This is a genomic window from Novosphingobium sp. SG754 (assembly GCF_013149315.1).
GTDB classification, from domain to species: Bacteria; Pseudomonadota; Alphaproteobacteria; order Sphingomonadales; family Sphingomonadaceae; genus Novosphingobium; species Novosphingobium capsulatum.
On the sequence record NZ_JABGCC010000008.1, the window covers coordinates 1 to 55558 of the forward strand.

The 55558-nt window shown below is 66.2% G+C and carries 58 protein-coding genes, 1 tRNA gene and 1 rRNA gene (1 of these 60 cut by a window edge); 26 read left to right on the forward strand and 34 right to left on the reverse strand.

Annotated elements, in window-relative coordinates; genetic code table 11:
- The 3 genes from FHW97_RS17685 to coxB all read right to left on the reverse strand — a co-directional run.
- Window positions 1-86, reverse strand: a 16S ribosomal RNA gene (locus FHW97_RS17685); the annotation flags it as partial.
- Between the two features lie 635 nt (window positions 87-721).
- Entirely contained in the window at window positions 722-2410 is a 1689-nt protein-coding gene (gene ctaD / locus FHW97_RS17690) for a cytochrome c oxidase subunit I (protein WP_171799378.1), read from the reverse strand.
- A gap of 28 nt (window positions 2411-2438) precedes the next feature.
- The gene (gene coxB, locus FHW97_RS17695; protein ID WP_022676870.1) at window positions 2439-3335 is read right to left on the reverse strand and encodes a cytochrome c oxidase subunit II; all 897 of its coding nucleotides are present in this window, start codon (window positions 3333-3335) and stop codon (window positions 2439-2441) included.
- A 284-nt stretch (window positions 3336-3619) separates the two neighbouring features.
- On the opposite strand from coxB, the gene pyrE reads away from it, so the two are divergent.
- The 9 genes from pyrE to FHW97_RS17740 are packed head-to-tail and all read left to right on the forward strand — an operon-like array spanning window position 3620 to window position 10000.
- Window positions 3620-4204, forward strand: coding sequence for an orotate phosphoribosyltransferase (gene pyrE / locus FHW97_RS17700; protein WP_028658009.1), 585 nt, complete (start codon window positions 3620-3622; stop codon window positions 4202-4204).
- A gap of 17 nt (window positions 4205-4221) precedes the next feature.
- The gene (locus FHW97_RS17705; RefSeq protein WP_028658008.1) at window positions 4222-4965 is read left to right on the forward strand and encodes a pyridoxine 5'-phosphate synthase; all 744 of its coding nucleotides are present in this window, start codon (window positions 4222-4224) and stop codon (window positions 4963-4965) included.
- 31 nt (window positions 4966-4996) lie between these two features.
- Window positions 4997-5431: a holo-ACP synthase gene (acpS, locus tag FHW97_RS17710; protein ID WP_022676867.1), complete on the forward strand. Its 435-nt coding sequence runs from the start codon at window positions 4997-4999 to the stop codon at window positions 5429-5431.
- Window positions 5428-6306, forward strand: a complete 879-nt coding sequence (gene lepB / locus FHW97_RS17715; RefSeq protein ID WP_171799379.1) for a signal peptidase I — start codon at window positions 5428-5430, stop codon at window positions 6304-6306. The genes acpS and lepB overlap by 4 nt, the downstream gene beginning before the upstream one ends.
- Before the next feature lie 29 nt (window positions 6307-6335).
- The gene (locus FHW97_RS17720) at window positions 6336-7469 is read left to right on the forward strand and encodes an AI-2E family transporter (RefSeq protein ID WP_022676865.1); all 1134 of its coding nucleotides are present in this window, start codon (window positions 6336-6338) and stop codon (window positions 7467-7469) included.
- Window positions 7470-7473: 4 nt separating this feature from the next.
- Window positions 7474-8604 carry a DUF3089 domain-containing protein gene (locus FHW97_RS17725; RefSeq protein ID WP_022676864.1) on the forward strand — a complete coding sequence of 377 codons (1131 nt, stop codon included), beginning with the start codon at window positions 7474-7476 and terminating at the stop codon, window positions 8602-8604.
- On the forward strand, window positions 8601-9068 hold the full coding sequence (gene ruvX, locus FHW97_RS17730; protein WP_022676863.1) for a Holliday junction resolvase RuvX: 468 nt from the start codon (window positions 8601-8603) through the stop codon (window positions 9066-9068). Before FHW97_RS17725 ends, ruvX begins: the two co-directional genes overlap by 4 nt.
- Window positions 9069-9116: 48 nt before the next feature.
- On the forward strand, window positions 9117-9578 hold the full coding sequence (locus FHW97_RS17735) for a PaaI family thioesterase (RefSeq protein ID WP_022676862.1): 462 nt from the start codon (window positions 9117-9119) through the stop codon (window positions 9576-9578).
- Window positions 9575-10000 (forward strand): PaaI family thioesterase, encoded by a 426-nt coding sequence (locus FHW97_RS17740; RefSeq protein ID WP_022676861.1) that lies wholly within the window; start codon window positions 9575-9577, stop codon window positions 9998-10000. The genes FHW97_RS17735 and FHW97_RS17740 overlap by 4 nt, the downstream gene beginning before the upstream one ends.
- Here FHW97_RS17740 and FHW97_RS17745 read toward each other — a convergent pair whose 3' ends face one another.
- From FHW97_RS17745 to argH, 4 genes are read right to left on the reverse strand one after another with little or no spacing between them, the layout of a single operon-like run.
- Window positions 10001-10780 (reverse strand): bifunctional precorrin-2 dehydrogenase/sirohydrochlorin ferrochelatase, encoded by a 780-nt coding sequence (locus FHW97_RS17745; RefSeq protein WP_062788083.1) that lies wholly within the window; start codon window positions 10778-10780, stop codon window positions 10001-10003.
- Between the two features lie 31 nt (window positions 10781-10811).
- Entirely contained in the window at window positions 10812-12071 is a 1260-nt protein-coding gene (lysA, locus tag FHW97_RS17750) for a diaminopimelate decarboxylase (RefSeq protein WP_171795323.1), read from the reverse strand.
- Between the two features lie 32 nt (window positions 12072-12103).
- Window positions 12104-12370, reverse strand: a complete 267-nt coding sequence (locus FHW97_RS17755) for a hypothetical protein (protein ID WP_107718845.1) — start codon at window positions 12368-12370, stop codon at window positions 12104-12106.
- Window positions 12371-12374: 4 nt separating this feature from the next.
- Window positions 12375-13751: an argininosuccinate lyase gene (gene argH / locus FHW97_RS17760; RefSeq protein WP_062788086.1), complete on the reverse strand. Its 1377-nt coding sequence runs from the start codon at window positions 13749-13751 to the stop codon at window positions 12375-12377.
- Between the two features lie 25 nt (window positions 13752-13776).
- Here argH and FHW97_RS17765 point away from each other — a divergent pair, with 25 nt between their 5' ends.
- On the forward strand, window positions 13777-14373 hold the full coding sequence (locus FHW97_RS17765) for a TlpA disulfide reductase family protein (RefSeq protein ID WP_253941862.1): 597 nt from the start codon (window positions 13777-13779) through the stop codon (window positions 14371-14373).
- On the opposite strand, the gene FHW97_RS17770 is transcribed toward FHW97_RS17765, so the two are convergent.
- From FHW97_RS17770 to FHW97_RS17800, 7 genes are all read right to left on the reverse strand, one after another.
- Window positions 14345-15466 carry a PepSY domain-containing protein gene (locus tag FHW97_RS17770; RefSeq protein ID WP_216647766.1) on the reverse strand — a complete coding sequence of 374 codons (1122 nt, stop codon included), beginning with the start codon at window positions 15464-15466 and terminating at the stop codon, window positions 14345-14347. The genes FHW97_RS17765 and FHW97_RS17770 overlap by 29 nt on opposite strands.
- A gap of 2 nt (window positions 15467-15468) precedes the next feature.
- Window positions 15469-17547 (reverse strand): TonB-dependent receptor, encoded by a 2079-nt coding sequence (locus FHW97_RS17775; protein WP_171795321.1) that lies wholly within the window; start codon window positions 17545-17547, stop codon window positions 15469-15471.
- Window positions 17548-17623: 76 nt separating this feature from the next.
- Window positions 17624-18040 carry a DUF2946 family protein gene (locus tag FHW97_RS17780; RefSeq protein WP_022675224.1) on the reverse strand — a complete coding sequence of 139 codons (417 nt, stop codon included), beginning with the start codon at window positions 18038-18040 and terminating at the stop codon, window positions 17624-17626.
- 95 nt (window positions 18041-18135) lie between these two features.
- Window positions 18136-19239: a VOC family protein gene (locus tag FHW97_RS17785; RefSeq protein WP_171799381.1), complete on the reverse strand. Its 1104-nt coding sequence runs from the start codon at window positions 19237-19239 to the stop codon at window positions 18136-18138.
- 98 nt (window positions 19240-19337) lie between these two features.
- Window positions 19338-19586, reverse strand: a complete 249-nt coding sequence (locus tag FHW97_RS17790; RefSeq protein ID WP_171795299.1) for a hypothetical protein — start codon at window positions 19584-19586, stop codon at window positions 19338-19340.
- The gene (locus FHW97_RS17795; RefSeq protein ID WP_171795319.1) at window positions 19586-21172 is read right to left on the reverse strand and encodes an NAD(P)/FAD-dependent oxidoreductase; all 1587 of its coding nucleotides are present in this window, start codon (window positions 21170-21172) and stop codon (window positions 19586-19588) included. Before FHW97_RS17795 ends, FHW97_RS17790 begins: the two co-directional genes overlap by 1 nt.
- Window positions 21169-21981: an SDR family NAD(P)-dependent oxidoreductase gene (locus FHW97_RS17800; protein WP_171799382.1), complete on the reverse strand. Its 813-nt coding sequence runs from the start codon at window positions 21979-21981 to the stop codon at window positions 21169-21171. Before FHW97_RS17800 ends, FHW97_RS17795 begins: the two co-directional genes overlap by 4 nt.
- A 104-nt stretch (window positions 21982-22085) precedes the next feature.
- On the opposite strand from FHW97_RS17800, the gene FHW97_RS17805 reads away from it, so the two are divergent.
- Window positions 22086-22511, forward strand: coding sequence for a helix-turn-helix domain-containing protein (locus FHW97_RS17805; protein ID WP_171795317.1), 426 nt, complete (start codon window positions 22086-22088; stop codon window positions 22509-22511).
- 6 nt (window positions 22512-22517) lie between these two features.
- On the opposite strand, the gene FHW97_RS17810 is transcribed toward FHW97_RS17805, so the two are convergent.
- Genes FHW97_RS17810 through FHW97_RS17820 form a run of 3 tightly spaced genes read right to left on the reverse strand, consistent with a single transcriptional unit; the run spans window position 22518 to window position 26949 of the window.
- Window positions 22518-23519: a LysR family transcriptional regulator gene (locus FHW97_RS17810; protein ID WP_028657575.1), complete on the reverse strand. Its 1002-nt coding sequence runs from the start codon at window positions 23517-23519 to the stop codon at window positions 22518-22520.
- Between the two features lie 18 nt (window positions 23520-23537).
- Window positions 23538-24455 carry an NAD-dependent epimerase/dehydratase family protein gene (locus FHW97_RS17815; RefSeq protein WP_022675231.1) on the reverse strand — a complete coding sequence of 306 codons (918 nt, stop codon included), beginning with the start codon at window positions 24453-24455 and terminating at the stop codon, window positions 23538-23540.
- Between the two features lie 13 nt (window positions 24456-24468).
- A complete protein-coding gene (locus FHW97_RS17820) occupies window positions 24469-26949 on the reverse strand; it encodes a TonB-dependent receptor (RefSeq protein ID WP_171799383.1) in 2481 nt (826 codons plus the stop codon).
- Window positions 26950-27098: 149 nt separating this feature from the next.
- Here FHW97_RS17820 and FHW97_RS17825 point away from each other — a divergent pair, with 149 nt between their 5' ends.
- On the forward strand, window positions 27099-28238 hold the full coding sequence (locus FHW97_RS17825) for an FAD-dependent monooxygenase (protein ID WP_022675233.1): 1140 nt from the start codon (window positions 27099-27101) through the stop codon (window positions 28236-28238).
- Between the two features lie 17 nt (window positions 28239-28255).
- Here FHW97_RS17825 and FHW97_RS17830 read toward each other — a convergent pair whose 3' ends face one another.
- Window positions 28256-29413 carry an MFS transporter gene (locus tag FHW97_RS17830; protein ID WP_253941863.1) on the reverse strand — a complete coding sequence of 386 codons (1158 nt, stop codon included), beginning with the start codon at window positions 29411-29413 and terminating at the stop codon, window positions 28256-28258.
- Window positions 29414-29653: 240 nt separating this feature from the next.
- Here FHW97_RS17830 and FHW97_RS17835 point away from each other — a divergent pair, with 240 nt between their 5' ends.
- Complete coding sequence (locus tag FHW97_RS17835) at window positions 29654-30448, forward strand: SDR family NAD(P)-dependent oxidoreductase (RefSeq protein WP_171799384.1); 795 nt, start codon at window positions 29654-29656, stop codon at window positions 30446-30448.
- A 38-nt stretch (window positions 30449-30486) separates the two neighbouring features.
- Here FHW97_RS17835 and FHW97_RS17840 read toward each other — a convergent pair whose 3' ends face one another.
- The 4 genes from FHW97_RS17840 to FHW97_RS17855 are packed head-to-tail and all read right to left on the reverse strand — an operon-like array spanning window position 30487 to window position 33372.
- Window positions 30487-31242, reverse strand: a complete 756-nt coding sequence (locus tag FHW97_RS17840; RefSeq protein WP_022675236.1) for an SDR family NAD(P)-dependent oxidoreductase — start codon at window positions 31240-31242, stop codon at window positions 30487-30489.
- A gap of 4 nt (window positions 31243-31246) precedes the next feature.
- A complete protein-coding gene (locus FHW97_RS17845; protein ID WP_022675237.1) occupies window positions 31247-31756 on the reverse strand; it encodes a cupin domain-containing protein in 510 nt (169 codons plus the stop codon).
- Between the two features lie 19 nt (window positions 31757-31775).
- On the reverse strand, window positions 31776-32435 hold the full coding sequence (locus FHW97_RS17850; RefSeq protein WP_171799385.1) for an EthD domain-containing protein: 660 nt from the start codon (window positions 32433-32435) through the stop codon (window positions 31776-31778).
- Entirely contained in the window at window positions 32428-33372 is a 945-nt protein-coding gene (locus FHW97_RS17855; RefSeq protein ID WP_022675239.1) for a fumarylacetoacetate hydrolase family protein, read from the reverse strand. Before FHW97_RS17855 ends, FHW97_RS17850 begins: the two co-directional genes overlap by 8 nt.
- A gap of 159 nt (window positions 33373-33531) precedes the next feature.
- On the opposite strand from FHW97_RS17855, the gene hisD reads away from it, so the two are divergent.
- From hisD to FHW97_RS17885, 6 genes are all read left to right on the forward strand, one after another.
- Window positions 33532-34863 carry a histidinol dehydrogenase gene (gene hisD / locus FHW97_RS17860; RefSeq protein ID WP_028657577.1) on the forward strand — a complete coding sequence of 444 codons (1332 nt, stop codon included), beginning with the start codon at window positions 33532-33534 and terminating at the stop codon, window positions 34861-34863.
- Window positions 34860-35636 (forward strand): SDR family NAD(P)-dependent oxidoreductase, encoded by a 777-nt coding sequence (locus FHW97_RS17865; RefSeq protein WP_054132342.1) that lies wholly within the window; start codon window positions 34860-34862, stop codon window positions 35634-35636. Before hisD ends, FHW97_RS17865 begins: the two co-directional genes overlap by 4 nt.
- 21 nt (window positions 35637-35657) lie before the next feature.
- The gene (locus FHW97_RS17870) at window positions 35658-36809 is read left to right on the forward strand and encodes an alpha/beta hydrolase (RefSeq protein ID WP_022677466.1); all 1152 of its coding nucleotides are present in this window, start codon (window positions 35658-35660) and stop codon (window positions 36807-36809) included.
- A gap of 25 nt (window positions 36810-36834) precedes the next feature.
- Entirely contained in the window at window positions 36835-37242 is a 408-nt protein-coding gene (locus FHW97_RS17875) for a VOC family protein (protein WP_022677467.1), read from the forward strand.
- Between the two features lie 203 nt (window positions 37243-37445).
- Window positions 37446-38444, forward strand: coding sequence for an alpha/beta hydrolase (locus FHW97_RS17880; protein ID WP_022677468.1), 999 nt, complete (start codon window positions 37446-37448; stop codon window positions 38442-38444).
- Entirely contained in the window at window positions 38444-39772 is a 1329-nt protein-coding gene (locus FHW97_RS17885; RefSeq protein ID WP_022677469.1) for a glycoside hydrolase family 1 protein, read from the forward strand. The genes FHW97_RS17880 and FHW97_RS17885 overlap by 1 nt, the downstream gene beginning before the upstream one ends.
- A 36-nt stretch (window positions 39773-39808) precedes the next feature.
- Here the strand turns inward: FHW97_RS17885 and FHW97_RS17890 are convergent.
- The 3 genes from FHW97_RS17890 to FHW97_RS17900 form a co-directional block, all read right to left on the reverse strand.
- Window positions 39809-39884 (reverse strand) — tRNA-Val (locus FHW97_RS17890).
- A gap of 53 nt (window positions 39885-39937) precedes the next feature.
- Complete coding sequence (locus FHW97_RS17895; protein WP_168353222.1) at window positions 39938-41458, reverse strand: DUF4139 domain-containing protein; 1521 nt, start codon at window positions 41456-41458, stop codon at window positions 39938-39940.
- Window positions 41459-41469: 11 nt separating this feature from the next.
- Complete coding sequence (locus tag FHW97_RS17900) at window positions 41470-42972, reverse strand: DUF4139 domain-containing protein (RefSeq protein ID WP_171799386.1); 1503 nt, start codon at window positions 42970-42972, stop codon at window positions 41470-41472.
- Window positions 42973-43119: 147 nt separating this feature from the next.
- On the opposite strand from FHW97_RS17900, the gene FHW97_RS17905 reads away from it, so the two are divergent.
- Window positions 43120-43509 carry a winged helix-turn-helix domain-containing protein gene (locus FHW97_RS17905; protein WP_168353220.1) on the forward strand — a complete coding sequence of 130 codons (390 nt, stop codon included), beginning with the start codon at window positions 43120-43122 and terminating at the stop codon, window positions 43507-43509.
- Window positions 43510-43580: 71 nt separating this feature from the next.
- Here the strand turns inward: FHW97_RS17905 and FHW97_RS17910 are convergent, their stop codons facing one another.
- From FHW97_RS17910 to dksA, 4 genes are all read right to left on the reverse strand, one after another.
- Window positions 43581-45326, reverse strand: coding sequence for a DEAD/DEAH box helicase (locus tag FHW97_RS17910; RefSeq protein WP_171799387.1), 1746 nt, complete (start codon window positions 45324-45326; stop codon window positions 43581-43583).
- 216 nt (window positions 45327-45542) lie between these two features.
- Window positions 45543-47030 carry an ABC transporter substrate-binding protein gene (locus FHW97_RS17915; RefSeq protein ID WP_171799388.1) on the reverse strand — a complete coding sequence of 496 codons (1488 nt, stop codon included), beginning with the start codon at window positions 47028-47030 and terminating at the stop codon, window positions 45543-45545.
- Between the two features lie 92 nt (window positions 47031-47122).
- Entirely contained in the window at window positions 47123-47491 is a 369-nt protein-coding gene (locus FHW97_RS17920) for a PilZ domain-containing protein (RefSeq protein WP_022674814.1), read from the reverse strand.
- 281 nt (window positions 47492-47772) lie between these two features.
- Window positions 47773-48231 (reverse strand): RNA polymerase-binding protein DksA, encoded by a 459-nt coding sequence (gene dksA, locus FHW97_RS17925; protein ID WP_022674815.1) that lies wholly within the window; start codon window positions 48229-48231, stop codon window positions 47773-47775.
- Window positions 48232-48532: 301 nt separating this feature from the next.
- Between dksA and FHW97_RS17930 the strand changes: the two genes are divergently transcribed.
- Window positions 48533-48883, forward strand: a complete 351-nt coding sequence (locus FHW97_RS17930; RefSeq protein WP_022674816.1) for a hypothetical protein — start codon at window positions 48533-48535, stop codon at window positions 48881-48883.
- A 25-nt stretch (window positions 48884-48908) separates the two neighbouring features.
- Here the strand turns inward: FHW97_RS17930 and FHW97_RS17935 are convergent, their stop codons facing one another.
- From FHW97_RS17935 to FHW97_RS17955, 5 genes are read right to left on the reverse strand one after another with little or no spacing between them, the layout of a single operon-like run.
- Window positions 48909-50039, reverse strand: a complete 1131-nt coding sequence (locus tag FHW97_RS17935; protein ID WP_168353218.1) for a GNAT family N-acetyltransferase — start codon at window positions 50037-50039, stop codon at window positions 48909-48911.
- A 13-nt stretch (window positions 50040-50052) separates the two neighbouring features.
- On the reverse strand, window positions 50053-50859 hold the full coding sequence (locus FHW97_RS17940) for a glycerophosphodiester phosphodiesterase family protein (protein ID WP_168353217.1): 807 nt from the start codon (window positions 50857-50859) through the stop codon (window positions 50053-50055).
- Window positions 50831-51298 (reverse strand): RidA family protein, encoded by a 468-nt coding sequence (locus FHW97_RS17945; RefSeq protein ID WP_168353216.1) that lies wholly within the window; start codon window positions 51296-51298, stop codon window positions 50831-50833. The genes FHW97_RS17940 and FHW97_RS17945 overlap by 29 nt, the downstream gene beginning before the upstream one ends.
- 32 nt (window positions 51299-51330) lie before the next feature.
- The gene (locus FHW97_RS17950; protein WP_022674820.1) at window positions 51331-51957 is read right to left on the reverse strand and encodes a hypothetical protein; all 627 of its coding nucleotides are present in this window, start codon (window positions 51955-51957) and stop codon (window positions 51331-51333) included.
- Window positions 51954-52244: a DUF3572 domain-containing protein gene (locus FHW97_RS17955; protein WP_051146224.1), complete on the reverse strand. Its 291-nt coding sequence runs from the start codon at window positions 52242-52244 to the stop codon at window positions 51954-51956. The genes FHW97_RS17950 and FHW97_RS17955 overlap by 4 nt, the downstream gene beginning before the upstream one ends.
- Window positions 52245-52310: 66 nt before the next feature.
- Here FHW97_RS17955 and FHW97_RS17960 point away from each other — a divergent pair, with 66 nt between their 5' ends.
- From FHW97_RS17960 to FHW97_RS17980, 5 genes are all read left to right on the forward strand, one after another.
- Window positions 52311-52673: a response regulator gene (locus FHW97_RS17960; protein WP_022674822.1), complete on the forward strand. Its 363-nt coding sequence runs from the start codon at window positions 52311-52313 to the stop codon at window positions 52671-52673.
- A 160-nt stretch (window positions 52674-52833) separates the two neighbouring features.
- Complete coding sequence (locus FHW97_RS17965) at window positions 52834-53073, forward strand: acyl carrier protein (protein WP_022674823.1); 240 nt, start codon at window positions 52834-52836, stop codon at window positions 53071-53073.
- 8 nt (window positions 53074-53081) lie between these two features.
- Window positions 53082-54281, forward strand: coding sequence for an aminotransferase class I/II-fold pyridoxal phosphate-dependent enzyme (locus FHW97_RS17970; RefSeq protein ID WP_168353215.1), 1200 nt, complete (start codon window positions 53082-53084; stop codon window positions 54279-54281).
- Entirely contained in the window at window positions 54281-55093 is an 813-nt protein-coding gene (locus tag FHW97_RS17975) for an SGNH/GDSL hydrolase family protein (protein ID WP_022674825.1), read from the forward strand. Before FHW97_RS17970 ends, FHW97_RS17975 begins: the two co-directional genes overlap by 1 nt.
- A 124-nt stretch (window positions 55094-55217) precedes the next feature.
- Window positions 55218-55558: the beginning of an amidohydrolase gene (locus FHW97_RS17980; protein WP_168353214.1), read on the forward strand. The gene runs 1447 nt beyond the window's last position; only the first 341 of its 1788 coding nucleotides appear in the window; it begins with the start codon at window positions 55218-55220; the stop codon falls past the right edge of the window.

Sequence of the window (55558 nt, forward strand, 5' to 3'; positions counted from 1 at the left end):
CACTAACCCCGAAGGGTTCGTTCGACTTGCATGTGTTAGGCATGCCGCCAGCGTTCGTTCTGAGCCAGGATCAAACTCTCAAGTTGTGTCACAACCATCATCGCAGAAGCACCAATGGCACCTACCCGCGACAACAGCAGAACTCCGGGAGCCGATGCCTGCATTTGTCAAACGTAATGGATACGAAGGACATATAGACAGATACCGGCTTGCTTTAAACTGGACGTCGGAGCCCAAAGACCCCCGACACCAGGCGCCGTCGCCCACATGTCCCTTCATCTAATCAACAATGTCAAAGACCAACCCAGACAACAAAACCCGGACAACAAAACCCGGACAACAAGCAATCCCCGGTTCTCACCGGAAATCTAAGCCGTCCGTAGCTATCTGGCGACCAATTCAGCATAACCTGGAGACAACCAAGCCGCCGGAAAAACCGGCTGCACCGCATCGGTGAAGCGGCATATATGGAGCACTGCCCAAACCGTCAACGGCCATTTTTCCACAGGGGCGCAGACTGACCGTAAAACCCCGGTGTCATGGGCGTTTTGGCGCGAAATTTTTCTGCATTTTACCATGGCTGAAGCGAAACATGCCGGGAGAATCACCGTTGTGATTCGCCGTTTCCGGCGCCCTTCCCGTTCAGACTGCGCAAAAAGAAACGAAAAAACCCCGCAGCTTGCGCTGCGGGGTTTGATCAATTGCACTCGCCCTGTGGCGATCAGTGATGCGGGGTATCCTCGATCACCGGCAGCGTTTCGAACTGGTGGAACGGCGGCGGGCTGGACAGAGTCCATTCCAGCGTCGTGGCGCCTTCACCCCAATAGTTCGGCGCAGCCTTCTTGCCGGCGACGAAGGCGTAGATGATGTTCACCAGGAAAATCACGATCGACAGGGCCATGATCATGTAGCCGATCGTGGCGATGTGGTTCCAGTACTCGAACGCGGGAGCGTAATCGGGATAGCGGCGCGGCATGCCCTGCACGCCCAGGAAGTGCATCGGGAAGAAGATCAGGTTCACGCCGACGAAGAACACCCAGAACTGCAGGTGGCTGAGGAACTCGGAGTGCATGCGGCCGCTCATCTTAGGGAACCAGTAGAAGAACCCGGCAAAGAGCGACGTGACCGCGCCGAGCGACAGCACGTAGTGGAAGTGGGCGACGACGTAGTAGGTATCCTGGAGATTGTCGTCGATGCCGCCGTTGGCAAGCACCACGCCGGTGACGCCACCCACGGTGAACAGGAAGATGAAGCCGATGGCCCAGACCATGGGCGACTTGAACTCGATCGACCCGCCCCACATCGTGGCGATCCACGAGAAGATCTTGATCCCGGTGGGCACGGCGATGACCATCGTCGCGGCCGTGAAATACATCTTCGTGTTCACGTCGAGGCCGGTGGTGTACATGTGGTGGGCCCACACGATGAACCCGACCAAGCCGATGGCGACCATGGCATAGGCCATGCCGAGATAGCCGAACACCGGCTTGCGCGAGAAGGTCGAGATGATCTGGCTGATGATGCCGAAGCCCGGCAGGATCATGATATAGACTTCGGGGTGGCCGAAGAACCAGAACAGGTGCTGGTAGAGGATCGGGTCACCGCCGCCGGCCGGATCGAAGAACGTCGTGCCGAAGTTGCGGTCGGTGATCAGCATGGTGATGGCTGCGGCCAGCACCGGCAGGGCGAGCAGCAGCAGGAACGCGGTGACGAGAACCGACCACACGAACAGCGGCATCTTGTGCAGGGTCATGCCCGGCGCGCGCATGTTGAAAATGGTGGTGATGAAGTTCACGGCCCCGAGAATCGAGCCAGCCCCGGCCAGGTGCAGCGAGAAGATCGCGAAATCGACCGCCGGACCGACCGAGCCCGATGTGGAAAGCGGTGCATAGACCGTCCAGCCGGTGCCCGCGCCATGGCCAGTGCCCCCGGGCATGAACGGCGAGATCATCAGCGAGCAGAAGCCCGAGAAGGTCAGCCAGAACGAAATGTTGTTCATACGCGGGAAGGCCATGTCGGGCGCGCCGATCATGATCGGCACGAACCAGTTGCCGAACCCGCCGATCAGCGCCGGCATGACCATGAAGAACACCATGATCAGGCCGTGCGCCGTGATCAGCACGTTCCACATGTGCAGCGTCTGGTTGAGATCGGCGCCATCACCGCCGACGAACCTGGTCCAGAACCCGAGGTACTGGATGCCGGGATGCGCCAGTTCGGCGCGCATGATGCCCGAGATCGCGCCGCCGACAACGCCGGCGAAGACCGCGAAAATCAGGTAGAGCGTGCCGATGTCCTTGTGGTTGGTGGACATGAACCAGCGCGCAAAGAAGCTGGGCTTGTGATCGTGATCATGCGCATGGTCGTGGTGCGCATCAAAACTTTCATGATCGGCGGGAATGGTGGCCATATCGGGCGATCCTCTTTCCGATTGTCGTTCAGGCGGCCGGAGCGGCTGCGCCGCCCACCGTACCGCCCTGGCTCTTGATCCAGGCGTCGAACTGGGGCTTGGTCACGGCTTCGACCACGATCGGCATGTAGCCGTGGCGCGCGCCGCACAGTTCGGAGCACTGGCCGTAATAGACGCCGGGCTTGTTGATCATCATCACCTTCTCGTTGATCCGGCCCGGAACGGCATCCAGCTTGAACCAGAGCGAGGGCACGGAGAACGAGTGGATCACGTCAGACCCGGTGGTCTGCAGGCGAATCGGCACCCCGGCCGGCACGACCATGCGGTTGTCGGCGGCAAGCTGCGGCGGCTCGCCGCGCTTGATGGCCTCGGCCGGCGGCAGCATGTTGGAGATCACCTCGAACCCGCCATTGTCGGGATAGGTATAGCCCCAGTACCACTGATAGCCGGTGACCTTGACGGTCAGCGCGCCCTTGGGCGCAGGCTCGTACTGGTGGGCGAGCAGGCGAATCGAGGGGACCGCGATCACCACCAGGACCAGTACGGGAACCAGGGTCCAGATCACCTCGATCAAGGTGTTGTGGCTGGTCTTGGAGGCCACCGGGTTGGCGCGGCGGTTGAACTTGGCCATCACCGCGATGAGCAGGAACAGGACCAGCAGGACAATGACCGTGATTACCGGCATCAGCAGGTAATCGTGCATTTTCAGCGCTTCCTGGCCGATCGGCGAATACTGGTCCTGGAAGGTCCAGCCACCCGGAACGGGTTGCCCCTTGCCGGGCACCGGCTTGGCCGGGACATAAGTGGCGGCAGCCAGCGCCAGCGAAGGCGCCGCGGCTGCGGTTGTTGCTGCAATGCCTGCCAGGACATGACCGGCGGTCCGAAACGCTGTGCCCGCATGGCGGACGAATTCGATTGGACTCATCGTCGCTTGTTCCGCTCTTCCCCGCGTACACGCCAGTTTCGAGGTCTGCGTGCACTGATTGTAATTCCCTCGATTGCACCCGGCTATACGCGGCCTTGTCCTGAGCCACAAGTTGAGACGTTCACCAAGGCGACAGGAAAGCATTGCCCCTTGGTTCAAGCCCGCCCGCCGCAGGCCTGCCACTGGGCGAAAAACCCTTGCCCCGTGCCGCGCCAGCGCCCATGGCACATGGCAAACCCCAGCACGCCAAGACGGCGAACAGGCAGGACCAGCGAACCAGAGCCATGCAGGAAGAAGACATCCTTTCCGAATTCCGTGCCAGCCAGGCCTTGCTTGAAGGGCATTTCCTGCTCTCTTCGGGCCGCCACAGCGCCCATTATCTGCAATGCGCGCGCGTGCTGATGGACCCGATGCGCGCCTCGCGCCTAGCCAGTGCGCTCGCGGCCAAGCTGCCGCGCGATTTGCGCCAGCAGATCGCCAAGGTGGTGGCCCCGGCCATGGGCGGGGTGATCATCGGCCACGAAATGGGCCGCGCGCTGGGCGTGGAAGCGGTGTTCGTGGAACGGCCAACCGGCACGTTCGAACTGCGCCGCGGGTTTACCCTGACGCCGGGCGAAAAGGTGCTGATGGTCGAAGACGTCGTCACCACTGGCCTGTCCAGCCGCGAAGCGATCAAGGCCGTGGAAGAAGCCGGCGGCGTGGTGATCGCCGAGGCGGCGCTGGTCGACAGGTCGGCCGGCGCGGTGGACCTGGGCGTGCCGTTCTATCCGCTCGTCTCCCTCAATTTCCCGACCTATGCACCCGATGAACTGCCGCCCGCGCTGGCCGCTGTGCCCGCGATCAAGCCCGGCAGCCGGGCACAACCGTAAGACAGGAGAATATGGCGGTGAGCGAATTGTTCACGCCCGCCCGGCTGCGGCTGGGCGTCAACATCGATCACGTGGCCACCATCCGCAATGCGCGCGGCGGTGACCATCCCGATCCGGTGCGCGCCGCGCAGATCGTGGCCGACGTGGGCGGTGACGGGATCACGGCCCATCTGCGCGAGGACCGCCGCCATATTCGCGACGAGGACCTGGCACGCATCCAGGCGGCGACCAACCTGCCGCTGAACCTGGAAATGGCCGCGACCGACGAAATGCTGGCGATTGCCCTGCGCCACAAGCCCCATGCCTGCTGCATCGTGCCCGAGCGCCGCGAGGAACGCACGACCGAGGGCGGGCTCGATGCCGCCGGGCAGCACAACCGCCTGGCGCCGATCGTGTCGCGCCTGGCTGATGCCGGCATCCGCGTCAGCCTGTTCATCGCGCCGGACGCGCGACAGATCGAGGCGGCGATCAAGCTGGGCGCGCCGGTGGTGGAACTGCACACCGGCGAATATGCCCATGCCGAGGGCGAGGCCCGCGCCGTCGAGCTCAAGCGCCTGGCCGACATGGCCGCGCTGGCCGCCAAGAACGGCATCGAACCCCATGCCGGCCATGGCCTGACCTATGACAACGTGCAGCCCGTGGCCGCCATCCCGCAGCTGGCCGAACTCAACATCGGCCATTACCTGATCGGCGAGGCGATCTTCGTGGGTCTGGACGCGGCCGTGCGGCGCATGCGCACGCTGATGGACGAAGTGCGCTGAACCCGCCACGCGGCTGGAAGGAAGACCCCGCATGATCATCGGCCTGGGTTCCGACTTGTGCAATATCGAGCGCATCCAGCAATCGCTGGAGCGGTTCGGCGATCGCTTTGTCGAGCGGGTTTTCACCCCGGTGGAGCAGGCCAAGGCAGCGCGCCGGCCCTATACCCGCGCCGGCACCCTGGCCAAGCGCTTCGCCGCCAAGGAAGCCTATTCCAAGGCGGTGGGCACCGGCTTCAAGGCTGGGGTGTTCATGAAGGACATCGGCGTGGTCAACGCACCCTCGGGGGCGCCGACCCTGGCGCTGACCGGCGGCGCGGCGGCACGGCTGGCCGCGATCACCCCGCCCGGCCACAAGGCGGTGGTGCACCTGACGATGACCGATGACCATCCCTGGGCTCAGGCCTTCGTGGTGATCGAGGCCATTGCGCTGGACCTTGGCCACTCGGGCGAAGGAGAAACGGCATGAGCGACGGCGTTACCGGCCTGCCGCCGGAACAGGCCGAAGCCCGGCCCGCGCGCGTCAACTGGTGGGCGGAACTGCGCGGCCTGATTGGCATGCTGCTGGCTGTCCTGGTGTTCCACAGCCTGCTGGCCAAGCCGTTCTACATCCCGTCGATGTCGATGATGCCCAACCTGCTGGTGGGCGATCGGCTGGTGGTTTCCAAGTATCCCTATGGCTGGTCGTGGGTATCTTCATCGTTCCACGTGCTGCCGCGCTCGTCGGTGCGGCTGTTCCCGGCAACGCCGCAGTATGGCGATATCGTGATCGTGGTGCCGCGCGGCAGCAACGAGGACTATATCAAGCGGGTCGTCGCCCTGCCAGGTGACCGCATTGCCGTGGTCCATGGCCAGATCATCCTCAATGGCCGCCCCGTGCCGCAGGTGGTGGAAGCGCCGCTCGATCTGCCGGTCGATGCCAACGAACCGTGCGATCCCACCGATTTTCCCGGCTTGCGCTTTCGCGATGCGATGGGCCGGCAATTCTGCGAGCTGCCGATCCTGCGCGAGACGCTGCCCAATGGCGCGACCTATCGCATCATCGACCATGAGCAGCAGCCGCTCGATGACTATGCCGAGGTGACGGTGCCGGCCGGCCATGTCTTCCTGATGGGCGACAACCGCGATCATTCCGCCGACAGCCGCGAACCGCTGGCGCTCAAGGGCCTGGGTGGCCCAGTGCCGCTGGCCGACGTGGGTGGCCGGGCCGAGTTTGTGACGGTTTCCCTGGATGGCAGCGAAACGTGGAATCCGGCGACCTGGTGGCATGCGCTGCGCCACGGCCGCGGTGGAACCAGCCTGCGCGCGGAACAGGGGCTGCCACAATTCGTTCCGGCTTCCTGAACTCTTGCTGCGGGGGTAGCTTGCGCGCGATGTCCGATTCTGCCGACACCATTTCTGTCTCCGCCAACCCGCCGCCCGGCGGCACGACCAAGGCGAACGCGCCTGGCCCCACCGACATTACTGACCATACGGTTCGCCAGGAGGCCAAGAAGGCCTTTGTGTGGATCGGGATCGCTGCGCTTGTCGTGCTGGCGGTATTCCTGGCACAGCCGCTGCTGGTGATCTTTGGCGGGGTGGTGTTTGCCTCGCTGATCGAGGGTGGGCAACGCCTGCTCGGCCGGATTCTGCCCGGCCCGCGCGCGCTGCGGATCGCGCTGGTGCTGCTGGCGGCGGTCGGTTTCCTGGTATGGCTCGGCTATTTTGCCGGCAACCAGATCGCGGCACAGGCGGCGCAGTTTCCGCATATCATCCAGGGCCAGGCCCAGCGCACGCTGACCTGGCTGCACGGCCATGGCATCAACGTGGGCCAGGCTGACGTCTCCAAGATCGCCGAGCAGGTGATCGGCGGCGTCGGCCCCGTCACGCAGGCGCTGGGGGGAATTTTCGGTGGGTTCACCACGTTTTTCCTGATCGTGATCCTGGGCATCTATTTCGTGCTGGAGCCGGACATCTATCGGCGCGGCTTTGCCTGGCTGTTCCCGCTCGATCGCCGCCCGCATTTCCAGGTGACGCTGCAACGCATGGGCAAGTCGCTGCGCATGCTGCTGTTCGGGCGCATGATCGGCATGTTTACCGAAGGCCTGGCAACCTGGCTGCTGCTGGCCGTCTATGGCGTGCCGATGTCGGCGTTGCTGGGCATTCTGACCGGGCTGCTGGTGTTCCTGCCCAATATCGGCGCGCCGCTCTCGGGGCTGCTGATGGTGCTGGTGGGCTTTTCGGGCGGCACCGACATGGGGATCTACTGCATTATCGTCTACCTCGTGGTGCAGACGGTGGATGGCAACATCATCGTGCCGATGGTGGCCAAGAAGACCGCCGACCTTGCCCCGGCGATGGTGCTGGGCGCGCAGCTGATCTTTGGCGTGCTGTTCGGCATCCTGGGCCTGGCGCTGGCCGATCCGATCGTGGCGATGATCAAGATCGCCCTGGAACGGCAGGCCGAGCGCAACGACGATGAGCGGGACGAAACTGCCCCGGGCGAAACCCCCGCGCTGGCCACATGATGCCATGGTGATCAAGCGCGTGGTTCAGGCCGGCGCGCTGTTCGTGGTGCTGGCCTTGCTGTGCCTTGGCGTGTTGCGCCAGTGCTCGGCAGAAATCTCGCGCTATGCCTTTGCGCCCATCCACGCGTTCGAGCCGGGCGCACCGCCAGCGCCCAATGCCTATGCCGATCCTGCGATGTGGCTGGCGCGGCCCGGCATGGCCAATGACCCGGCACAGTGGCTGCCGCCGGGCACGCCCGCCCCGCCCAGCGGGGACACGGCAGTGTTCTTCGTGCATTCGACCACCTATCTCAGCCGCAACCACTGGAATGCGCCGCTGGCCGATATCGATTCGCAGCGGCGCGCCAACATTCTGGTGGCGGCCACGGCCAGCGCGTTCAACGCGGTAGGGCCAGTATGGGTGCCGCGCTATCGCCAGGCCGCGTTGGGTGCCTTCCTGACCGACGGTGCCGATCGCCAGCGGGCGATGGACCTGGCCTATGCAGACATTCACGCGGCCTTTGCCGCGTTCCTGGCGGCCCTGCCCCCGCAGACGCCGATCATCATCGCCGGCCACAGCCAGGGCGCGTGGGCCGTGGCCCGCCTGCTGCACGATAGTGTGCAGGGACGCCCGGTGGCGCGACGCGTGGTGGCAGCCTATGCCATCGGCTGGCCCATCGTGGCGGCAACGGCTGCGGCGGAAACCGGCTTTGCCCCGTGCACGACGCCCGATCAGGCAGGATGCCTGGTCGGCTGGCTCAGCTTTGCCGAACCGGCCGATCCCACCCTGCTGATCGGCGCCTATCACCGCTGGCCGGATCACGCGCCCGGCCAGGGCCCGCTCATCTGCGTCAATCCGCTGACCGGCACGCAAGGCGGCGTTGCCACGCGCAAGGCCAACCGCGGCACGCTGCTGCCCGATGCAAACGACAGTGAGACAGAGCGCGCCGGGCCGCTGGTGGCTGGCCTCGTGCCGGCGCGGTGCGATGCGCGCGGACTATTGCTGATCGGGCCGCCGCCGCACATCGGGCTGTTCGTGCTGCCGGGCAACACCTACCATGTCTACGATATCCCGCTGTTCTGGGCCAATCTGCGCGCCGATGCCCTGCGTCGCAGCGCCGCGTGGCACCAGGCCCGGGACGGAGGAACTCAATGATCACCCAAAATGTCGCCGACCTGCGCGCCGCCCTGCCGATGGGCGGGGTGCTGATGGGGCTTGACCCTGGCACCAAGACCATCGGCGTGGCGCTGTGCGATGCCGGCTGGCACTTTGCCACCGCCGGGCAGACCGTGATCCGCCGCAAGTTTGCCCAGGACAAGGCAGCCTTGGCTGACATCATCGCGCAGCGCGGGGTCAAGGGCCTGGTCATCGGCCTGCCGCTCAACATGGATGGCAGCAACGGTCCGCGCAGCCAATCAGCCCGCGCCATGGCGCGCAACCTGGAAGACCTGGGCCTGCCCATTCTGATGTGGGACGAGCGCTGGTCGACGCAGGCGGCCGAGCGCACGATGATCGAGCAGGATTTCAGCCGGGCCAAGCGCGCCCAGCGCATCGATTCGCATGCCGCCGCGCTGATCCTGCAGGCCGCGATCGACACGCTGGCCGGCGGGGTGCTGTGATTTAACCAATCGGTTGAACCCCGGTCGACATTGCGGCAAGGAACAGCGATGGCAGAACACGAACCTTTCACCTGGCGCAAGCAGGGCCCCTTTGATCCGGCAGTGGCGGGCGAACTGCTGAGCAAGCTGGGCCACGGCGGCTTTCTCGGCATGCGCTATGGCGACCATGGTCCCGACTGGTTCGAAGCCGAATTGCCCTGGCGCGAGGATCTGGTGGGAGCGGGCAACAATGGCGTGCTGGCCTCTGGCCCGATCATCAGCCTGTTCGACAATTGCACATCGATGGCGATCTGGACGCGGCGGGGATGCTTCGTCCCCCATGTCACGCTGGACCTGCGCATCGACTATGTCCGGGCAGCCGTACCGGGGCGCAGCGTGATCGCGCGGGCGGAATGCTATCAGTTGCGCGGCGACTTGGCATTCGTGCGGGCGCTGGCCCACGATGGGGATATGGCCGATCCGCTGGCCCACGCTGCCGCCATCTTCATGGTGCTGGGAGACAGCGAATGAGCGAGGGCCAACGCGATGGCAGCGTCCTGTTCACCCTGCCGCCCTTTGCCCTGGCCATGGGCATGACCCTGGCGGCGGACGAAGACGGCAGCCCGATCGTCACCATGCAGTTTGGCGCCCATTCGGAAGGGCGCCCCGGATTTCTGCACGGCGGCGCGATTGGCGGGCTGCTGGAAATGGCCGGGTTTGCTGCCCTCTCTGTCCATCTGGCGCGGAACGGGGTGAACCAGCGGATGAAGCCGATCAACATCTCGATCGAATACCTGCGCGCCGGGCTGCCACAGCCGGTCTACGCCATAGGCCAGGTGGTGCGCGCCGGGCGGCGCGTGGCCAATGTGCGGGTGGAAGCCTGGCAGAGCGACCGCGCCGTACCGATCGCCAGCTGCTGGATGAACTTTCACCTAGCAGCGCCCAAGGGCTGATTAGCCGGGCAGGCGCAGTTCCACGGTCAGGCCAGAGGGCAACGCTGCACCGGGCGGCAGGCGTTGCGCATCGGCGCGTGCGCGCACCAGGATAGCCAGCGGCACGGCGGCATCGGCCACCACGGCATCGGCCATGCCCAGAAGGCGCGCCTCGCGCAGGGTAAGGTCTTCCGGATCGTCCGAGCGCAGCACGATGACATGGTGCGCTGCCGCTACTTCGGCCGCACCTGCCAGCCATTCCTCCACCGCGGCGGGTGCATGCTCCACCATCGGATCGAGCGGGCCGCCCTCTGCCAGGGCGCCATCAAGCGCGCGGCGCCGATCGGCGCCATCGGGAAAGCGCGCGCGCAAGGCATCGCGCGCGGCAAAGAGCGCATTGGCCAGCGCGCCCAGCCCCTGGGGCAGCGCGCGTTCCAGCCGCAGCCGCACGTGCTTGGCCAGCCCCGCCGACGCACCCGCCGTGCCGACAGCCACCACCACCGGGCTGCGATCGATCAGCGACGGCGTGGTGAAATCGCACAGCGCCGGGCGATCCACCACATTGACCAGCAAGCCGGCGCCCCGCGCGCGCAGGGCATCGGCCATGCAGGCATCGGCACTGTCATGGGCGATGAACGCCAGCCGCGCGCCGATATCGATGCCGTGGGCAAGATCATCCACCACCTGGCCGCCAGCACGCTCCACCAGCCGCGCCTTGGCCTGCGCCGCATCGCCATGGCCCAGCACGATCACCGGCTGGCCGGCGATACGGTGGAACAGGGGCAGCGCGGGCAGGCTCATGACAGCGGCTTAGCGGGTCACAGGCATGGCGTCAGGCCAGCCATTCGGGCACGCGTTCGGCCGCCAGGATCGTGGCTGGCTCGATCCGGTCGGCCACCACCGCCCACTTCGTGCCATCCACCATCACTTCGGGCACGAGGGGCCGCGAATTGTAGGTGTTGGCCATCGTCGCGCCATAGGCGCCAGCCGTGCGGAACACGGCCAGATCGCCCCGCGCCACGGCATCGATCGTGCGGCCCATGGCAAAGGTGTCGCTCGATTCGCAGATCGGGCCAACGATATTGGCCTCCATCGTTTCGCCATTCGGCGCCACCGCGGCGAAATCGTGCCAGGCATCATAGAGCGCCGGGCGCGCCAGATCGTTCATGGCCGCGTCGACGACCACCCACGGGGCGCCGACGCCTTCCTTCACCCGCACCACCCGCGTCATCAGCACGCCGGTGTTGCCGGTGATCACGCGGCCGGGTTCGAACATCGCCGTAATGTCCCAGCCCTGCGTTACGCGGGCGACCATCGCGGCATAGTCTTCGGGCTGGGGAAAGACTTCCCCAGCCTTGTAGGGCACGCCCACGCCGCCGCCGAAATCGATGTGCGTGACGGCATGGCCCGCCGCACGGATCGCCTGCATCAGCTGGCCGATCTTGGTAAAGGCTGCCTCCAGCGGATCGAGCCGCGACAGCTGGCTGCCGATATGCAGCGCCAGGCCGCGCATGGCCAGGCCCGGCGTGGTCGCCAGCCGGGCATAGATCGCCGCAGCGCGATCATACGGCACCCCGAACTTGTTTTCCGCCTTGCCGGTGGAAATCTTGCCATGCGTGCCGGCATCGACGTCAGGGTTGACGCGCAGCGCGCAGGCCGCGGTCTTGCCCAACTCCACGGCGATTTCCGCCAGTTCCAGACCTTCTTCCTCGCTTTCCAGGTTGAACTGGCCGATGCCCGCCTCCAGCGCGCGGGTCAGTTCGGCATGGGTCTTGCCCACCCCGGAAAAGACGATGCCCTCGGCCGCCATGCCGGCTGCCAGGGCGCGCTCCATCTCACCGCCCGAAACCACGTCGGCGCCATAGCCTTCGGCGGCCAGGACCTTGAGCACGGCAAGGTTGGGATTGGACTTGACGGCAAAGGCCAGCTTGACGCGCGGCAGGACCGCCAGCGCGTCGCGGAACACGCGGGCGTGGCGCGTCAGCGTGGCGCGCGAATAGACATAGAGCGGCGTGCCCACGGCTTCGGCCAGCATGGGCAGGGCAATATCTTCGGCGTGCAGCACGCCGTTCACCTGGTGAAAGTGGTCCATCGAAACTCTCGAGAATGATCGTTGAAAACGCGTTATTCTTCGGGCGGCAGATCGAACGGGTCGTCTTCGCGCTCTTGCGAGCGGCTGCGCAATTCCACGTTGCGATCGGGCTTGGCCTGGATCGGCGCTTTCAACAGCGCGTCCGCCCCGCGGCTCTGCTCCCGGCCATAGGGCGCGGGCGGCAGGCCGTGCCCCGGCGCCGGTTTCAGCTCGCGTTTGTTGCCGCACCCGGCAAGGGCCAGGACGGCAAGACCAACGAGCACAATGCCAGCGGCTTTGGGGGCAGTGGGGCGGATCAAGCGATTACTCCTCCAGGCCAAGCGCTGCACGCGCCTGGGCCACACGCTTCCTTACCTCGGCCGGGGCGGTTCCGCCATGGCTGCAACGCGCCGCCACCGATGCTTCGACCGAAAGCGCGGCATAGACGCGTTCATCGATACGCGCATCAATGGCCTTGAGATCCTCTAGCGGCAGCTGATCGAGGGCGATTCCCCGGCTTTCGGCCAGTTTCACCGCGCTGCCGGTGATGTGGTGCGCCTCACGGAAAGGAATATTGGCCTGACGCACCAGCCAGTCGGCCAGGTCCGTCGCCGTGGCATAGCCCAGTTCGGCAGCGCCCCGCATGCGATCGGTGCGGAAACGCGCCTCGGCCACCATGCCGGTCATCGCCGCGATCGACAGCGCCAGCAGGCTGGCTGCCTCGAACACCGGCGGCTTGTCGTCCTGCATGTCCTTGGAATAGGCGAGCGGCAGACCCTTCATGGTGATCATCAGCGCGGTGAGGCAGCCGACGATGCGGCCCGAATGGCCGCGCACCAGTTCGGCCGCATCGGGATTCTTCTTCTGCGGCATGATCGAGCTGCCGGTCGACAGGCTGTCGGGCAGGGCAACGAAGCCAAACGGCTGGCTGGCCCAGATGATGAATTCCTCGGCCAGGCGCGAGAGGTGCAGCGAGCACTGCGCGGCGGCCATCAGGTAATCCAGGGCGAAATCGCGGTCGGATACCGAATCGAGGCTGTTGTCGGTCGGTCCGTCGAAACCGAGCGCCTGCGCCGTGCGGAAACGGTCGATGGGAAAGCCGGTGCCGGCCAGCGCCGCGGCGCCCAGCGGCGAGCGGTTCATGCGCGCGCGCGCATCGGCGAAGCGCGAGCGATCGCGGCCGATCATCTCGTAATAGGCCATGAGGTGGTGGCCCAGCGTCACCGGCTGCGCGGTCTGCAAGTGGGTGAAGCCGGGCATGATCGAGCCGGCATGCTCGCCCGCGCGCGCCACCAGCGCGGTTTGCAGGGCGAGCAGGCCCGAATCGACCTGGTCGATCGCATCGCGCACCCACAGGCGGAAATCGGTGGCCACCTGATCGTTGCGGCTGCGCGCGGTGTGCAGGCGCCCTGCCGCCGGGCCGATCAGTTCGGCCAACCGGCTTTCGGTGGTCATGTGGATGTCTTCAAGGTCCCAGTCTTCGGGCACGCCGTTGGCTTCGTATTCGCCCGCCACCTGGTCCAGCCCCTGGGCGATCAGCGCGGCATCCTGCGCCTCGACGATGCCCTGGGTGGCCAACATGTCCACATGGGCCTTTGACGCGGCGATATCCTGGCGCCACAGCGCCTTGTCGAACGGGATCGAGGCGTTAATCTCGCGCATGATGGCCGAAGGGCCGGCGGCGAAACGCCCGCCCCACATCTGGTTGGAGCCCGAATTGCCACTCATGTCCGCTCGTCCGCCCTATCTGCCGTTGATTCTGGGTGCGCTGGCCGCAGCCACGCTTGGCGGCTGCGATAGGCAAGCAAACCCGCCGGCGCAACCGTCCAGCGCCGCCGCCACCTCTGCTGCCGGTGGCGAGGCAGCGCCGGCTGCCGGCAAGGTTGATCTCAGCCACAAGGGATCGGCCATGCCCGCCTTTGCCTTGGCCACGCCCGAAGGCGGCAAGATCAACGCCAAAGACCTGGCCGGCAAGCCCGTGCTGATCAATCTGTGGGCCACCTGGTGCGGCCCCTGCGTGGTGGAAATGCCCACGCTCGACAAGCTGGCCGCCGGTGGCCTGCGCGTGCTGACCGTCTCGCAGGATACCACCGGGCAGGTCGACAAGGTCAAGGGCTTCAAGGCCGAGCATGGCCTGGCCCATGTGCAGATGCTGCTCGACCCCGACAACGACCTGTCGTTCCACTATGGCACCGGCGTCTTGCCGACGACCGTGGTCTATGACGCGCAGGGCAAGGAAGTGGGCCGCGTGGTGGGTGCGTTCGATTGGACCGGGGCAGATGCAGCCGCCCTGATCAAGGCCGCAACCCAGGGCGGCGCCTGAGCCACCAGCGCCACAGCCCGGTGAGGTAGAGTGCGGCCGGCACCAGCCCGGCCGCGACCACCAGCATGCGCAACGGCAGCCCTGCGGCAGAGCCGTCGTGCAACGGGTGCAGCCACTTGAGCAGCACGTCCATCGGCCCGCCCTGCGCCACATTGGCCAGGCCAAGCACGGCGCCGCCATGCCGGTCGATCACGGCCCAGCTATGCGGAAAACGGGGGGACGGATCAGCCACCTGGGCCAGGCGGACACGATAGGCGCCCTGCCCCTGCCCCGGCAATTCGATCCAGACCGCGCGCGCGCCGGGCAAGGCCGCCTGGGCCAGAGCCACCGCACGGGACACGGCGATATCGGGCATGCCGGGGGCGCCATCGGCGATCTGGCCCGGCACGCCTTGCGCGCTGCCCAGCACGGGCCGCAGCAGGTGGCCGGTTTCCTGCGGCAGGGCCAGCATGACGCCGGTAAGCGTAAGCAGCAGGAGCAGCGGCGCACCGGCCAGGCCGGACAGCTTGTGCCAGTCATAGAGCCGGCGCACCGGCGCGGCGCGCGGTTTCATGCGCAGCGCCTTGGCCCAGCCGGCGCGCGGCCACCACGCCCAGATCCCGCTGAGCAACAGCAAGGCGAGTGCCAGCCCGGCCCAGCCAAAGATCCTGCCCCCGACCGGCCCCAGTTGCAGGCAATAGTGTAGGTCATAGATCCAGGTCATGCCACCATCGCCCCAGAATTCGACGCGCAGCACGCGGCGGCCATCAGGCGATAGCCAGGCCAGAAGCGGCGCATGGCCAGCACCGGCCCGCTCTGCCGGATGGTAGTAGCGCGCCGGAATGGCGCCATCGCTGCCGGTCAGTTCCAGCCGCCATGGCCCGGTGCGGGCGGGGAACGCGGCATGGAGGGTTGCGGCGGCACGATCCCAATCAACCGGGCCGGCGCGCGCTGTCTCCTGCACGGCCGGGTGCAGCGCGCGGTCGATCTCGACATAAAAGACCAGCAGCGCGCCGGTGATCCCGGCCATGACCATCAGCGCGCCGAGCGACAGCCCCAGCCACAGGTGAAGCCGCCGCACCCAGGCGCGCGGCGAAAGGGTGCGGCGGGCCACGATCAGAACCGCACGCGCGCGCTACCGGTCAGCCCCAACCCTTCGGCCGGGCTGTGCGCGGTGGGAGAGCGGCTTTGCGCCGCCGTGACCGTGGCATCGTACCAGACATATTCATAGCGCCGGTCGAGCAGGTTCTTGCCCGTGAGCGACAGTTCCAGCTTGTCGATCGGGCGGAAGGCCACTTCGGCATTGAACACGGCATATTGGCCGAACTTGCCCACCGCCGGATCGTTGGCCGCGGTCAGCCAATAGCTGGACTGGCCATTGCCCCAGAGCGACAGGCGCCAGCGCGCGGCCGGGGCGAGATCCACCCCGCCCGACCACAGCCAGTGCGGCACATGGTCGATCTCGTGCCCCAGATAGCCAGGCGTGGCCGGATCGGCGACGCGGATGCGTGAGGTTTGCCACGACAGCGCGCCCCAGGCCGACACGCCGTTGACCGGCTTGAGATTGACCTGCACGTCCACCCCGCGCCGGCGGGTGGCCCCGACGTTTTCACTATCGCCCAGCGGATCGTTGAGCTTGCGCTTGATCTCGCCACTGGCATCCTGCAGCCACAGCGCGACGCGGGTTTCCACCCCGGCCATGGGGCGCAGCTTGATCCCCGCTTCCCAGCCGGCATTGATCGAGGGCGCCAGGTTGGTGGTGCGCGGCGGGATCAGATAGGCGCCCGATCCCGTGCCGATCTGGAAGCTCTTGCCATAGTTGCCATAGAGCGTGACCTGGTCGACCGGGGTGATCGCCACCTGCAGCTTGGGCTGGCTGACCGTGCCATAGGCGTTGATCGGTGCGGTCGTGCCGGCAAGCCGGTTGTGAAACGTGCCGCCCACCCAATCGAGCCGCCAGGCCGGACTGATCGTCAGCCAACGCGTCGGCTCCAGGGTGAGCAACCCATAAACCCCGCCGACATTGAGCGTGAAGGCCTGGTCGCGCGTTTGCGCCGACACCACCCGCGCCACCGTGTTGTAGCGGCGCGAGACATTTTCCTGCCACTGCATGTCGCCGCCCAGTTCGGCCATCACCGGCGTGCCGGCCACGTGCGTGTGCCAGTGCAGCGCGCCGCTGATCCCGTAGTGGTCCTCGTCCGTCATCCGCCGCTGCTGCGACGTGGCCGCCGAGAATTTGACGTAGCGATCATCGCGCAGCCGGTTGGCATAGGCCTTGGCTGTAAGATCGAGGCTGTCGCTGAACGTGGCGTCGAGATGGAGACTGCCCTGAGCCACGGTGCGGGTATCGCCATCGGTCTGGTTGTAGGCATTGGTCATGCGCGGATGGGCCGCGGCGTTTTCCAAGGTGAGATAGCCCGGTTCATCGGCCGTGCCGCGATACCACCGCGCGATCGCGCCCACGCGCAGGGTGTCATTGGGGCGGAAGAACCACTTGCCCGCCAGGCTGCCCCGCGTCAGGGCGCCATGATCGCGCCACCCGCCGGCCTGCCGCCAGGCCGCCAGATAATTCTGGCTGAAGCCACCGCGCTCGATCCCGGCTACGGCCTGCGCCTCATAGGTATCGAAGCTGCCGCCTGAAACCTTGCCTTCCAGGTAATTGCCGCCGATCCGCGTCTGGATATTGGCGCTGCCGGCAATGGCGTGCAGGCCATAGCGCGGATCGGACGTGCCGCGCACCACCTCGATCCCGGCGATATCGAGCGGAAAGATGCTGTCGATATAGGGCATGTTGCCATCGTTGCTGTTGGCCGGCACGCCATCGATCAACAGCTTGACCGCGTTGATTTCCCCCTCGCCGTTGAAGCCGCGAAAGCTGAACTTGCCGCTGGTGGTGCCCTGGTTGAAGTTGGTCAGCATCACGCCCGGCAGGCGGCCGACCAGTTCCCAGGCATAGTTGACGTTGGCATTCTGCGCGACATCGCCGCCCATGCGATCGATCGAGGTAAGCACGTTGCGCGAAGAGGCGGCCATCGATCGCGCCGACACCACAATCTGTTCGCCAATGGAAAAGCCGGTATCGACCGTATCGCTGCCGGCAACCGGGCCTGGCGCTGCGTTTGGCGCAGGCGCTGCGGCCTGCGCGGGCATGGCGAAGACAAGCGCGCACGGCAGCGCGCCCCACGAAATCTGCATGAAACTATCCCCTGTCCGGCGCCAGTGGCCGGCCTGAACCTGATGATTGCGCCCGATCGCGGGCGGCACGTGTGGATCAGGCGATCAGGGGTGGGCCACGCAGTGGCGGCCAGGCATGCGCGCGCCGGCGCGGCGCAGGCACGGGGGTGGCGGCAAAGCCCAGGGCGAGAATGAAGGCCAGCGCCGCGGCCAGCAGCACGGGATCGGCCCCGCCGAGCAGGGCATGGCCCAGCGCGCCATAGGGACAGGTGCCCTGCGCCTTGGCATGGCTGGCACCGCCCTTTTCCGCGCCATCCTTCACCGGCACCACCACCTGGCGCACCAGGTCATGGCGTCCGTCGATCCCTTCGGAACAGAGCTGGATGGTAAAGCTGCGCGTCTGACTGCCGGGCATGTAGCCAGCCGGAACCAGCGCCTTCATCGCCAACGACAGCGCGACCAGCCACAGGGCCAGCGCGGAATGCCGAAACAGAAAGGCGCGAAGGGCAATCATGCGACACGCGGCATAAGCGGGCGCATGGGCATTGTCATCAGGACAAAATGTCGCGCCGCAATGGCAGGCGGCATTGCGGCCGCCTGCCTGCACCGTCAGATCGCGTGTTCGTCGTCTGCCGTCAGGTTGGCCAGGTCGCCCTCGATCGGCTGCTTGCCGGGCTTGGCGCGGCGATAGGCGTCAAAGCTCTTGTGATCGGCATCGAAGGTCATGTCCCAGGGGATGTTGTCGCCGCGGAAGATCGCCGGGGCATTGGCCGCCCACAGCAGCGAACCGAACTTGAAGTCCCACGCGCGCGGCACCCAGGCATCGTCGAGGTAGTCGGTGTCGGCGTGGTATTCGGCCTCGCCGGCGTGGCCAGGCATTTCGCAATAGTAATAGATCGCCGAGGAGATGCGGTGGCGCGAGATGCCGCCGCTGGTGTTCATCGTGGTGTTCTTCCAGCCGCGGTTGTCCATGATATTGGCGCCGAGCATGACCTCGTCGATATCATCGCAACCGAAGGCGATGTGCATGAACTTGAAATGGTCCGGCGCGATTGGCAGGTCGCAGTTCACCCAGAAGATCGAGTGATGCTCGAACGTGCCGCCGGCGCGGGCGAAGATGCCGGTGCCCTTGGAATGATCGACATAGCGGAAGCCGAGGTGGCGTTCGTAGAATTCAAAGCTGCCGACATAGTCGGGCGAGAAAAAGACGACGTGGTTGATCGTCTTGGGAATGGCGCGCTTGCGCCAGATGCGGTGCTGGTTGAAGCGCGGCCAGCTCGACGGCGTATTGACCGGGCTCGCTTCCGACACGACGGCGCGCTTGGCCCAGACACGCAGCGCGATCGGCTGGCCATCGGGGCAGACGCAATGCACGGTGCCATCGGCATCGCGGGTCACGGCAACCTCGGTTGCGAGGCTGGCAGCGATGCGCTCGAGGTTTTCAGCCGTATCGACACCCCAGACGGTTTCCTTGATGCCGTCACCAGCAAACGGATCGGGCACAGGCAGGCGCGGATCGCCATGGCGCACCACGATCACGCGGCTGCCCGATTGCAGGCGGAAAACGCTTTCATGCTCGCTCGTGCTTTCGAGCGGCAGGCCGAAATCTGCCCAGAAGCGGGTGTGTTCGGCAAGATCGGCCACGCCGAAGATGACGCTTTCAACGCCAAGGATGGCGGATGTGGACGAAAGGGGGCTGGATGCGATCGGCATGGGGTCTCCGCAGAATCTGTCACTGGCCTTCATGCCGTGGATAGCTGCGGCGCGGAAACCGATGTTTCGGCAACCAAGCTATTCACCGCACGGATGGATCAGTTGCGGCGGAACAGCAGGGTGAGCAGGAACAGCACCGTCCTGACATCGAGCAGGCGCAGCGCGGCGCGGGCTTCGGCCGGGGTGAGCCGGGCGACCATCGGCATCGCGCCGAAGATCTTGCCGCGGATCACCAGGGTGTTGCCGTCCGCCTCGATCTTGCGGATGGCCATGAGTTCCTTGTCGTTGGCGTCAAGAATCCGGGCGACGCGCGCCTTGGCCGCGCCCTTGTTCGGCAAGTTGGTCATTACACGGCCCTTCCGCAGATCCGGTCATAGTCCATTCCCAGGTCATCCATCATCTGGATCGCCGTGGCGCGCCCGGCCCCGAACACGCCGCCGCCGGGGTGCATGAACGGGCCGACGAGGTAGAGGCCCTCCACTTCCGGCACGCGCAGCGCGCCCAGGTCAGGCGTGGGGCGGTGGCCGGCGGATTGGTAGAAGAACGGCGCGCAGCCGTGGATATCCCCGCGCAGGAAGCTCGCGGGGCTGTCACGCTCGTGGTCGAGCGGCGAGCGCACGAGGCGGCCGGTGATGTTGTCATCGCTCAGGTTGGCGTAGAACTTGCGGTATTGCGCCAGTGCGCGGTCGGCCACCTCGTCCTTGCAGGTGTCCCACGATTGCGGGCCGCCGGGGTGCAGGTCATACGGCGCGAAGTTGACGCCATAGAACACCCCGGCCCCGGCCGGCGCGCGGCTGGGATCGAAGATAGTGTTGTCACCGCCCGCGATCAGGCGCGCGCTCACCTCGCCACGGCGCAGCTTGTCGTATTCCAGCTGCATGTCGCGCACGGTGTAGAAGTCCATCAGCTCGGTCATCATCGCGTTGCAATCATTGCCGACGCGCAGTTGCAGGCGTTCCTTCAGCGTCAGGTGCGTGAGGTTGATCGAGAAGGTGGACTGGGTAACGCGTTCGGCGCGCTGCAAGACCGGCTCGGGCGCTTCTGCCACGAACTTGCGCAGGACATGCGGGTGGATCGCGCCGATCACGCCATCGCGGGCCATCACGCATTCGCCGTCGCGCAGTTCGAGCCCGGTGGCCCTGCCGCCCGAGACGATCACGCGACGCACCTCGGCGTTGCAGCGCACTTCGCCGCCAAAATGCTCGATGGCGCGCACCAGGGCGTGGCTGAGCTGGCCCGAGCCGCCTTTCGGCATCGAACAGCCGAAGCTGTGGACGATGCCGGGCATGACGAAAGCGCCCATGCCGGTGCCGAGTTCATCGGGCATCTGCAGGTTTTCGGTGACCATGCGCACGATGTGCAGCTTGAGCAATTCGCTATCAAAGTAATGATCGACGATATCGAGCGCGCTGCGCTGCATGAGATCGAGCAGGAAGCGGCCTTCGTCCGACTGATCCATCATCGCCACAAACGCGCCGAGCGGAAACGGCGGGGCATACATCCCGCTCATCAGCATGGGCAGTGCCGTGGTGCTCATGCCGACAAAGCGGCGATAGGCTTCGGCGTCCTTTTCACCGGCGACGCGGGCGAGTTCCTCGCAGGTGCGATCGAGATCCTTGTAGGACCGGATCACGGTGCCGTCTTCCCAGATCGAGACGTGGACGAGATCGGGATAGATATATTCGAGCCCGAACTTCGCGAGCAGACCCAGCTCGTCTTCGCGCAGCATGGGGTTGCCCTGGATCATGATGTGCACGTTGGAATGTTCATCGTGCCAGAATCCGGGGTGCAGCAATTCCCGCGTGGACACGCCGCCGCCGTAGTGCGGCTTGCGTTCGAGCACGAGGACCTTCTTGCCGGCCTTGGCCATGTAGGCCGCGGCGACGAGGCCGTTGTGCCCCGCCCCCATCACGACGATGTCATGCTGGCTCATGCCGGCTCCTCCCCCAGAAAGGCGCGGAACCCGGCAAGCCCGGGGACATGCGACGCGCTGCCGCCATCGCAGACCAGCACCTGGCCGGTAATGTTGCGCGCAGCCTCGCTGGCGAGGAAGGCCACGGCCTCGGCGATATCCTCTGGCTCGCCAAGGCGATCGCGCAGGGTTTCGTCCTCTACCAGTTGGCGCAAGGCCGGGGGAAACGCCTCGCGCAGCGCCGGCGTCATTGTCATGCCGGGCGCCACCGCGTTGCAGCGCACGCCGGCGCGGCCATGGCTGGCAGCAATCGCGCGGGTCAGCTGGATCACGGCCGCCTTGCTGCTGGAATAAGCTGCCTGGATGAGATGGCCCTGCAGCGCCAGGTTGCTGACGGTGTTGACGATGCAGCCGCGGCTTTCGCGCAGCGCGGGCAGCGCGGCGCGGCAGGCCATCATGGTGCCGCGCACGTTGACCGCATAGGTGCGGTCCCACAAGTCTGTGTCCATGCGTTCCACGTCGCCATCGTTGCGCGCCACCTCGGGCCCCAGCAGCGCGGCATTGTTGTGCAGCACATCGAGCCGGCCAAAGTGGGCGACGACCTGCCCGACCATCGCCTGGATCGATGCTTCGTCGGCCAGGTCGAGCGGCACCGCAATGGCCCCGGGCAATTGCGCGGCGAGCGCGGTGGCGCGCGCAACGGCAATGTCGGCCAGCGCCACGCGGGCGCCGCGCGCGGTCAGCAGGCGAGCAGTCGCCTCGCCGATGCCGCCAGCCCCGCCGGTGATGATGGCAACCTTGCCGTCCATGGCAATGGCATCTGCGGTCATGCGCATTCTCTCCCTGTTCGGTTGTGTCAGGCCGTTTTATGGTGATGGTGACAAAGCGGAAGACGGCACTTTTTTGTGCCCATGACAGGCGGGGGGAGGCCGAGTTGGACAGCGCGCCATTGCACCAGGCCATCGCGCGGCTGGCCGCCGAGATGACCGCGCATGGCAAGCATCGCGATGACCCCGCGCGCGAAGTGATGGGCTTGCTGGGCGACCGCTGGTCCACGCTGATCCTGCTGGTCTTGGAAACGGGCGAATGGCGCCATGCCGACCTGCGCCGAACGCTGGGCCAGCTGTCTGCCGAGCAGGCGATATCGCAGCGCGTGCTGACCTTGAAGCTGCGCACGCTGGAGCGTGACGGCTTTGTGGCGCGCTCGATTACCGGCTCGGTCCCTCCGAAAGTGAGCTATCGCCTCACGCCACTGGGCCGCGACCTCCACGGCCAGGCGCGCGCCCTGATCGACTGGATCAACACCCGCGCGGACAATATCCGGCTGGCGCGCGAAAGATTCGACGCCGCAGACAGTTAGCCTGAATCAGTGCTGGGGATGGTTCATCCGGTATTGCACTTCGATTTCATCAAGAGCGATCTTGGCGGCGCTGGGCAGTGGCACGACATTGTCCGCTACATCTGCCTTCGCACCCGCGGCCGCCTGGAGGCGTTCGACCACCCAGCGCAAGGCGCGGTCGTTGTTGTTGGCGATGTTCCACTGGATCGCTTCGCGGATCGGCGGGATGTCGAACGGAACTTCGCGCATGACCAGGGGCATCGCGCCGACGACGATTTCCGCCATGCGGCGGTGCATGGTGGCGATGCGCTTGGTGCCGAGGATAAGGCCGGGCAACGACAGGAACGAGGGCGCGATGACCTCAACCCGCCGCTGCTGCTTCTGGCGCCGCATGAACCAATCCTCGAACGCGGAAACCCGCGACTTGCCGAAACGGGGCGTGACGTGGCCCAGCTCGAGATACAGGTCACGTGTCATCGGCTGCGCCATGGCCGGATTGGCGGCATCGCCCACCACGACGTAATCGTCTTCGAACAGGACCTGGCTGGGATGATCGGCCGAGATCGCGATATCGATGGTAAGCAACAGGTCGATGTGTCCGCGCTCGATGGCTTCGATCGGGCTATCGTTCATCGGCTGGATCTCGAAACGCAGATGCGGCGCATCCTTTTCGAGATCGGCCAGCACGCGGGTGAGCAGCACTTCGGTGGAATAGTCCGAGGCCATCATGCGGATGGTGCGGTCGGCAGTGGCAGGATCGAAGGGCGGCGCGACCGCCACAGTGGTGCGGATCTGTTCGAGCACGGCGCGCACCGGCTCGATCAGTTCTTCCGCCCGCGCAGTGAGGATCATCGCCCTGCCCTTCACCACCAGCAGTTCGTCCTCGAAGTACTCGCGCAGGCGGCCCAGCGCGCTGGAGGTGGCGGATTGCGACAGGCACAGCCGATCGGCCGCCAGGCTGACGCTGCGTTCGGTCAACAGCACGTCGAGCGCCACGAGCAGGTTGAGATCGAGCCTTCCGTAGCGCATCGCCATCTCCCTCGCCCCTCAGATCATTGCGAGGGCGTTGGAGACGAGTGTAGCAGCATCGCCATCGTGTGCAAAACCGGCGCGGTCCGCCGCTGCCGTGGTCAGCGGGGGCTGCGCGGCAAAGGCTGCTTCGAGCGATGGATCGGGCTGGTAACTGACCAGATCGGCCGCCACCCCGCACTGACGGGCGATTTCCCCGGCCAGATCGCCCATGGCAACGCGCAATGCCGGAAGCGTCACCGCGCGGGTGTTCGGCATCAGCCCACTGTCGAGGTTGAGGGCATGGACCAGGTTGTCGACGCAGCGCGTCACCGATTGCGCCCAGATCGTTCCCTCGGCCGAGACCGGGCAGACAAAGCGCTCGCCGGCCTTTAGCGCATGGAACAGGTTGGAAATGAAGGCCGATTTCAATCCTGACGGTCCCTTGGGCCGGGCCAGAATGCCCGACAGGCGAACGGTGACGCCATCGATCAGGCCGCGGTTGGAAAACATCGCGACGGCATGCTCCATCATCGCCTTGTGCCCGCCGTAGATCATCTTGGGGCTGAGCGGGGTACCATCGTCCACCTGTGCCGGGAACGGATCGCCGAACACCGCGATCGAACTGGCATAGACCACGCGCAGGCCGGGATTGAGCGCAGCCGCCTCGAGCAGCAGGTCATACATCGCATCGACGTTGATGCGCCGCGACAGCGCGGGATCGGCTTCTGCCGCGCCGCCGGGCACCGTGGCGAGGTGGACCAGCGCATCGCACCCCTGCGCCAGTGCCGCCCCCCGCACGGCAGCATCGCCCATGTCCCCCACGATCAGCCGCGCCGGCGCGGGCAGATCGGCGGGCATGGTATCGAGCCCGGTAACCTCGTGGCCGGCGCCGACCAGCCTGCCGACCAATGCCCGACCGACAAAACCGCCAGCGCCCGTCACCACGATATGCATTGCGAAACGCTCCTTAGAAATTGCCGGAAAGACGCAGGCCCCAGGTCCGCGGGGCGGAAAAGTGCCCGACGGCCATGCCGAGCGGCGAGGCCTGCGGCGCAAGGTCGCGGCGCTTGTTCTCGATGTTGCGAACAAAGCCGGTAAGCGCCAGGCTTCCGTTGGCGGCGCGCACCGTCAGCGACGCGTCGGTCGTCCAGTAGGCGGGAATGCGCTCGAAATCGAGATATTCGAAAGCGCCCCACTGGCTGTCGCGCCAGGCAGTGTTGACGTTGGCCACCAGTTCGACATCGGCGTTGAGCGGCACCACCTGCTCGGCGCCGAGGTTGACCGTCCACTTCGGGCTGAACAACAGCGGATTGCCCGAGCAATTGAAGTCCTTGACCGGCGCACCGCCAGCGACGGCCCCGGTATAGGTGAACGGGCAACCGATGTTGTCACGCGGCGAGGCGGTATAGAGGTGGAGGTCGTTGTACTTGGTATCGAGGTACTGGACCTTGGCGCTGAGCGTGGTGCCACGGGTGGGCTTGACCACGAGATCGGCGTCGAAGCCCTTGATCGTGGAACGACCGGCGTTCTCGTTCGAGCTGATCAGGGTGCCGCTGGTGTCAACGGTGAAATAGGTGATCTGCTGGTCGCGGTACTTCCACAGGAAGCCCTCGAGATTGAGCTGGACGTGATTGTCAAAGAACCGGTTCTTTGATCCGATGGTGTAGGCGGTGATGAACTCGGGCAGATACGAGGTCTTGCTCTCGGTCATCTGCAGGCCGCCGGCGCGATAACCGGATTCCGCTGTGGCGTAGAGCAGGCTGGTGGGCGTGACATCGAATTCGGCCGAGGCCTTCCACGTTACGCGCGAATAGGTCCTGCTATCGACGACGGGGTTGTAGGTCTTGAGAATGGCGCCGACGCCATTGACCAGCGGAAATACCTGGTAGCCGGGCTGGTTGGTGCTGTTGCCAGCGATCCAGCCGTTCGACTTGAGCCAGTTGATCGTGTCGCCGGTGTTCAGGAAATTGGGATAATAGGGCATGTTGCCCGGCGTGGCGCAGCCAGCGCCGAACGAGGCCGGCGGCGTGATCAACGCGGGGGGCGGCCCGCCGCAGAACGTGATAAAGTTGTTGATCAACCCATCGATCGACTTCTTGTCGTGGGTATAGCGCGCGCCGCCGATCAACCGGAACCGGTCGGACACGTGGGCGGTCAACTGGCCAAACGCGGCATAGCTGTCGGTCTTGTGGCGATAATCCACCATCGGCAGCACGAATTCCTGGTTATACTCGTCGTTGGCCTTGATCTTTTCATTGAAGTAGTAGGCGCCCAGCACATAGTCGAGCATCCCGGTCTTGCCGGAAAGGCGGGCTTCCAGGCTGGTCTGCTTCACCTTTTCGACGGTGTGGGCCACGTTGAAAGCCGGACCATAGAAGAAGGAATTGTCGCTGCTTTCGCGATAGGCCGGGATCACCGTCAGCTTGCCGATGCCGGTCTTCCAATTGATTTCGGCATTGACGCCCCAATAGGTGCTGTCCTGCCGCTGATCCTGGTTCATTGCGCTCAGGAAGCCGAAAGCCGGCGCGCCGATGTTCTGCGCACGGAAAGCGTTGGCGGCAGGGGTGTTGAAACCCTCGCTCGAATCCAGGTTGGCGGGGAAGAAGCTATAGCCCGTGGGGCCAGGAATATACCCGCCGATATAGCTGCCGCCCGCGCCGCGGCCGCCAAGGTGGGTGTAATCGGCGCCGATGCGCACCGACAGGTCGCTGCTCGGCTCGACCAGGAACTGGGCGCGCAGCGAGCCGCGCTTGGCATCGTCGGTGCCATCGCGGTTGTAGCCATCGTGGGTGGAATAGGCTCCGCTTACGCGCAACGCGGAATTCCCGCTGGTGGCCAGGTTGACGTGGGCATCGGCATCGACGGCATTGTAATTGCCGGCAGAGATGTTGAAGCCCATCGAATTGCGGCCGATTTCGGGATGGGCCGGAATGATGTTGACCGCGCCGCCGGTCGCGTTGCGACCATAGAGGATGCCCTGCGGCCCCTTGAGCACTTCCACGCGCTGCAAGTCATAGAACGCCGCGCCGAACACGCCGCCGCCGCGGCCGAGCACCACGCCATCATAGCTGGGGGTGACCGCCGGATCGTTGTAGCTGCTGGTGGTGATGTTGCCGACGCCGCGAATGAAGATCGAGGCGATATTGCCGCCGGGCTGCGGGATAGAAAGCGAGGGCACCGCCTTGGTGATGTCGGCCGACGAGGTGATGCCGCGCTGGGCCAGATCGTTGCCGGTGACGGCATCGATCGCGAGCCCTGCCTTTTGCAGCGATTCCTCGCGGCGCTGGGCGGTGACGATGATTTCGCCGATCCCGCCATTGTCCGCCGGAGCCGCGGCGGTCGCCGTGGTCGTGGCCGCTGCAGGCTGGTCCTGGGCGGGCGTTTCGGCCGCGAATGCCGGCGTGGCGACAATGGCCAGGGCGCTCGTGGCGAGCAGAAGGGTGCGCATGGTTTTTCCTCCCCGTAAATGTGGCGCTTGAATTGCTTGATCTTGCGGTTAGCCCTGCCCGCGGCAAATATCTCACCGATTGAATCGATAGATCCCTATCCACAGTTCGGATTTGTACCGTGTGCCCGCTTCGTTAGGTCATGCCCCCTATGAACCGGGAGACAATCAGCAGCATCGCAACGGCGCTTGTCGTTGGCGGCGGTATCGGCGGCATGGCAACGGCGATCAGCCTGGCCGAGCGGGGAGTGAAGGTCGACCTGATCGATCTCGACCCGGAATGGCGGGTCTATGGCGCCGGGATCACCATCACCGGCCCCACCCTGCGCGCGTACCGCCAGCTAGGCCTGCTCGAACAGATCAAACAGCAGGGCGCCATCACCAGCAAGACGCGCCTGTTCCGCTATGACGGCCACCACATCCTCGACCTGGAAGAGCCGGTAATCGAGGAAGGCTTGCCCGCAACCGGCGGGATCATGCGGCCGATCCTGCACCACATCATGCAGCGCCGGGTTACCGAACTGCAGATCCCGGTCCAGCTGGGCCTGACCGTGTCCGCGCTGGAGAACCGCGACGATGGGGTCGACGTGCGCTTTTCCAACGGAACGGAAGGCCGCTATGACCTTGTAGTGGGGGCAGACAGCGTCGCTTCGGGCGTGCGCAGCATCGCCTTTCCGCACATGGGCCCGGCACAGCCGACCGGCCAGGGATGCTGGCGCATCTCGATCGCCAAGCCGCCGGGGCTCAACGCCAGCGAGTTCTTTCTGGGCCATGCCAATCCGGCGGGGATCACCCCCTGCGCGCCCGACAAGATCTATTTGTGGATGCTTACCCCGCATGTGGAGCGCGAGCAGCACATGGACGAGGAAGAGCTGTTCGTCACGCTCAAGGAGCTGCTGCGCGACTTCGGCGGCAATGCCGGGTGGATCCGCGACACGATGACGCGCGAGGACTGGATCAACTATCGCCCGCTCGCCGCCGTGCTGCAGCCGCGCGACTGGTTCAACGGGCGGATCGTGCTGGTGGGCGATGCCGTGCACGCGACCACGCCGCACCTGGCATCAGGCGCCGGGATGGCGGTGGAAAGTGGCATCGTGCTGGCCGAAGAGCTGGCGCGGACGCCGGACGTGGCCAGCGGGCTGCGCGCCTATCAGGAACGGCGCTTTGACCGTTGCCGCGACGTGATCGAGACCAGCGTGGCCGTGGGCCAGTTGCAACTGGCAAACGGTGACCCGCAAATCCACGCCAAGATGCTGGAAGGCGCGCTGCACCGGCTGAACGCGCCCTACTGATCCCGAAGCGTAAAAAGTCAGGTGGCGGCGCGGCGTGACACCACGAGCGCCGCCACGGCAACGCCCAGCCCGGCCAGGGCCGCGTGGCCAAGCACGGCAAAGGCCGGCATCAATCCACCCCAGTGCAGCGACAGGGCCGTCACCACCAGTGGGCTGAGCCATTGGCCCAGGGCAAAGGACGATTGCCACACGCCCGTGCCCCGCGCGCGCACCTCATAGGGCAGCAGGCTGATCGACCAGACCAGCAGCGTGGGCAGCAGCATGCCCCCACCGACCTGGTTGACGAAGCAACCCGCCAGGAACATCGGCACGCTCGTGCTGTGCCCCATGATGGCAAAGCCTGCGGCGATCAGCGCGAATTCAGCACAGAGCAGGCGCAGCGGCCCCTGCCCCGCGATACGCGTGTAGACGAAGGTGCCCAGCGGCACGCCCAGGCTGGCGAGCGAGGTGAACAGGCCGATGCGCGCGGCGCTGACAAGGCCGAGTTGGACCAGACCCGACGAAGCCTGGATCTGCACGGTGTAAAAGAACACCGAGCCATAGATGGTAATCGCCACGATCACCGCGAGGCGGCCCCAGGGGCTGGACGCCGCCGCCGGCGCGGAAGATGCCCTGGGCGTCGCGGCAGCGGGCTCGGTATCCCAAGTATAGCGCCAGACCAGCGCGAACATGACCAGCGCGGCGCCATAGACCCAGAACGAGGTGCGCCAGCCGAAATCGCCGAGCACGCCGCCAAGATTGAAGAACAGCAAGGCAGAGACCGAGGCAAAGGCGGTTTGCCCGGCCAGCCAGCGATCGCGCGCCGGGCCGGTAAAGTAATCGCCGATCATGGTGGTCGAGAGCACGTAGATCAGCGCTTCGGCGATCCCGACCGCCACGCGCGAGGCGAGAATGGCCCAGAGGCTGGTCAAGACCAGCGGCGCCATGCCGACCACCGCATAGAGCACGAACGCTATCAGCAGCAGGCGACGCCGGCCAAAGCGATCGCCCAGCAGCCCTGCGACCGGGCACAAAAAGGCGACGCACAGCGACGGCAGGGTCAGGACCATGGGCACAAGATAATCGTGGCCCGGAACATGGGCATATTCCGCCATGAGGCGCGGCAGGACCGGCGCGAGCAGAACCACCGCCATGGTCGTGAGGGTAATCGGCAACAGCAGGGATATTCCCGTCATCGTACCGGCTTGCTGTTGTCTCTCCACGTGCATGCTCTTTCCTGGCTTATGAGCCCGAGACCATTCCCGGCAGCGCAGAGCGCGTCCAATTGATAGCGCAGGGCGCAATCGATCGGTCTTGTCGATAGGCGCGACAGGACCGATGGCAATGCATCCAAAAAGCGAAATCCATGCGCGGAACAGGGGATGCTAGGATCGGACAACGGCAGGGCCACACCTGCGATGGAGAGGAAAACGACCATGACCCTTGCCGAAACGCTCTTTTCGGATCTGGCCCGCGGACAGCGGCGGTTGGCAGGGCGCGTGGCCGTGGTGACCGGCGCGGGCGCCGGCATCGGACGCGGGATCGCGCGGATGTTTGCGGCGCAAGGGGCAACCGTGCACGCGCTGGATATCGATGCGGCAGGCATTGGCGCGCTGGCCGAGGAAACCGGCGGGGCCGTACGGGCCTGGCCGATAGACCTGCTGGACGAGGCAGCGGTGCAGCAGGCGATCACGACGATCGGCAGCGAGACGGGGCGGATCGATGCGCTGGTACCGGCAGCAGCGATGGCCGTGTTCAACTGGATCGACACGATGACCTATGCGCAGTGGCAGCATACCTTGCGCGGCGAACTCGACATCGTGTTTCTCTGCACGCACGCGGCCTGGCCCTGGCTGAAGGCGAGCGGACGCGCGGCGATCGTCAATTTCGCCTCGGCCAATGCGCACGTGGCGCTCAACGGCTCCCCGGCGCTGGCGCACTGCGCGGGCAAGGGCGGCGTGATGGCGATGACGCGCCAGTTGGCGATGGAAGGCGCGCCCCATGGCATCCGCGCCAACACGATCTCGCCCGGCCTGATCCTGACCCAGCAAACCGCGCGGCACATGGCATCAGATCCCGGGTTCGAAGCGTTTGCGCTGGAAAAGATGATGATCAAGCGCATCGGCCAGCCCGAGGATATCGCCTGGACGGCGACGTTCCTGTGTTCGGACGAGGCAGGCTATATCACCGGGGCGGATTTCCGCGTGGACGCCGGCTCGACCGCGTGGTGAAGCAGCGCGGCTGACCTTTCCCGGCAGATCGCGCGGTGTCAGCTGCCGTCGCTGATCAGGGTGCCGCCATCGGCGACGAGATTGTGGCCGGTGACGAACCCGGCAGCGGGGCTGGCAAGGAAGGCAACCGCGCCGGCGATCTCTGCCGGAGTGCCGGGGCGGCGCAGCGGCGTCATGGCCATGCGGCGGGCCATGAAATCGGCGTTGTCGAGCAAGGGCTGCGACAGTTCGGTGGCGACAAAGCCAGGCGATACGGCGTTGACGCGCACACCGCGCGGCCCCCATTCCACCGCCAGGTTGCGCGCCAGCTGCGCCACCCCGGCTTTGGCCAGGGCATAGGCATTGATCCGCCCATTGCCGCGCAGGCCGGCAAGGCTGGCGACCAGCACCGCTGCACCAGCGCCGCCCGGCGCTGCGGCAATATGCGGCAGCGCCAGGTTGCACAGCACGACCTGGCTGCGCAGGTTGATCGCCATGACCTGGGCGTAATCATCCATGGCCAGATCGGCAAAGCCGCCGGGGCGGCCGGTGATCCCGGCATTGCACACCAGAATGTCGAGCCGCCCGCATCGGGCCAGCGCGAAATCGACCAGCGCCGCCTGCGCGGCATCGTCGGTAACATCGCAAGCCATGCCGGGCATGCCAAGATCGGCAGCAACGCGGGCCGTGTCGGCCGCGCTTTCGCTGGAGATGACGACCTGCGCCCCTAGCGCGATCAGCGCCTGCGCGATCGCCAGGCCGATGCCCCGGGTTGAGCCGGTGACGATCGCGCACTTGCCCGACAGATCGAACATGGCCTCAGTCCGGCTTGTCTTCGGGCAGCGGCTGGCCATTGTGGAGATAGGCCGGGGCCTCGATCAGGATGAAGGCAATGCGGCAGGGCTTGTCGGTGGTGTTGCGCCACAGGTGATTGGTGCCGCGCTGGACGATGATGCCGCCCTGCCCGATCGTGCGCTTCGCGCCGTCGTCCAGTTCCAGCTCGATCTCACCCTCCAGCACGATGCCATAGTCGATCGAGTTGGTGCGGTGCATCGGGCTTTCCTTGCCCGGCAGCATGTCGACGATGCGGATGACCGAGCCGCCGTTGAGCGTGAGGCCCGCCGGACGATGGCGACCATCGGTTTCGTCATTGTTGTCGGCCGGCACCGTCGCCGTGGTCCACACCAGCAGGAACGCGCCGTCACCCGAAGGGATCAGCTTGGTGGGCGACACGTCCTCTGACTTGAACACCGCCCGGCCATTGGCATCATGGCCGGTAACAACGCGCTGCACAGGGGGAAGACCGGAATCGGAGATTGGCGAGTTCATGGGCATGTTCCGTAGTTGATCAGATGAAACGGACGGGTTCAACCAGCAGGTGGCGCGTTGCCGCAGGGGCCAGCACCGGCTCCGCCAGATCGGCAAGAACGCCGGCAATCACGGTGGGATCGGCCCCGGCGGCAAGGCCGATTTCATCGAACTGGGTGAACGGAAAATCGCCTTCGACCACCCGGGCCAGATTGGTGACCACGCCGTGGACGTCGTCCCGCGCGGCGATCGCTGCCAGGGCCAAGGCCCACCGCTCGATATCCACGCCGCGCGCCGCACGAAATACCAGAAGCTTGGCCAGCGCATCATCAGCGCCGGGCGCCACGACGCGTTCGGCAGCGAAAAGCGCGATCGAGCCATCCCGTTCGCGGAAGTTGTCTTCATCGGGCCCAACGCGCAGGCGATAGGCTTCGCTTGCCTTGGACGCGGCCATGGCGGCGGGTTCGGCAAAGCGGATCACGGTGACCGCATCGCGATCATCGAGCAGCGGCAGGCCCGCAAGGTCTTGCGCATAGTGGTGGACATAGCCGGTGAAACCGCCCGACACCGCGGGCTCGGCCACCACCATCGGGCCGTGCACGGTTTCGAGATGACGGCGCAACCCCCCGCGGCCAAGCCCCAGCCGCGTGCGCGGCAGGATGACCAGCTTGACCGGGCCGGCGGGAGCGGCGTCAGCCACGGACCACGGTCTGGTTCAGCACGCCGAACGGCGCGCGGCCGGCCGCATCGACTGCTTCCATGCGCACGCTGTCGCCAAAGCGCATGAATGCCGTCTTGGCTTCGCCAAGATCGAGCATTTCGATGCCGCGCCGCTCGGCAATGCAGGAAGAACCGATCTCGCGGAAGTTGGGGTTGGACACGGTGCCCGAGCCGATGATCGTGCCCGCCACCAGATCGCGCGTGCGCGCCGCATGGGCGACGAGTTCGTGGAAGCCGTGGCCCATCGGCTCGCCATTGGCCGCGCCAAACCGTTGGCCGTTCCAGTCCACGCGAAGATCGAGGCAGACGCGCCCGTCGCGCCAGGCATCGCCCAGTTCATCGGGCGTGACGGCATAAGGCGCCATGCCGCACGGGGGCTTGGCCTGGACCCAGCCGAACCCGGTCTTCATTTCTGGCCCGGCGAGCGTGCGCAGCGACCAATCGTTGACCTGCACGACAAGCCGGATGTGGTTCATCGCCTCTGCGGCAGATGTGCCCATGGGCACGGCATCGACGATTACGCCGAATTCGCCCTCGAAATCGATGCCGAGCGCCTCGTCGGGGAACTTCACTTCGCTGATCGGGGCGTAGAAGCGATCCGACATGCCCTGGTACATCAGCGGCGCGCCGGTCTTGATCGGCGTAATGCCGAGCACGGCATCCATCAGATCGCCATGGGACTGGAACGCCGAGCCATCGAGCCATTGCCAGGCGCGCGGCAGGGGGGCGAGCACCTGCGCCGGGTCGAGCGGCTCAGAAAACGTGGTGATCGCCGCGAGTTGCGGCGCAACGTCGGTCCACCGTTCCAGCGCGGCTTGCAAGGTGCCCACCGGCGCGGGCGCGTGGGACCGGCCATCTGGCGATACGACCACGAGCCGTCCATCCGGCGTTCCATCCTGCAAGGTGGCAAGGCGCATCGATCGTGTCTCTCCAAGTTCTCGTTTCGCAACGACTATGCGGGAGGCGGGCCACGCACAACGGCATCTCATCGATAGCTTCGCATCGAAACTATGCGATGGTTCGGCCCCAAGGCGGCTGGCAGGGCACTGCAAAGACAAGCCGACATGGAGAGTTTGGTGGCGATTTACCTCAAGCGCGGTGCGACGGCGGAAGCCAAGGCGGACGCGGACCGCAAGGTGCGCGATACGGTGGAAGCGGCGCTCGCCGCGATCGAAGCCCGTGGCGACGCGGCCGTGCGCGAGATGAGCATTCGCTTCGACGGATGGGACCGCGACGATTACCGCCTGAGCCAGGCCGAAATCGACGCCGCGGTGGACAGCCTGACCGCGCAGGAGCGCAAGGATATCGAGTTTGCGCAGACCCAGGTGCGCAACTTTGCGCAGGTGCAGCGCGAGTCCATGAAGGACGTGGAAGTGGAAACCATGCCCGGCGTGGTGCTGGGCCACAAGAACGTGCCGATCAACGCCGCCGGCTGCTATGTTCCGGGCGGCAAGTATCCGCTGCTCGCCTCGGCGCACATGTCGGTGATCACCGCCAAGGTGGCCGGCGTGAAGCGCGTTGTCACCTGCGCCCCGCCTTTCCAGGGCAAGGCAGCGCGGCATATCGTGGCAGCACAGGCACTGGCCGGGGCCGACGCGATCTATGCGCTGGGCGGCATCCAGGCGATCGGCGCCATGGCCATCGGCACGCAGAGCATCGACCCGGTCGATATCCTGGTTGGCCCCGGCAATGCGTTTGTCGCCGAAGCCAAGCGCCAGCTGTTCGGCCGCGTCGGCATCGATCTCTTTGCCGGGCCGACCGAGACGCTGATCATCGCCGACGAGGTGGGCTGCGATGCCGAACTGGCCGCCACCGATATCCTGGGCCAGGTCGAACACGGGCCCGACAGCCCCGGCGTGCTGCTGACCAATTCAGAGAAGCTGGCGCGCGAGACGATGGTCGAGATCGAGCGGCTGCTGCAGATCCTGCCCACCGCCGACCACGCACGCAAGGCGTGGGAAACCTACGGCGAAGTGATCGTGGCGGAAAGTTACGAGGAGATGGTGCGCATCGCCGACGACATCGCCAGCGAACATGTGCAGGTGATGACCGCCGATCCCGATTACTTCCTGAACAACATGACCAACTATGGCGCGCTGTTCCTGGGCCCGCGCACCAACGTTTCGTTCGGTGACAAGGTGATCGGCACCAACCACACCCTGCCGACGCGCAAGGCCGCGCGCTATACCGGCGGCCTGTGGGTGGGCAAGTTCCTCAAGACCTGCACCTACCAAAAGGTGCTGACCGACGAGGCATCGGCACTGGTGGGCGAATATTGCAGCCGGCTGTGCGCACTGGAAGGCTTTGCCGGGCATGGCGAGCAGGCCAACGTGCGGGTGCGCCGTTATGGCGGGCGAAACGTGCCCTATGCCGGGCAAGCCGCCCCCAGCGAGCTGACGCGGGCATGACGGAGCGGCCGGTGTTGCCGACCACGCCATCGTTCCGGCTGGACGGGCGGCGCGCGCTGGTTACCGGTGCGGGCCGCGGGATCGGCCTGGCGATGGCCGCCGCGCTTGCCGATGCAGGCGCGACGGTCACGCTGGCGGCACGCAGCGCCGACGAGATCGCGGCAGCCGCAGCGGCCATCCGCGATGCCGGTGGGGCTGCCGAGGCCGTGGTCCTCGACGTGGCCGACCATGCGGCGGTTGCGGCATTCTTCGTCGGCCGCCCGGCCTTTCACGTGCTGGTCAACAACGCCGGAACCAATCGCCCCATGCCGATGTGGCAAGTGGGCGAAGCCGATTACGATGCGGTGATGGATCTCAACGTGAAGGCGGCGTTCTTCGTGGCGCAGGCCTGCGTACAGGCGATGATCGCCCAGGGCGTGCGCGGCAGCCTGATCCACATCGGCAGCCAGATGGGCCATGTCGGTGGGCCCAACCGCAGCCTCTACTGCGCGAGCAAGTGGGCGCTGGAAGGCATGAACAAGGCCTTTGCGCTGGACCTTGCCCCCCACGGCATCCGCAGCAACACCATCGCCCCCACGTTCATCGAAACCCCGATGACGCGCCCGTTCTTTGCCGACGAAAGCTTCAGGGCGAGCGTGCTGGGCAAGATCAAGCTGGGGCGGCTGGGCACGGTGGAAGACCTGATGGGTGCGGTGCTGTTCCTGGCGGGCGACGCCAGCGCGCTGATGACCGGGACCAGCCTCGTGGTCGACGGCGGCTGGACCGCAGACTGATTTTTCACAAGGAATTTGCACATGTTCGAGCCGTTTCCCGGAAACTACATCTGGAACCTGGGGATCAACCTGGCGCTGATCGCCGGGGGCAACCATGGCGAACTGGACGAGGTATGCCGCCCGGTGCGCGAGGCCGCCAAGGCCGGCGCCGATGCCGGATCGGCACAACTGTTCGACAGCTGGATCGCGGTGGCAGACCAGGTGACGCGCAATGCGCAAGCCGACGAAGCGGAAGGCTTCCTGCTGTCCGCCGGAACCAAGTATCTGCGGGCATCGGGCTATTACCTGGGGGCAGAGCGACTGCAGAGCCGTGACTATGCCCCGCGCTGGGCGGCCTATGACAAGGGCCTCGAACTCTATCTGAAGGGCGCCCGGCTGCGCGGGCAGCATGTCGAAAAGGTCGAGATTCCCTACGAGGGATCAAGCTATACCGCGCTGTTCTACCACGATGGCTCGGGCACGCCGCGGCCTACGCTGGTGTCGGTCAATGGGCTCGATTCGATGAAGGAACAGGTGGCCATGGCCGGCCACGCCGCGGTAAACCTGGAGCGCGGGATGAACACCCTGTTCGTCGACCAGCCCGGCACCGGCGAGGCGATCCGCAAGCGGGGCCTGCCGGCGGTCTATGACGCGGAGCGCTGGGGCAGCCCGGCGCTGGACTATCTGCTGACACGCAGCGACGTGATCCACGATCGCATCGGCATTTTCGGGCTGTCGTTCGGCGGCTATCACGCCCCGCGCATCGCCGCCAATGATCCGCGCTATGCCCTGTGCGCGGTCATGGGGGCAAACCACGTGTGGGGCCAGCGCCAGCGCGAGCGCGTGGCCAACGAGGGCGAGAACCCGGTGCCCCACTACTGGGACCACGTCATGTGGGTGTTCGGGATCGACGACCGGGATGCCTTCCTGAACTATGCCGACAGCATCACCCTTGACGGGCAGGTGGAAAAGATCCGGGTGCCATTCCTCGTCACCCATGGCGAAAACGACCGCCAGATTCCCGCCTTCAACGCCCAGCGCAGCTATGACCAGGCGGTCAACAGCCCGAAGCGCACGCTGCGGGTGTTCACCAAGGCTGACTTCGAGGTGGAGCACTGCGGCGCGGACAACGGCACGGGGATGCGCGACTACATCGCCGATTGGTGCGCACAGACGTTTGCGGAGATGGGATGATGGCAGCCAGAGCAGCAGCGCGCTGATGGCCGACTTCGCCTTCCACCACGCCGGGGTCTCAGTGCCCGATCTGGATGCCGCGATCGCCTGGTATCAGCGGGTGCTGGGCTTCACCCTCGAAAAGCGCTTCTACATCGAAGCCGCGCGCAGCCACACCGCGATGGTGCGCAAAGGCCCGCTGCGCTTTGAAATCTTCGAGGTGGAAGGCGCGGCACCCCTGCCCGAAGACCGGCGCCACCCGCCGCGCGATGTGAAGACCCACGGCAACAAGCACGCGGCGTTCCAGGTGCCAGACCTCGACGCGTTCCTGGCGGAGATGGAGCAGAAAGGCGCCGACATCGCCTTTGTCGTGCGCGAAAGCTTTGGCAAAGGATGTTTCATCCGCGATTGCGCCGGCAACCTGATCGAGTTCGTGGAAGAGCCCGAAGCCTGACGGACGTGCCACAGGCCCGCGCTGGGAAAGCAAACATCGCCAAGCGCAGGCTGCAGGGCAAGGAATATCGGCAATTTTACGCAAGCGACCACGCGCGTCACCACTGTTAATCAGTGATTGAATCGGGTTGACCCTCACTCCATGCGACCCTACTGATCGCCGCTCGATAACGGGCTGCGACCGGCGGCGAATGGAGAGATGACGTGGCAGGCTTCCGCTTCAGCGTATCGCGCTATGGTATCGTACCTCTGCCGGCTGCGCGCCGCGCCGCCATGAAATGGCGTGCGCGTGGCGTGGCGGCCACCTCGGCTTTGCTGGCGGTGGCAGCACTCCTGCCTGCTGGCCCCGCTTTTGCGCAGTCCGGGATTTCCACCGAAGTCGTAGCGGCCCCAGCCCAACCCGACACCGTGCTGCTGCCCACGGCGGAACGCGTCGACCGCGAGGTCTGGCACAAGAGCGACGGCGGCAGGCTGGCGGTGCGCAATGTCACCCGGGCAACGCTGACCCTGTTTCGCCCGGCAGAGCCACGCACGCGCGCGGCCGTCATCATTGCCCCGGGCGGCGCGTTCCTCGGGCTCGAAATGGACAAGGAGGGCTGGCTGATCGCCCGCTGGTTCGCCAGCCACGGAGTCACGGCATTTGTTCTCAAGTACCGGACATTGCCGACGCCGCCAGACCAGAAAGTGTTCGTCGCCGAACTCGACAAGATGATTGCAGGACAGCCCAGCGTTCTCGCACCGCCTGCCGATACGCCACCAGCAGCGCTGGCCGATGGCCTGGCCGCACTGCGCTATGTGCGCGGGCATGCGGCCGAACTCGGCATCGACGCAAAGCGCGTCGGTTTCATGGGCTTTTCGGCAGGCGGCTTCCTCACCCGCAGCGTGATCGAGCACGGCGGCGCCGACAAGCCCGATTTCGCCGCGCCGATCTATCCCAACATGGGGCCGATGCAGGTCCCGGCCGATGCACCACCGATGTTCGTGGCGATCGCCGCCGATGACTTTTTGCTTGCCCGGCAACAGGGCCTGCCGTTGCTGGAAAGCTATCGTGCCGCGGGGCGATCGATCGAGTTCCACCTCTTCTCAAAAGGCGGCCATGGCTTTGCCGCCGCAGCGGCCGGATCGCCGGAAGAGGGCTGGCTGGACCTGATGCTCCGCTGGATGCGCACCCAAGGCCTGCTGGCCACACGAGGAGACAAGTGATGCAAACCGATCGTCGCAGCCTGCTCGCTTCGGCCATGGCACTCGGCGCTGCCGCCGGCACGCCGGTGCTGGTCCGGGCGGCGCAGGGCGCACCGCTCAGCCCGGCTTTCCCATCCGGCTTCCTGTGGGGCGCCTCGACCGCCGCGCACCAGGTGGAAGGCAACAACCTCAATGCCGACCTGTGGGTGATCGAGAATCTGCCCAACACCATGTTCGCCGATCGTTCGGGCGACGCGGCCAACAGTCTGGAGCTGTGGCCGGTGGATCTCGACCTGGTAAAGGGCCTTGGCCTCAACACCTATCGCTTCAGCCTGGAGTGGGCCCGGATCGAGCCTGACAAAGGGCATTTCTCCAATGCCATGCTCGATCACTATAAGGCGATGATCGCCGGGTGCCGCGCACGCGGGATCAAGCCGGTCGTGACCTTCAATCATTTCACCACGCCGCGCTGGTTCGCCGCGCAGGGCGGCTGGGGCAACCCGGAATCGGTCACGCTGTTTGCCCGCTTCTGTGATCGGGCGGTGCGCCATCTTGGCGCCGGCATCGAGCTGGCCTTGACCTTGAACGAGCCCAACCTGGCCGGCTTGCTGGGCGAATTGCTGCCCGCCCAGCTGGTTGCCGGCGACAAGGCCATGCAGGAGGCCGCCGCCCGCCAGTTGGGCGTGGCGCAGTATGCGCCCGGCGTGGCGATCTGGGTGGAAGAGCCGGCCACCTACCGCGCCCACATGATGGAGGCCCATCGCCGCGGCGTGGCCGCCATCAAGAGCGTGCGGCCCGACCTGCCGGTCGGCGTCAGCCTTGCCATCATCGACGACCAGGCGATCGGACGCCATTCGCTGCGCGATCGCATGCGCGAACGCTACTATGGCGAATGGCTGCGCCTGGCCGCCCAGACCTGCGACTTTATCGGGGTGCAGAACTACGAACGCAAAGTCTGGAACGACCGTGGCGTGGTCCCCCCACCGGCCGACGCGCGCAAGAATTTCACCGGCGCCGAGGTCTGGGCGGGATCACTGGCCGGCGCGGTGCGCTATGCCTGGGAAGCAACCAAGCTGCCGGTCTATGTGACCGAGCACGGCGTCAACACCACCGACGATTCTCTGCGCCAATGGCTGATCCCCGCCGCGCTGGCCGAACTCAAGCGCGCTATCGACGATGGCGTCCCGGTCCGCGGTTATATGCACTGGTCGCTGCTCGACAATTTCGAATGGGGTTTCGGCTACGCCCACCGCTTCGGCTTGCACAGCGTCGACCCAGCCACTTTCGCTCGCACCGCCAAGCCGAGCGCTGCCGTGCTAGGCGCCATCGCCCGACGGAACAGCCTGTAATTGCCGATATCTGGGGGACGCTCTGGAGCGTGGTCCTGGTGGGCGGTGACGGGCTCGAACCGCCGACCCTCTCGGTGTAAACGAGATGCTCTACCAACTGAGCTAACCGCCCCCATGCGGGGAAGCCGCGCCTTTGCGGGATTTGGTGGGCCAGGTCAATGGGGTTCACGCGCTGTCGGTCACTCGGAAGGCAAGCCGGGCAGTGCCGTGGGCGGGAACGGTAACGCGCCATAGCGGCTGGCCGTTCTTGCGGGTGAGTGGGTGCGATGGGCTGGTCAGGCGCTGGCCCTCGTCAAGCGGGATGGTCAGTTCCACGATGACCGGCTGATCGCGGCCGTTGGTGACGGTAGCGGTGTGATCGTGCCCACGCGCGTCATCGCGCTGGCGCCCATCGGCCTCGGCCAGGTACACGGCGGTGGCTTCGCCCAGTTCGATGTCGATCTCTTCGCCCACGGCCTTGTCGTCGATACGGCCCTCGCCCACAGGCAGCGTCGTGGCGCCGTGCGGTTCGAGGACCACGACGTGGCCCGCCGGCAGGGCCAGGCCCAGCCCCGCCGCCTTGCGATTGTTCAGCCGTAGCGCCTGGCGCAGAGGCTGGTCTTCGTGTTCGTCCAGTTGCAGCGTGCCTTTGTAGAATGGCTGCACCTTGACGGCGCGGCGCTCGGCAAAGGCCATCTGCTTTTGCGCGCGCGGGGCGATCATGGTCGGCAATGGCAGGCGATAGAGCTTGAGATCGCCCAGCACCTCTTGCTGCGCCATGACCGGGGCGCGGCGCTGGGCAGTGACGACGATATACTCCTTCGCTGCTACCGGGGCGGGGGCCATGAACTCCACCATCGGTGGAGGTGGCGGCGGAGGAGGTGGCGGCAGCGCCGTCTCGCATGTAAACGACAGCGATTGGTCATCGTCGAACCGGTTTTCCCAGCCGCGCGCCTGCTTTTCGGGCTTGCCGGCGACCACCGCTGCGGCGGCCCCGGCAAATGCCGTATCGTCGCTGCTCGCCAGCGTGATCCAGGCGGCCAGATCAAGGTGGCGCCCGTCGCGCGCCATGGTCAGGACATAATCCGCCCGCCAATCGAATCCCCAGGCGAGATAGCTGAGCGTGACCCGGCCATGCATTGCGGCAGGCGCCCTGGTCTGCACCGACAGCGTGGGCTTGGCCACCAGCCCGGCGGGCAGATCGGCATAGCTGATATATTCATCGGGCCAGGCGCAGCGCGCGCTGCGGAAACCATCGCGCGTCTGGATCACGGCAGCGCCATCGAGCCCCGAGCGGATCACAGCCTGCTCTTCCACCACCGCGCCACTGCGCGGATCGGTATGGCGCAAGATCACCGGGCGGCCAAAGCTGCGGGCATAGAGATTGCGGGCGCCGATCAGGTCAGCGTCGAGGTTCTGTTCTGCCACCCCCGCCGGCAACCCACGGACCAGCGCGGTTTCCGCCAGCATGCCTGCCGCCACCCCTTCAAACCGCACGGTGGCTGGCCCGGCGGGCAGGTCCACATCGCGGGTTTCAGTGACGAGGGCATAGCCGCGCAGCCAGCCGCGATCGAATGCCGCATCGGCGGCGCGCCCCGGTTCGCGGTAGATGGTGACGGCCACGCTGGCCGGCGCCGCGGACGTCACGGCCTGCTGCGCCAGGGCCAGGCCGGGCCACAGGGCCATGGCCGCGATCAGAGTGCGCATGATCGCTCCGCTCAATAGCGGGTGTCGATCGCGGCGGTCAGCGTTACCGCGCCGCGCGCCGGCACGGTGACATGCCAGACCCGGCTATCAAGCGAGAGCTGGCGGCCAGGCAGGCTCTCGGCCGAAACGCGGGTATCGTGCCAGCCCTCGTCTAGGCCGTCCTGGATCACGTCGACTTCCACCGGCACGGCGCGGGCATTGGTAACCTTCCACGCCATCTGGGTGCGCCAATATGTAGGGTGCTGTTCGATCGTGTAGGTCACCGGCGCCGCATCATTGCGGGTGATGCGCCATTGCGCGGTGCGTTCCCACTCGCTCGCGGTGATCTTTTCGCGCTTTTCGACGGTCGGCTGCACCTTCACGTCGAACGCCACGCCGGTTTTCAGCGCCAAATCCGATCCCATCGGCGTATGCGGTAGCGGGCTTTCACCCACGAACTGCGGATTGCCGCGCGCATCGCGCATATAGACGCGCATCGTGCCAGCCGGCAGGGCATCCCCCAGGCCGCCATCCTTGGCCGACGTAAAGGCGAGCACGGTATCGACGCTTTCGCCCTCTTCCGCGCTGTGCTGCCAGCCGTTGCGATATTGATAGACCTTGCGCGCCGGCACCCCGGCTACGTTGAGGAAGCTCACCTGCTTGGTCTGGGCATTGGCGACGGTGGTGCGCCCGGCCAGCGGATAGACATGGAAATCGCCCAGCGTCTCGCGCCCATCGGCCCCGCCCGTGCCCATGCGATTGCCCATCGGGCGGCGCGGTGGACGGACATAGCGATCGCCATCGTCAGCCGCGTTGCTACCCGGCTGCCCCGCCACCAGCATGACGCGGGCATTGGGAAAGCCCGTGCCGGTCGCGTTGTTGAGCGTGATCCAGCCCTGGACATCGAGCTTGCCCGCGGTTTCATCGAACAGCGCCACGTAGTCGGCCTTCCAGCCGAAACCGCCCGACAGATAGCGCAGCCCCACTGCGCGCGTGCCGGCGCTGGCGGCATCGAGCGTGACCGACAGCGTCGGGCGGGCGCGCAGGCCGACAGGCAGGCCCGGGTAGACCACGCGGCCGGGCATATCGCGCAGGATCTCGATCCGGTTGCCGACCTGGACCACGGCGCCATCGTTGTTGGCCAGCACATGCGCGCGCGTGGCCACTTCCTGGCCATCGGGCGCGTTGCGCACCACGCTCACATCCTGGCCGACCGACTTGTCGAGCAGCTTATCGGGCGTCAGCAGGTCATAATCGAAATTCTGTTCCACCACGGCAGCGCCGGGCGCCGAAAGGGTGACGGTCTCGGGCCGGATCTGGGCAGACACATCGGGAAATTCCTGGCGGCTGATGCCCTTGGGCAGATCGATGCGCCGCACGTCTTCGACCAGGGCCATGTCGGCATAGATCGTGAGCGCCACATCACCCTGCGCGCTTGCGGCCTCCACCCCATTGGCGTCAGCCATCGCTGGCGCGGCGCCGAGCGCTGACGCCAGAGCCACGCCCAGCGTCGAAACCGTCAACCGTGGCCGCATCGCATTCTCTCCCGCATGGTCCGTGATGGCACGATAACCGATTGTTTCGCTTATACCATCGCCGATCGCACCAGCGCGGCGCAAAACGACGGCCATGCCTCTGCCGCCGCGCTTGAGCCAAAAGGCATGCGCGCCTAAAACCCCGGCATGGCCGATGCAGCGCATATCAAGATCAAGCTACAGCTCTATTGCGGCGAGGCGATCGCCATGGGGCCGGGCAAGGCCGACCTGCTCGATGCCATCGCGCGCGAAGGCTCGATCTCGGCCGGCGGGCGCGCCATGGGGATGAGCTATCGCCGCGCCTGGCAACTGGTGGATGTGATGAACCGCTGCTGGCACGGGCCGCTGGTGGAAACCTTTCCCGGCAGCGCCCATGGTGGCGGGGCCAAGGTAAGCGATCTGGGGCAGCGCGTGCTGGCGCACTATCGCGCGCTTCAGGCGCGGCTGGCCGGCGATGCCACCTGCGCCGATGCGCAGGCGCTTGCCGGCCTACTGCGGGCCGAGCCGCTGGAACGGCAGGACGAGCGCGCGGGTTAAGGAGGTAAACGCCCCCTCCGACGGCCTGCGGCCGCCACCTCCCCCACGGTGTGGGGGAGGATCTTTTGGGTTCAGCCTTCGCGGCGGCGCGGCGGGCCCTTGCGGTGCGTGCGGGGGCCATCGTTGCGCGGGCCATCACCGCGCGGCGGGAAGCCTTCGCGCGGGCGGTTGGGGCCATTGCCCTGGCGGCGGTTGGTGCGGGCCATTTCGCGCGGCGGTTCGCTCGGTTCGATGCGGATGCCGGTTTCATCCTCGGCGCCTTCGCGCGCGGTGCGCTGCAACGCGGCGCGGAAACGATCTTCCATCGCCTTGGGCACCTGGAAGTAGGTTTCGCTCGGGCCGATGCGGATCGCACCGATCTCGTTGCGGGTGATGTGGCCACGGCGGCACAACAGCGGCAGCAGCCAGCGCGGATCGGCGTTCTGGCGGCGGCCGATATCCATGCGGAACCACGACACGTCGTCAAAGCCCGTGCGGTGCGTGGCCTTGCGGCCTTCCTCGGTCGACAGGTCGATGAGGTCTTCGGGCTGCGGCATGGCCGACCGATAGCTGCGCACCAGCGCCAGCGCGATATCGCGCACTTCCATGCGTTCCATCAGCGTGTCGGCCAGGGCCACGTCATCTTCGAGCACGTCTTCGGCGTCGACCGGGGCCAGCAGCTTTTCGAGCAGGCGCTCGCGGTCACGCTCGCGAATCTGGGCGGCGCCGGGGGCCGGCATCCATTCCGCCTCGATCCGCGCGCGGCGCAGCATTTCTTCCAGGCGGCGGCGGCGCGGATAGGGCACCACCAACACGGCCGTGCCCTTGCGACCGGCGCGGCCGGTGCGGCCCGAACGGTGCTGCAGGGTTTCCGCGTCACGCGGCACTTCCACGTGGACCACGAGGCTGAGCGAAGGAATGTCGATCCCGCGTGCGGCCACGTCGGTGGCCACGCAGATGCGTGCACGGCCATCGCGCAGTGCCTGGATCGCCTGGTTGCGCTCGTTCTGGCTGTGCTCGCCCGACAGCGCCACGGCGGCAAAGCCACGCTCGACCAGCGTGGCGTGGAGGCGGCGCACGTTGTCGCGCGTCGCGCAGAACAGCATGGCCGTTTCCGCCTCGTGGAAGCGCAGCAGGTTGATCACCGCGTTCTCGATGTCGTTGGGCGAGACGGCGACAGCCTGGTAGCTGATGTCGCCATGCCCCTGGCGATCGTCGATCGTGGAGATGCGCAGCGCGTCACGCTGATACTGCTTGGCCAGCACCGCGATCGGGCGCGGCATGGTGGCCGAGAACAGCAGCGTGCGGCGCTGAGCCGGGGTGGCGTCGAGCAGTTCTTCCAGGTCTTCACGGAAGCCCATGTCGAGCATTTCGTCGGCTTCATCGAGGACGACGAAGCGCAGGGCCGAAAGATCGAGCGCGCCGCGTTCGAGATGGTCGCGCAGGCGGCCGGGCGTGCCGACCACGATGTGCGCACCATGGTTGAGCTGGCGGCGTTCCTTTGACGGGTCCATCCCGCCAACACAGGTCGCGATGCGCAGGCCGGCCTTTTCATAAAGCCAGGCGAGTTCGCGGCTGACCTGAAGGGCCAGTTCACGCGTGGGGGCAATGGCCAGGGCCAGCGGCGCGCTGGCCGGCGGCACGCCATCGCCAAGGAGATCGGAAGCCATGGCCACGCCAAAGGCAACGGTCTTGCCAGAGCCGGTCTGGGCAGAAACCAGAAGGTCGCGGCCGGCCGCTTCCGCTTCGAGCACGGCGGCCTGGACCGGAGTCGGTTCGGCATAGCCACGGGCGGCAAGGGATTCGGCAACGGCAGCAGGGAGAGATGAAAAGGGCATGAAACTCAACGGGTCTGGGCCGGGCCGCAACGTGGGCAGGGACCGGCTGGGGATATTACACGGGTGTTTATAAGGCCAGACGACAGTGCCACGGCCTCACCACGCGAAGCCCGATATACCATCTCTCGGCCCCCGCCCCCTAGCGGGTTGTTCCTTTCGCCGCCATGACCAAATGCGAAAAATCGCCCTGATCGCGGCAATTCTTCGAAAAACTGCCTATTTCGGCACAATGGTCAGCGGTGGCAGCGGGTGCCAACCCCAGGGATTGGGGGAAAACCCGGTCACGCGGCTGCGCACCAGCGACCAGCGCAACGGCCGCGCGATCGGGATGAAGCTGTTGGCCGCCGTGACGGCGGTTTCGGCCTGCGCCAGCAGGGCCATGCGCGCCTGCGGATCGCGCTCTGCCCGGGCCTGCGCGGCCAGGGCATCGCCTTGCGGGCTGCACCCCGCCGGGCTGACCGGACAGGCCACCTGATTGAGGAACCAGGCAGCGCGGGTATAGCGCGCCACGCTGTCGACCAGGCGCAGATCGGCCGAGGCGCTGGCGTCAACCCGTTCCAGGGTCACGCCAATCGTGGCGAAATCGGCCGCCAGGTGCGCCAGGGCCAGCCGCGTGCCCGGGCCATCGGGCGCGGCCACGCGCAGGCGCGGCGCGCCCTGCCCGATTGCCAACCAGGCCATGACCCGTTGGCGCGCCAGCGCGCGGCGCTGGTCGAGCGTGGTGCCGATCCAGCGCTCGCCCACGCTGCCATCGCTATCGGGCACTTCAGGAGAGACCAGCCGCGTCGTGCCGCTCCACCCGCCGATGGCAAAGGCGCCGACCAGGCCATCGCGGTCGATCGCCAGGGCCAGCGCCTCGCGCCGCAGCGGATCGGCCAGGAAACCCTGCGCGCGCACCACTTGGAGGCCAAACAGCCCCATGACCGGATCAAGCTGCACATTGCCGCGCGAGAGCATGGTGGTGCCGGCCAGTGGGAGCGAATCGATCGTGCCGCCCAGCGCCACGTCGACCAGCCCGTCGTTGAAGCGCTGGGCCGCCACGGCCATGCTTTCCACTTCCACGCGCAACGGCCGCACGCTGCGGGAAAAGCCGTCCTGCGCCGGCAGCCCGCGGCGCTCGGGCGGGATGGGAGACAGGCGCGCGACCAGGCCTTCGCGGCGCAGGCCGAGTGGGCCAGATCCGATCCGCGCCCGCGGCAGCCCCAGTTCGGGCTGGGCGAGCAGGGTCAGGAGATCAGGCAGCGGGGCGGAAAGATCCACTTCCACCACCCGATCGGTCATCACCCGGATTTCATCGATCGGGGCAAGATCGAGCCCCAGCGCGGTGCCGGCCAGCGCCTTTTGCGCGCGGCGCAGCGCGGCGGCAACGCTGGGCGCATCGATCGCGGTGCCATCGGGCCAGGTGCCATCGCGCAGGCGAAAGATATAGCTCAACCCGTCATCGGTCACGATCCAGCGTTCGGCAATGGCGGGCACCACGCGGCCTTGCGCGTCAAAGCCCACCAGCCCTTCGACCGTGGCGGCACGCAAGACCTGCGCGGCCGGCGTGGGACGCGGCGCGGCGGTTTGAAAGGCGCTGTCGTCACCCGCCAAGGCCACCGGCAGGGCGCCGCGCCGGTCGCCCCCGCAACTGGCCAGCATAAGGGCGACACCGGGCAAAAGCACCGCCGCAGCGCGGCGCAGATGGCAAGACGGGGGAGCCATGTCCCTTGCCTAGCAGATCAGCCGTGGCAGGCCAGCAAAGATGCCGGCGCCGGCGATTTCAGTATTTCAGCAGCAGCGCCAAGCCGAACGCGTCACAGCTTGCGCAGGCGCTTGCCCTCTGGCTGGGCGAGCGGCGGCCGGACATAACGCGGCGCGTAATCGTCAGACGGCTGCGTGGCCACTGGCTCGCGTGCCAGCTTGGGATCGATCTGTTCGACAAAGGCGATGCCAAAGCGGGTATCCTGGACCCAGGCCACCACACCTTCGACCCAGCCGATATGGCGCAGGTTGGCCTCAAGCCGCATGCCCCGCACCACGCGCAGCGCGCCTTCGGCCATCATCCCGCCGGCCGAAAGATTGCGCACGCGCACGCGATGCTCACCGTCCTGGCCGTCTAGGCGCAAGTCGGCCATCAGGAAAAGGCTGTCACGCCCCAATTGCCGATGGTCGATATCAGTCACCGTCAGGTTCCGTTTCCAACAAGGTGGGCCAAGCGGCATGGGCCCGGCGCTATGTGGCTGCCAGCGAGCAGCTTGCGCCGCACCTGCCACCTTTCGCACCGGTCCATGTGCAAAGGGATAAACGAAAACGGCAAAGAAATCTTTAAATTTCCCGCTCGCAGCGGCAAAAAGCCCCGTGCCATCGGGGGACAGCGGCCTTTGTGGTATTTACCGCAATGCCGATGGTACGCCTGTGCGGCCATCATGGGCTGGGCAGGACCACCTTGGCCCTGCCGGCGCCATCACATATCGCGCGAGATCTTTTCGCGACGCTCGTGCGCCTGCTGCGCTTCCACCGTCATCGTCGCGATCGGGCGGGCAATCAGACGCCCCAGGCCGATCGGTTCACCGGTCACTTCGCAGAAACCATATTCGCCTTCGTCAATGCGGCGCATGGCCGAATCGATCTTGGCAATCAGCTTGCGCTGGCGATCGCGGGTGCGCAGTTCGATGCCCCAGTCGGTTTCGCTCGATGCGCGATCGTTGAGATCGGGTTCACGCAGCGGACCATCCTGCAGGGCCGACAGGGTGCCGGCCGAGGCCGACAGGATCGACTTCTTCCACTCGAGCAAAAGGCGCCTAAAATAGTCGAGCTGCTGCTCGCTCATATAGGGTTCGTCGTCATTCGGAACGTAATCACCCGGCATGGCCCGGCGGGCCTTTGCCAACACGTCAATTTCGTCACCCAGAACCCCAGCCATCCGGCCCTCCGTGTTGCGCCTTCCGACCACCAGGGCCAAAACGCGCCGCGATCGGCGCGACCAGCCCCCGGCTTGCCGCGCCTATAGGCAGGCAGGAAAGGGCGCACAAGCACTTCCTCAACGCTATGTCACATTGCAGCTGAACCTTTGTGAAACAGCGGCATCGTACATTTCGCGGATAAAGCGGCGCACGCGCGGGCACGGCCGCAATCATGCTTAACGGTTTGTTGACCTTAATTGGCGAGCCTTGCCCTGCCACCCGATGGGGAAAGGCAGATTCGCACAGGGGGAACCAAGGACCATGCCGCACGCGCCATCACCGATCACGCTGGTGCCATCCGCACCACTTCATGCCAGCCATGCCGCAGCCGACCGCGCCGACAGCCTGATCGCCGCCTGCCTCGCCGCTGCCGCGCAGGGTGACAGCCACGCGTTTTTCGATCTGGGCGTGGCCTTTTCCACCGGCAGCTATGGTGCCGATTGCGATCTGGTCGAAGCGCACAAGTGGTTCAACCTCGCGGCCGTGGCCGGCCACGACGATGCTGCCCGCGCCCGCGCCGATGTGGCCGAGGAAATGAGCGCGCGCGATATCGCCGAAGCCCAGCGCCGCGCCCGCGAATGGATGCGCGCCGCAACCCGCCACGCCGCCTAAATTTCAGGCTGCCTGATCGCGGCGCCTAGCCCTTGCGATAGGGCGTGTGCCCGGCCAGTTCGAACTGGCCCTGCTCTATCCCGGCGCGCTCGCGCACCAGGAATTCGGCCACCGCGGCGCGAAATCCGCGATCGGCGATATAGTGCGCCGACCATGTCGGCACCGGTTCATAGCCGCGTGCCAGCTTGTGCTGCCCCTGCGCCCCGGCTTCCACCCGGCGCAGCCCCATGGCGATGGCGGCATCGATCGCCTGATAATAGCACAGCTCGAAATGCAGGAACGGCTTTTCCACCACGGCGCCCCAATAGCGGCCGTAGAGCGTATCGCGCCCGATGAAATTGAGCGCGCCGGCGACCGGCTCGCCATCCTCCAGCGCCAGCACCAGCAAGACCTTGTCGGCCATGGTCTGCCCGATCAGGTCGAACGCGGCGCGGGTCAGATACGGCCGCCCCCACTTGCGCGCGCCGGTGTCCTGATAGAACACCCAGAACGCGTCCCAGTGGTCGGCCGTGATGGCAGCGCCGGTCAGCGTCACGATCTCCACCCCGGCCTGGGCAGCGGCGCGTTCCTTGCGCAGGTTCTTGCGCTTGGCCGAAGACAGCGCGCCAAGAAAATCGTCGAACGTGGCATAGCCGCGATTTTCCCAGTGGAATTGCAGGTCTGAGCGCAAGAGCCAGCCGGCTTCCTCGAACAGCGGCACCTGTTCGGGTGCAAGGAACGTGGCATGGGCCGATGACAGGCCGTTCTGGTCCACCAGCGCCTCGGCCGCGCGCAACAGGGGGAGCGCCAGATCGGGGCGGCCGGCACACAACAGGCGCGGGCCAGTCGCCGGCGTGAACGGCGCGGCGATCTGCAGCTTGGGATAATAGTCCCCGCCCGCGCGCTGCCAGGCATCGGCCCAGGCGTGATCGAACACATATTCGCCCTGGCTGTGCTGCTTCAGATAGGTTGGCAGCGCCGCCGCCGGGCGGCCATCGGCGTCGTCGATCAGCAGCGGCAGCGGCGTCCATCCGCTGCGCCCGCCGACCGAGCCGGATTCCTCAAGGAGGGAGAGGAATGCGTGTGACATGAAGGGATTGCCATCCCCGATCAGGCGATCCCAATCCGCCGCCGGGATATTGCCCACCGCTCCTTCGACGCGTGCGGTCAGCGTCATGGCGCCGCCCGCCTCACGCCGCTGGCGCCGCCAGCAGAACCGGGCCTTCGGCAATCGGCGCATCGGCATAGGTTGCCGCCCGGCTGGCATCATCGGGGGTGCGCACGGTCCAGGTCAGCACTGGAACGCCCCGGCGCCGGGCGAGGCGCACCACAGGATTGGCAATATCGGCAATGTCATAGGCCAGGAATTGGGGACGCGCGCGCCACAGCGCAAGATGCCTCTTGAGGCGGGCGAGCAAGGTGCGCCGCCCCGCCTCGGTCACTACCAGGCCATGCACCACGTGCGGGGAATAGCGGCGAAACCAGGCGGCAACGCGCGGATCGAAGCTCATTACCGCCACGGGCCCGCGATAGCCTTCAAGCAGGCGGCGCACCGCGAGGCACAGCGGCGCGATGCGCTGCGTGGGCGCGGATTTCACTTCGATCAGGAGGGGCACGCGGCCATCGATGCGGTCGAGCAACTGGCGCAGGCCAGGGATCGTTTCACCGCCCACCACCATGCCGGTTTCATCCAGCAGGGTCATGCCAGCAAGTTCTGCGGCGGTGTGGTCGGCCAGGTTGCCGGCCTGCCCGGTCAAGCGATCGAGCGCGCGGTCGTGGAATACCACGACCTGCCCATCGCGGCTGCGCTGCACGTCGCATTCGATGCCAAAGCCGCGCGCAATGGCGGCCTCGGCCGCGGCGAGCGAGTTTTCCGGCACACCCGGGCCATGCAGCCCGCGATGCGCATAGATGGCCTCGCGCAGCCAGCCGGCGCGGGCCGCTGCCCGCGCCGGCAGGAGAAAGCGATCAATCAGCGCGAACAGCAAAGATAGCATCGATTTCCACCGCAGCGCCCAACGGCAGAACCGGCACGCCCACGGCGCTGCGGGCATGGCGCCCAGCATCGCCGAACACCGCCTGCATCAGTTCCGAAGCGCCGTTGGCCACCTTGGGCTGATCGGTGAAATCACCGGTCGAATTGATGAAGGCGCCGAGCTTGACCACCTGCTCGATGCGGTCGAGCGAGCCCAGGGCAGCCTTGGCCTGAGCCAGCAGCATCAGCGCGCAGGCCTTGGCGGCAGCGGCGCCCTGCTCCAGGCTGACGTCTTCACCCAGGCGGCCGGTCACCAGCGCGCCGTCAATGAACGGCAACTGCCCCGAAACATGCAGCAGCCCGCCCGCCAGCACGGTGGGCACATAGGCCGCCACCGGCGCTGCGGCCTGCGGCAGTTCCAGGCCCAGTTCGGCCAGGCGGGCATCGATCGAAACAGTCATTCTCACTCACTCCAGCAAACGCGAAGAAACGGTCAGGCGGCCTCGTCCAGCCGGGCCATCAGCCAGGGCAGCGCATGGTCCCAGGTATCGATCCGCGCATGGGCGTGGCCAGCCTTGTGCGCACAATCGATATGCGGGGCGAGCAAGGGCTCTCCGCACAAGTGCAGGCGGATCACCTCGGGCGTCAATTGCGCGGCGGAATGGTGATGCTGGGGCAGATCGTCGATGAACACCGCGCGGGTGGGGTTGTATTCATCGAGAATGGCCTTGAGCGCCGGCCCTTTCGGCCCCTGGTTGGTAAAGACGCGGGCGTTGATGCCCACGCCTTCGAGTTGCGCGGTGCGGGCGTCGCGATAGCTGTGGCCCAGATTGGTCAGGATCACAAAGTCGGCGCGGTCGGCCAGCGCGCCTACAGCCTCCACCGCGCCGGCGATGGCCGGCTGCGTGTGCATCTGCGTGTTGAAGAACAGGTCGAGCAGGCGCCAGATCTCGCGCGATTCCACCCCGCGCCCGTCATGGACATAGCGCATGGCCTTGCCGAAATCATTGCTTTCCATCACGAAATCGATGTCGTGGTTGGCTTTGAGCCAAGCCTGGAACGGCGCCACCATGTGCAGCAGCACTTCATCGCAATCGCTGATCACCAGCGGGCGGCTCATACCAGTTTCTCCCGTGCGGCGGCCAAGGCCTGGGGGCTTATATCGAGCGCGTCGGCCGCGGCAACAAGATCGGGCTCATAGGCCATGAGGAAATCGAGCACCCCGCCCAGCACCCCGGCCTGCGCGGCCGGATCGCCCAGGCCCGCGCGCAGGGTTTCGGGCGTCATCCCGCTCAGGGCCAGGAAGCGTTCGGCGCGCTGCCCATCGGCCAGCACCCAGCCGAGCGCGGCCAGCGCCAGATCCTGCGGATCGGGGACGGGGGACGAGGGTTCGCGGATGATTGTCAGAGCCTTTCGAGGTCAATAGAGCAGCGCAGGCGGCGGCCGTACTGGACCGCGCAATAGAGGTGTTCCGTGGCAAAAAGAATTCTGGTTGTCGAGGACAACGACCTCAACCGCAAGCTGTTCTGCGATCTGCTGGTGGCCAATGGCTTTACCGTCGAGCCGGTAGCCGACGGGCGCGAGGCACTCGACCGTGCACGCCAGTTCGTGCCGGGGCTGGTGATCATGGATATCCAGCTGCCCAACGTTTCGGGGCTGGAACTGATCGAGGCGCTCAAGGCCGATCCGGTGCTGCGCCAGATCCCGATCCTGGCCGTCACCGCCTATGCCGGCAAGGGCGACGAGGAACGCATTCGCGAGGCCGGCGCCGAGGGCTATCTGGCCAAGCCGGTGTCCATCAGCCCGTTCATGCAGGCGGTGATGAAACTGATTTAGATCGCGGCCTGTGTATCATCGTCACCCCGCTTTCCCACGGCCACCGCGCAGGAAATCGGCCTCATCGCCCGTTCAGGCTTGACAGGGCAGGCCACAGGCCGCTTTTCCGCCGCAATGTTCTGGCAGGGGCACCGCCCTGCCCCACGGAGTTAGAGAGACGATGGACCGCCCCGCCACTGCCGCCAAGATTGCCGAGCTGATCGAGCCGTTCAACAAGAAGGGCGTGGCCATCACCGATGCCACCACCTTTGCCGGCGACCTGGAGTGGGACAGCCTGACGGTGATGGATTTCGTCGCCGCGATCGAGGACGAGTTCGACATCATCATCAGCATGAATCAGCAGGCCGAGATCGAAACCTATGGCCAGCTGATCGACGCCGTGACCAAGCTGCAAGGGTAAGCACCCCCATGACCGACCTGTTTTCCAAGTTCGACGGCCTGATCGAACAGCGCCGCGCGCTGCTGTCCACTGGCGTCACCGATCCGTTCAACCTGGTGATGGAAAAGGTGATCTCGCCCACCGTTGCGGTGTGCAACGGGCGCGAGACGATCCTGCTGGGCACTTACAACTACATGGGCATGACGTTCGACCCGGACGTGATCGCTGCCGGCAAGCAGGCGCTCGATGAATTCGGTTCGGGCACCACCGGCAGCCGCGTGCTCAACGGCACCTATGCCGGGCACCGCGCCGTGGAAGACGCGCTCAGGGACTTCTATGGCATGGACCATGCCATGGTGTTCTCCACTGGCTATCAGGCCAACCTGGGCATCATCAGCACGATGGCCGGCAAGGGCGATTACATCGTGCTCGACATCGACAGCCACGCCTCGATCTGGGACGGCTGCAAGATGGGCGATGCCGAGGTCGTGCCGTTCAAGCACAACGATATCGAGGCGATGGAAAAGCGCCTCAAGCGCATTCCCGAAGGCGCGGGCAAGCTCGTCGTGCTCGAAGGCGTCTACTCGATGCTGGGCGATATCGCCCCGCTCAAGGAAATGATCGCCATTGCCAAGGCGCACGGCGCCATGGTGCTGGTGGACGAAGCGCACTCGATGGGCTTCATCGGCCCCAACGGGCGCGGCGTGGCCGAAGACCAGGGGGTGCTCGACCAGGTCGATTTCGTGATCGGCACGTTCTCCAAGTCGGTCGGCACCGTCGGCGGCTTCTGCGTGTCGAACCATCCCAAGTTCGAAATCCTGCGCCTGGTGTGCCGTCCTTACGTGTTCACCGCTTCGCTGCCGCCCAGCGTGGTGCACACCGCCAGCACTTCGATCCGCAAGCTGATGCATGCCGCCGACAAGCGCGCGCACTTGTGGGAAAATTCCAAGACCCTGCACGCTGGCCTGACCCAGCGCGGCTTCAAGCTGGGCACGGCAACGCCGCAAAGCGCGATCATCTCGGTGATCATGCCCGATCTGGAGCGGGGCGCGATGATGTGGGAAGCGCTGCTGCACGAAGGGCTCTATGTGAACCTGGCGCGCCCGCCGGCAACGCCAGCGGGGATGACCTTGCTGCGCTGCTCGCTCTGCGCCGCGCACAGCGCCGAGCAGGTGCAGACGATCATCGGCATGTTCGAACGCGCCGGCAAGGCGGTGGGCATCATCTGATGCGCCGGGCAATTGCCAATCTGGCTGGGGCGGGCGCTGGCGCGCTGGCCCTGGCGCTGATGCTGTCGGCGTCGCCGGCATTGGCGGCGCAGGCCGGGCAGCCGGCCGTGCCCGCCCCGGCGCCCAGCGTCACCGTCGCCGTGGCGCCGATCGGCCCGACCGCGATGGTGACCGAGCCCTGCACGCCCAGCCGGGTCGGTGGCTATGACTGGGGCAACCTCTGCCGCTATCAAAAGGCCGATCGCCAGGTGCCGCAACCGCTGCGCGCGGTGTTCATCGGCGATTCGATCACCGAATGGTGGCTGACCACCGCCCCGGCCATGTTTGCCGGCGGCATCGTTGATCGGGGCATTGCCGGGCAGACCAGCCCGCAGATCCTGCTGCGGTTCTATCAGGACGTCGTGCGCCTGCGCCCACGCGTGGTGCACATTATGTGCGGCACCAACGACGTGGCCGGCAACACCGGGCCGACCAGCCCGGATGAATATGCTGCCAACGTGCTGGCGATGGTCGATCTGGCCAAGGCCAATGGCATTGCCGTGGTGCTGGGCAGCGTGCTGCCCGCCGGCGGTTTCAACTGGCGCAGCGAGATGAAGCCAGCCGCACAGATTGCCGCGCTCAATGCCTGGCTCAAAGACCTCGCCCGTGCCCGCGGCCTGGCCTATGCCGACTACTACAGCGCGATGGCCACGCCCGAAGGGGCGATGAAGCCCGGCTTGTCGAGCGATGGCGTCCATCCCAATGCCGCCGGCTATGCCGTGATGGAGCCGATCGCCCGCGCCGCCTTGGCCGAGGCAGAAAAGCCGCGCTGACACACCTACCGTTCCGGCAGACCTGCATGGACGAAAATTGGACACTTGTCCTACCCCCGCCCTATCTGCTTAGATCACAGATAGGGCGGCACAGGGGGTGCCGCGCGATGTGCGAGGTGCCCGCATGCATTCCCTTCGCCTGATTTCGCTATTGGCCGGTTCGGCCTTGGCGGCCAGCGCCGCCCAAGCCGCGCCAGCGCCGGTGGCCGATACCGTGCTGCTGCACGGCCAGATCCACACCATCGACGCGCAGGGCAGTGTTGCCCAGGCGATCGCGATCAAGGATGGGCGCATCGTCTATCTGGGCAGCGACGCCGGGGCCAAGGCGATGGCCGGCCCGGCCACCCAGACCATCGACCTCAAGGGTGGCGTGGTCATGCCTGGCCTGATCGATGCACACATGCACCCGCTGGAAGGCGGCGCCGGGCTGCTCGCCTGCGACCTGCAGTACAAGCGACTGACCGT

Bases quoted from the DNA above. Each gene is read 5' to 3' on its own strand.
- FHW97_RS17965 (WP_022674823.1), top strand. From the start codon at position 52,834: ATGGACCGCCCCGCCACTGCCGCCAAGATTGCCGAGCTGATCGAGCCG.
- argH (WP_062788086.1), bottom strand. From the start codon at position 13,751: ATGTGGGGCGGGCGTTTCGCCGCCGGCCCTTCGGCCATCATGCGCGAG.
- FHW97_RS17855 (WP_022675239.1), bottom strand. From the start codon at position 33,372: ATGCGCCTTGCCACCTTGCAGGATGGAACGCCGGATGGACGGCTCGTG.
- FHW97_RS17785 (WP_171799381.1), bottom strand. From the start codon at position 19,239: ATGCCGATCGCATCCAGCCCCCTTTCGTCCACATCCGCCATCCTTGGC.
- FHW97_RS17885 (WP_022677469.1), top strand. From the start codon at position 38,444: ATGCAAACCGATCGTCGCAGCCTGCTCGCTTCGGCCATGGCACTCGGC.
- FHW97_RS17935 (WP_168353218.1), bottom strand. From the start codon at position 50,039: ATGACGCTGACCGCACGCGTCGAAGGAGCGGTGGGCAATATCCCGGCG.
- FHW97_RS17835 (WP_171799384.1), top strand. From the start codon at position 29,654: ATGACCCTTGCCGAAACGCTCTTTTCGGATCTGGCCCGCGGACAGCGG.
- coxB (WP_022676870.1), bottom strand. From the start codon at position 3,335: ATGAGTCCAATCGAATTCGTCCGCCATGCGGGCACAGCGTTTCGGACC.
- FHW97_RS17775 (WP_171795321.1), bottom strand. From the start codon at position 17,547: ATGCAGATTTCGTGGGGCGCGCTGCCGTGCGCGCTTGTCTTCGCCATG.
- ctaD (WP_171799378.1), bottom strand. From the start codon at position 2,410: ATGGCCACCATTCCCGCCGATCATGAAAGTTTTGATGCGCACCACGAC.
- FHW97_RS17740 (WP_022676861.1), top strand. From the start codon at position 9,575: ATGAGCGAGGGCCAACGCGATGGCAGCGTCCTGTTCACCCTGCCGCCC.
- FHW97_RS17915 (WP_171799388.1), bottom strand. From the start codon at position 47,030: ATGGCTCCCCCGTCTTGCCATCTGCGCCGCGCTGCGGCGGTGCTTTTG.
- FHW97_RS17830 (WP_253941863.1), bottom strand. From the start codon at position 29,413: ATGACGGGAATATCCCTGCTGTTGCCGATTACCCTCACGACCATGGCG.
- FHW97_RS17765 (WP_253941862.1), top strand. From the start codon at position 13,777: ATGTCCGCTCGTCCGCCCTATCTGCCGTTGATTCTGGGTGCGCTGGCC.
- FHW97_RS17940 (WP_168353217.1), bottom strand. From the start codon at position 50,859: ATGCTATCTTTGCTGTTCGCGCTGATTGATCGCTTTCTCCTGCCGGCG.
- dksA (WP_022674815.1), bottom strand. From the start codon at position 48,231: ATGGCTGGGGTTCTGGGTGACGAAATTGACGTGTTGGCAAAGGCCCGC.
- FHW97_RS17910 (WP_171799387.1), bottom strand. From the start codon at position 45,326: ATGCCCTTTTCATCTCTCCCTGCTGCCGTTGCCGAATCCCTTGCCGCC.
- FHW97_RS17840 (WP_022675236.1), bottom strand. From the start codon at position 31,242: ATGTTCGATCTGTCGGGCAAGTGCGCGATCGTCACCGGCTCAACCCGG.
- pyrE (WP_028658009.1), top strand. From the start codon at position 3,620: ATGCAGGAAGAAGACATCCTTTCCGAATTCCGTGCCAGCCAGGCCTTG.
- acpS (WP_022676867.1), top strand. From the start codon at position 4,997: ATGATCATCGGCCTGGGTTCCGACTTGTGCAATATCGAGCGCATCCAG.
- FHW97_RS17870 (WP_022677466.1), top strand. From the start codon at position 35,658: ATGTTCGAGCCGTTTCCCGGAAACTACATCTGGAACCTGGGGATCAAC.
- FHW97_RS17800 (WP_171799382.1), bottom strand. From the start codon at position 21,981: ATGACCGCAGATGCCATTGCCATGGACGGCAAGGTTGCCATCATCACC.
- FHW97_RS17845 (WP_022675237.1), bottom strand. From the start codon at position 31,756: ATGAACTCGCCAATCTCCGATTCCGGTCTTCCCCCTGTGCAGCGCGTT.
- FHW97_RS17930 (WP_022674816.1), top strand. From the start codon at position 48,533: ATGCCGCACGCGCCATCACCGATCACGCTGGTGCCATCCGCACCACTT.
- FHW97_RS17720 (WP_022676865.1), top strand. From the start codon at position 6,336: ATGTCCGATTCTGCCGACACCATTTCTGTCTCCGCCAACCCGCCGCCC.
- FHW97_RS17945 (WP_168353216.1), bottom strand. From the start codon at position 51,298: ATGACTGTTTCGATCGATGCCCGCCTGGCCGAACTGGGCCTGGAACTG.
- FHW97_RS17970 (WP_168353215.1), top strand. From the start codon at position 53,082: ATGACCGACCTGTTTTCCAAGTTCGACGGCCTGATCGAACAGCGCCGC.
- FHW97_RS17815 (WP_022675231.1), bottom strand. From the start codon at position 24,455: ATGCATATCGTGGTGACGGGCGCTGGCGGTTTTGTCGGTCGGGCATTG.
- FHW97_RS17780 (WP_022675224.1), bottom strand. From the start codon at position 18,040: ATGATTGCCCTTCGCGCCTTTCTGTTTCGGCATTCCGCGCTGGCCCTG.
- FHW97_RS17875 (WP_022677467.1), top strand. From the start codon at position 36,835: ATGGCCGACTTCGCCTTCCACCACGCCGGGGTCTCAGTGCCCGATCTG.
- FHW97_RS17735 (WP_022676862.1), top strand. From the start codon at position 9,117: ATGGCAGAACACGAACCTTTCACCTGGCGCAAGCAGGGCCCCTTTGAT.
- FHW97_RS17865 (WP_054132342.1), top strand. From the start codon at position 34,860: ATGACGGAGCGGCCGGTGTTGCCGACCACGCCATCGTTCCGGCTGGAC.
- lysA (WP_171795323.1), bottom strand. From the start codon at position 12,071: ATGGACCACTTTCACCAGGTGAACGGCGTGCTGCACGCCGAAGATATT.
- FHW97_RS17820 (WP_171799383.1), bottom strand. From the start codon at position 26,949: ATGCGCACCCTTCTGCTCGCCACGAGCGCCCTGGCCATTGTCGCCACG.
- lepB (WP_171799379.1), top strand. From the start codon at position 5,428: ATGAGCGACGGCGTTACCGGCCTGCCGCCGGAACAGGCCGAAGCCCGG.
- FHW97_RS17895 (WP_168353222.1), bottom strand. From the start codon at position 41,458: ATGCGCACTCTGATCGCGGCCATGGCCCTGTGGCCCGGCCTGGCCCTG.
- FHW97_RS17795 (WP_171795319.1), bottom strand. From the start codon at position 21,172: ATGAGCCAGCATGACATCGTCGTGATGGGGGCGGGGCACAACGGCCTC.
- FHW97_RS17905 (WP_168353220.1), top strand. From the start codon at position 43,120: ATGGCCGATGCAGCGCATATCAAGATCAAGCTACAGCTCTATTGCGGC.
- FHW97_RS17790 (WP_171795299.1), bottom strand. From the start codon at position 19,586: ATGACCAACTTGCCGAACAAGGGCGCGGCCAAGGCGCGCGTCGCCCGG.
- FHW97_RS17975 (WP_022674825.1), top strand. From the start codon at position 54,281: ATGCGCCGGGCAATTGCCAATCTGGCTGGGGCGGGCGCTGGCGCGCTG.
- ruvX (WP_022676863.1), top strand. From the start codon at position 8,601: ATGATCACCCAAAATGTCGCCGACCTGCGCGCCGCCCTGCCGATGGGC.
- FHW97_RS17745 (WP_062788083.1), bottom strand. From the start codon at position 10,780: ATGAGCCTGCCCGCGCTGCCCCTGTTCCACCGTATCGCCGGCCAGCCG.
- FHW97_RS17810 (WP_028657575.1), bottom strand. From the start codon at position 23,519: ATGCGCTACGGAAGGCTCGATCTCAACCTGCTCGTGGCGCTCGACGTG.
- FHW97_RS17950 (WP_022674820.1), bottom strand. From the start codon at position 51,957: ATGAGCCGCCCGCTGGTGATCAGCGATTGCGATGAAGTGCTGCTGCAC.
- FHW97_RS17900 (WP_171799386.1), bottom strand. From the start codon at position 42,972: ATGCGGCCACGGTTGACGGTTTCGACGCTGGGCGTGGCTCTGGCGTCA.
- FHW97_RS17825 (WP_022675233.1), top strand. From the start codon at position 27,099: ATGAACCGGGAGACAATCAGCAGCATCGCAACGGCGCTTGTCGTTGGC.
- FHW97_RS17725 (WP_022676864.1), top strand. From the start codon at position 7,474: ATGGTGATCAAGCGCGTGGTTCAGGCCGGCGCGCTGTTCGTGGTGCTG.